Origin of the sequence: Pacificoceanicola onchidii, assembly GCF_004804335.1 — a bacterium.
GTDB lineage: Bacteria > Pseudomonadota > Alphaproteobacteria > Rhodobacterales > Rhodobacteraceae > Pacificoceanicola > Pacificoceanicola onchidii.
On sequence record NZ_SRXY01000006.1, the window covers coordinates 282,270 to 329,433 of the forward strand.

Sequence of the window (47,164 nt, forward strand, 5' to 3'; positions counted from 1 at the left end):
GCCCCTGCGCCCCTCTTTCCTCACATTTTCTGAAGACATGAAAGGCGGCTCCCATGGAGGCTTTCGCCACAGCTCTTCCTGCGCTTGGCGAAGCGTGGGCCCTTATCCTGCAACCTATCGTTCTGGGCTACCTTGTCCTTGGCGTCGTGATGGGCCTGGCCGTTGGGGTCTTCCCCGGCCTGGGCGGCATCGCGGGGCTTTCCCTGCTTCTGCCCTTCATGTTCGGCATGGACCCGATCCTCGGCCTTGCCCTGATGATCGGCATGGTGGCCGTGGTTCCCACATCGGACACCTTTGCCAGTGTGCTCATGGGGATACCCGGATCATCCGCGTCACAGGCCACGGTGCTTGACGGCTTTCCCATGGCCAAGAAAGGCGAGGCGGCGCGCGCGCTGTCCGCAGCCTTTTCCAGCTCGCTCTTCGGCGGGCTTGTGGGCGCGACTTTCCTGACCCTGTTCATCCTGGTGGCGCGGCCCATCGTGCTGGCCTTTGGCCTGCCGGAAATGCTGATGATCACGGTTCTGGGCCTGTCCATGGTCGCCGTGCTGGCCGGGCGCTTTGCGCTCAAGGGGCTGGCTGCGGCGGGCCTTGGCATCATGATCGGCACCATCGGCGAGGCGGACGCGGGCGGCAGCCTGCGCATGGCCTCTTATGACATCCCCTACCTGACGGACGGGCTGAAGCTGGTGATCGTTGGTCTTGGCATCTTTGCCGTGCCCGAGATCGTCTCGCTGCTGCGACAGGACCGCTCCATCGCCAAAGGTGCCAGCCTCGGCGCAGGCTGGCTTGACGGGGTGCGCGACTGGTTCGCCAACATCTGGCTTTCGGTGCGCTGCTCCATCATCGGGGTGGTTGTGGGCGTCATCCCCGGCCTTGGCGGCTCGGTTGTCGACTGGATCGCCTACGGCCACAGCGTACAGACCACCAAAGACAAGTCGAACTTCGGCAAAGGCGAAGTGCGCGGCGTGATCGGGCCGGAAAGCTCGAACAACGCCAAGGAAGGCGGCGGGCTTGTCCCCACCCTGCTCTTCGGCATTCCCGGCTCCGGTTCCATGGCGATCTTCATCGGTGCGGTGGCCCTTCTCGGCTCCGGCAACATCGAAGTTGGCCCGGGCATGCTCAAGAACAACCTCGACATCACCTATTCCATCGTCTGGCTTCTGGCGCTGGCGAATGTCGTGGGCACCGTCCTGTGCATCGCGGCCTCTGGCGGCATTGCCAAGCTGACCACCATCCGCTTCACCTACCTCGCGCCGTTCCTGTTCATGCTGATCAGCTTTGCGGCTTTCCAGTCCGGTCAGAACTTCGAAGACCTGCTGGCGCTGTTTGCGATTGGCCTGATCGGCATCTTCCTGCGCCGGTTCGACTGGTCACGACCGGCCTTCCTGATCGGCTTCGTGTTGTCCAACCCGGTCGAGAAGTTCACCAACCAGGCGTTCCAGATCGCGTCCTTCCGCTTCCGCAAGAGCTTTGAGGAAGGCATGGACTACATCTTCAGCCCGATTGTCATCGTGCTGATCCTGATCACGATCGTTTCGGTGGTGCTTGGCATCCGTCAGGCCAAGTCGATCATGGCCGAAGGTGAGGTCAACTCCGGAGCCAAGCGCGCGCCGCTGGTCTTCCTGCTGGTCATCGCGGGTTACTTTGTCATCGCGCTGACCAACGCGGCGCTGATCCCGAACTACAACATGACCGACAAGATCATCCCGCTGGTCATCGGTGGCTTTGCCCTGACATGCTGTCTCATCCTGCTTGTGCAGATGATCCGCCGCCCCGAGGGTGACGCCATCTTCGCCGACAAGGAAGTGGCCGGTGATGACGCCGACGCGCCTTACGGGCTGTGGAGCACGCTGGCGTGGTTCGCAGGGCTGATCGCGGCCACCTGGGTGGTGGGCTTCATCCTCGCGTTGGTGGGCTTCCTGGTCTCCTTCCTGCGGGTGCGGGCCGGGGCAAGCTGGGGTCTGACCCTGCTGCTCACAGCCTGCGGCATCGGCTTCATGTGCCTGATGGCGGGTGTGCTGAACCGCGACTTCCCGCCGGGTCTGCTGCAGGGTGCTGTTGATCTGCCCTGGCCGCTGAAATGAGCCCCTTGCGCGTCCTCTGCCTGCCCGGTGATGGCATCGGGCCGGAGATCAGCGGAGCGACACTGACCGTCTTGCGGCAGGTCGCCCCGCTGATGACCCGGCCTCTGGCGCTCGACACCCAGGAGATCGGCTTTGCCGCTCTGGACGCGCAGGGCACCACAATCCCCGAGGCCGTCGTCACGGCGGCCAAGGCGGCGGATGGGGTCATCCTTGGCCCTGTTTCGCACAATGCCTATCCGCCTGCCTCCGAAGGCGGGCGGAACCCCTCCGGCGTGCTGCGTGTTGCGCTGGACCTTTATGCCAATATCCGGCCCGCGCGCTGTTACGACGGGCTGGAGGCACCAACCCGCAGGCCCTTTGACCTCGTGGTCGCCCGCGAGAACCTCGAAGGGTTCTACGCCGACCGCAACATGCATGAAGGCGGCGGCGAGTTCGCCCCCGTGCCCGGCGTCGCTCTGGCCATGCGCAAGATCACCGAAGCCGGATCACGCCGCATCGCCGAGGCCGCCTTTGCACTGGCCGCCCAGCGCCGAGGCCGGGTCACCGCCATTCACAAGGCAAACGTGATGCGCCTGACCGATGGGCTGTTCCTCCAGGTCTGCCGCGAGATCGCCAGCGCGCATCCCGATATCGTCTATGACGAACTGCTGGTCGATGCCGCCGCGGCGCATCTCGTGCGCCACCCTGACCAATTCGACGTGCTGCTCTGCACCAACATGTTCGGCGATATCCTTTCTGACCTTGCCTCGGAGCTGTCCGGCGGGCTGGGGCTGGCCGGATCGCTGAACCTTGGCGAGACCCATGCGCTTGCCCAGGCCCAACATGGCTCTGCCCCGAGCATCGCCGGGCAGGACCGCGCCAATCCGACCTCGCTGATCCTCTCTGCGGCCATGCTGCTGCGTCACCGCGGAGAGCCTCGCGCCGCAGAGGCCATCGAGACCGCCATCACCCGCGCGCTGGCCAGCCCGGAGAGCCGCACCGCCGATCTTGGCGGCCCGCTTGGAGCCGCCGCCTTCACTGACCTTCTTTGCACCTTCATCGACGAGGCCCACTCATGAGCCAATCCGCTATTCCCTTTGTCTTCATGCGCGGTGGCACCTCGCGCGGCCCGTACTTCCAGCGCGCTGATCTGCCCGAGGATCTTGATACGCTGGCCGAAGTGCTGATCGCAGCGGTGGGCTCCGGCCACGCGCTGAACATCGACGGCATCGGCGGCGGCGCGGCGGTGACCACCAAGGTTGCCATGCTGTCCCGCTCCGACGATGACTGGGCCGATATCGACTATTTCTTTGCACAGGTTTCGGTCGAGGACAGGCTGGTCGATTTCAAGCCGACCTGCGGCAATATCCTCTCCGGGGTCGGCCCTGCCGCCATCGAGATGGGCCTGATCGAGCCGAAGGGCGACGAGACCGAAATCCGCATCCACGCGGTCAACACCGGCGCACGGGTCATTGCGCGGCTTCAGACGCCGGGCGGCCAGCTGACCTATGACGGCGACACAGAAATCGCCGGTGTTCCCGGCAACTCTGCCGCGATCCAGCTGACCTTTATGGGGGTTGTCGGCTCGTCCACGGGGGCGTTCCTGCCGACGGACAACCTGCGGGACGAGATCGACGGCATCGAAGTCACGTGCATGGACGTCGCCATGCCTGTGGTCATCGCCCGCGCCTCGGATTTTGGCCTGACCGGGTACGAAAGCGCCGCTGAACTGGACGACAACAGCGCCTTTTTTGATCGGATGGAAGCGATCCGCATCGAGGCAGGCAAGCGCATGGGCATGGGCGACGTAAGCAAGTCCGTCACTCCGAAGTTTGGCCTTCTGGCCCCGGCAAATGCCGGCGGCACCATCGCCGCGCGTTACTTCATGCCCTGGAAGACCCATCCGACCATGGCCGTGACCGGTGCGCAGTGCCTTGCATCCTGCGCCCTGACACCCGGCTCTGTGGCCGATGGCTTGCTGGAGCGTCCTGACGCCTCCCCGGCCAATGTCGTTCTGGAACACGCCTCCGGCACAATCGACGTGCTGGTGGATTTCACCGCCAACAACAATTTCGCCCTGAATGCCGCCGGTCTCGTGCGCACCGCGCGCAAGCTGGCTGACGGCAACGTCTATGTCCCCGCCCGGATCTGGGCCGGAAAGGAGATCGCATGAGCGTTCACAACATACTCGTCGCTTTCAACGGCGCGGACAGCGCGGTGGACGCGTTGAAATACGCCGCCTCCATGGCCGGAGACCAAGCCCACGTCACGGCACTTCTGGCCCATTCCACGCATGAGGTTGTCAACAGCCGCGCCGCCTGGGTTCCGGCCAAGGCGCGCGAGATCATTGCGCAGGCCAATGAAGACATCCTTGGCGAGGTCGAAACCCGGTTCGAGGCGCTGCGCGGCACGCTTGGTCTTGGCGAGCGGTTGCATTTCCGGCGCGTGGCTGGCCGGGTGGACACCGTCCTTGCCGAAGCCGCCCGCAGCTATGACATGCTGATCATCGGTCAGGACACGTCCGAGGCGGTGGATGATCACGTCAGCCTGCATCCCGACAGGATCTCCCTGCTCAGCGGCCGCCCGATCCTCGTGGTTCCGCACGGCTATGATACCGAGGCGCGCCATACCCATGCCGCTTTGGTCTGGGACGGCAGCCGGGCTGCGGCGCGCGCGCTGTCCGACAGTCTCGGCCTCCTAGAAGAGCAAGGGCGCGTCACCGTGCTGACCCTGACCGAGGACACCTCATCGGATCAGATTGCCCCGGTGATGGAACACCTGCAACGCCATGATGTCAAAGCGGAACACCGCGCGCTCGATCCCACCCCCGGCCCCGCGCGGGCGCTCTTGAGCTGGTGCAAGGACACAGACCCCTGCATGCTGCTGATGGGCGCTCATGAGCATTCCAAATTCCGCGAGGATTTCCTTGGCGGCATCACAACCCGCGTCCTGCGCGACGCGCCCACCCCCGTCCTTCTCTCTCACTAACGCTCAAACGGACCACCTGACATGACCTCCTACGAAGCCCACGAACAGCTCAACGCTGCCATTGCAACCCTGCGACAGGTTCGCGACACTCTGGGCAAAGAGCTTTGCCCGACCAAAGGCCAACTGGACATGAAGAACCCGGAAATTCAACGCCTGTCCAACCTGCACGACCGCGCCGCCATGGCGATTTCCGCCTGGCACAAGGGGGTTTGAATGCGCGTCCACATCCTTGACGATTGGTTCGACACGCTGCGCGGCCTGCCCTGTTTTTCCAAGCTGGATGGGCACGACGTCACCGTCTGGACCGATCACACCGAGGATGTGGATCAACTGGCACACCGTCTGAAAGACGCCGACGCGCTGATCCTGTTTCGCGAGCGCACGGCGGTGACCCGCGCCTTGCTGGAACGCTTGCCCAATCTGCGGCTGATCTCGCAGCGCGGCGTCTATCCGCATGTGGACGTGCCCGCCTGCACCGATCATGGCGTGCTCTTCAGCTCCAAAGTCCCACAAGGGACGGCCCCGAATTATGCGGCGGCAGAGCTGACTTGGGCGCTGATCATGGCGGCGATGCGCGATCTGCCGGGTCAGATGGCCGCCGCGAAAGCGGGGCTTTGGCAAACCGGCGTCGGGCGCTCCCTGCGCGGCAAATGCATCGGGCTTTATGGCTATGGCCGGATTGCCAGCGCCGTGGCCGGGTATGCCCGCGCCTTTGGCATGGAGGTGCAATGGTGGGCGTCCGAAGAGGGCCGCGCGCGCGCCCTTGCGGACGGCGAAACGGTTGCGACCTCCCGTGAGGCCTTCTTTGCCAGCTCCGACATCGTTTCGCTGCACCTGCGTCTGAAACCTGAAACGCGCGGGATCATCACGGCTGAGGACCTCGGTCACATGAAAACGGACGCTGTACTGGTCAACACCGCGCGCGCCGGGTTGATTGCGCCGGGGGTTCTGCTTGAGGCCTTGAACGCAGGAAGGCCGGGACAAGCGGCGCTGGATGTCTTTGACAGCGAGCCGCTGACCGATCCGGCGGACCCGTTGCTCGCCCACCCGAACGTGATCGCAACACCCCATATCGGGTTTGTCACCACCGACGAATTCGACAAACAATTCGGAGACATCTTTGATCAGATCGCCGCCTTTGCAGCCGGTGCGCCGATCCACATGATCAACCCCGAAGTCTGGGACGGCTGATCGCCTCTTTCCAAAGCACCTGTGCGGCCCTACTGCTTGGGACAAGACACCTCTTGTCGTCCCTCAGCGAGCCGCCCCATGACACCCACGCACAACCAGACCACGCTTGGCATCCTGTTCATGCTGGGCTTTTGCATCTTCGCCCCAATGATGGATGCGCTGGCCAAGGCGACACCGCATGAGGTGCCGATCCCGCAGGTGCTTGCCGCGCGCTTCTCCATCCAAGTTGTCCTGCTCTACCCCGTCGCCCTCTTTCTGGGTCGGGCGCTGTCCCTGTCGCTGCGGGATATGGGCCTGCACCTCGCCCGCGCTGCCGCGCTTCTGGCCGCGACCGGCTGCTTTTTCACCGCGCTGCGCTTCATGCCCATCGCCGATGCCATCTCCATCTTCTTTGTCGAGCCTTTCATCCTGACGCTGCTCGGCGCGCTGTTCCTGGGCGAGCCCATTGGCTGGCGCCGGGTGGCCGCCGCCGCCGTGGGCTTTTGCGGGGCGCTTCTGGTGATCCGGCCGAGCTTTTCAGACCTTGGCCCCGTGGCGCTCCTGCCGCTTGGCACGGCTTTCCTGTTTGCGATCTACATGCTGATGACCCGAAGCATGAGCCAGCGCGTCGATCCTATCGTATTGCAAGCCCACACGGCGCTTGCCGCCACGACGATGATCCTGCCGCCGCTGCTGATCCTTGACGGTTCGGGATCCGCTTACTTCGACCCGGTCTGGCCCGAAGGACGCGCGGTCTGGACGTTGCTGGGGCTCGGGTTCATCGCGACAATCTCGCACCTGATGCTGACCAAGGCGCTCCGGCTCGCGCCCGCCGGGGTGATTGCGCCATTGCAATATCTGGAAATCGTCGGGGCTACGGTGATCGGCTTTCTCGCCTTTGGCGACTTTCCCACACCGCTCACATGGGTCGGCATCGCCATCATCGTCGCATCGGGCCTCTACATCATTCACCGCGAGCGCCAGTTGGAACGGGAGGTCAACGACCCGCCACCCCCGGTTTGACAAGGCGTGGCGGGGCACAGCCCCGCCCTACGGACCGCGTCCGCAGACCCGACCCTCCCAAACAGTGCCACCGCCGGTAGGGCGGGGTTTTACCCCGCCTCCGGCTGAACTAGGCTCGCACCATGCAACCGGATCGCCCCCTCCTCGGCATCGCCCTCATGCTGGGCTTCTGCGCCCTTGCCCCTCTGGCGGACGCACTGGCCAAGATGCTTGGCCCGTTGATTGCCGTTGGCCAGCTGGTTTTTCTGCGGTTCATTCTGCAAGCCCTGATCCTCCTGCCCATCACCCTGGCCACGCGCCGCCCCATGCGCACGGACCGGCGCAGCTTCTTTCTGATCGCCCTGCGCACGCTATTGCACATCGCGGGGATTGCCACCGTCTTCACCGCGCTCCTCTACCTGCCGCTCGCGGACGCCATCGCCATCGCCTATGTCATGCCCTTCATCATGCTGCTGCTCGGGCATTACGTCCTTGGCGAAGAAGTCGGCTGGCACCGGCTCTCCGCCTGCGCCGTCGGTTTCATCGGCACGCTTTTGGTGATTCAGCCTGCCTTTGATGATGTGGGCTGGCCGGCGCTGCTGCCGCTTGCCGTGGCCTTCATCTTTGCCGCTTTCATGCTGGTCACCCGCCAGATCGCGCAGCACACTGATCCCATCGGAATGCAGGCGCTCTCGGCGCTCCTTGCCGTGGCGCTTCTTGGCCCGCTCATGCTGGCCTTTCCGGGCGTCGCGGCCCTCGCCTGGACGCCGCCCACGCAGGAAGGTTGGGGGTTGATCCTCGCCATGGGCTTTGCTGGCACCTTTGCGCATCTGCTTATGACATGGTCCCTGCGCTACGCACCTGCCGCCACGCTGGCCCCAATGCAATATCTCGAAATCCCCATTGCAACGCTGTTCGGCTGGATCCTGTTCAAGGATCTGCCCGGGCCGCTGGCCGCGCTCGGCATCGCCGTTACCATGGCTGCGGGACTTTACGTGATCCTCAGGGAGCGGGCCAGCCTTTCGGGGCAGCGCGCAGGCCGTCCAGAAGCGCATCAAGGCACGCCACCGGCAGGATAAGCAACATCTTCGGCGCATCGACTGTCACGCGCACCGCGCTTTCCGACGCCTCGTTGGACGTGCCAACACGCCCGTCCGGGGTCATCTTCAGCCCGTCTATCGGCCAACGCAGCCCTTCGGAGCGGCCCTGCACGGCGCCCATCGGAAACAGCGACACCCGGCACCCCGGCGCCAGCATCAGAGGCAGGTCCGGCGGCACCAGCACAGCGACATCCTCCTGCCCGACCAGCACACACCGCCGGTCCGCATGGCGGCACAGAACGGTCAGTGCGGCCAGCTGGTGATCCAGCCTCGCGCCCAAAAATCCATGCGCCAGAACAAGCGGGGCCGAGATATTGCGTAGACATTTATCGAAATCGGTGCTGTCCTGCTCCGATATCCGGTGCAAAACACCGGGTGCCAGCCGCCTCTGATCGGCCTCCGGAAGGGAGTCCATATCCCCGATCACCGCGTCGGGCATAACGCCCAAGTCCAACAAAACAGAGGCTCCGCCGTCAGCGGCGACAATGGCGGAGGCGTCGGGCAAGGACGCGGAAAGCAACTCAGGATTGCATTCCCCGCCGCCAACCAGCAAAACCACCCCGGATGTCCGTACAATTTCAGATTTCATGTCAAATTAATGGCAATTTAGGAAACTGACCACAATCAAGTCATGAAATGATACCCTGCAGGGCACAGATTCGATCAGCTTTCGTCCACTACAGCGTGGTAAACACTCTGTTGCAGAACGAATGAAAGTGAGCAGAGCAATGGTGAGTTCGAGCAAGATTCTGACGGTCTCATACGGCACCTTCTCCTGTACGGCAGAAGGTTTTGACGATCCGCTGGCCGTGGTCAAGGAAACAACCCATTTCTTCCGGGGGGTGGTTGGCGAAGACCGATTCTTCGGGGCAGAGCCCCCGCAATTCGACCCCGAAATCGCCAGTGAACTGATGCGGGCGCAGATTTCTGCGGAAGAGCAGGACGGCAAGCTGACCTTGCGTCCGGCCCTAGCCGCAGGGGCCACGTCGTCCGGAGCTCTGGCTGCCGCGCTCAGCGCAGGGGCCGCGCGGGCCGAACCCGCCGCTCCGGCGCTGCCCGACGACGACACGATTGAGGCCGTCGCCGCAGAGGCGGAGGCTGAAGCCGCAGCTGCCGAAGCGGAGGCCGAGGCTGAGGCACATGTTGAAGAAGCCGTCGCAACCATGGCGGACGATCTCGCCGAACCGGATGAGATGCTCGTCGAGGCCGAGGAAGAAAGCGCGGTCGATGCCGTCGCCAGCGAATCCGTCGACACTGACGACGACGTGGCGCTCGATTTTGACCCTTCCGTAATCGCAGGCTTGGCAGCGGACAGCGTCGCGGCTCTCGCCGATGATACGGCACAGACACAACCGGCGCCGGACATGGACGCCGCCTTCGATGGCCTCGTTGAGGACGAAGCCCCCGCGGCCCCGGCCCGCCGTTTCTCCGATCCCGGCTCCATTGCCGACAAGCTGGACCGTATTCGAGCCGTTGTTGCGGAAGCGCCGCAGGACGATCTGGAGGACGAGGACTCCTTCGACGACGAAGCAGAAGAAGACGGTTTCCTCTCCGCTCAGGAGACGGACAAACCTGTTGCTCACAAGGACGCAGACGACGCCGTTGACCTTGCTGCGATCTCTGAGGCTGCAACAGACGACGCGGAAGACGCCTTTGATCTCGCTGCTCTGGACGCGGATGAGGACGAAGCGGACGATGCCTTCGATCTGAGCGCCCTGATCGGTGAGGACGATTCCGAAGAAGAAGTCGATCCGCTCGCCGCACTGGTCGAAACGGTTGGTGGCCCAGAAGCCGCCGATGCCGCCTTTGACGCCTGGGACGAAGACGCGGGCGAAGACAACGCCGAGGCCGATGACTGGGATTGGGACGAGGATGAAGAGGAGGCCCTGGCTCAGGACACGCCTCCGCCGCCGCCCGCCCCTGAGCCTGAGGTGGAGGCGGAAGCCGAGCCCGAAGCCGAGGACCTTCAGACCCGCCCCGCGCCGCTCCGCGCCCGCGTGGTCAAGGTCAAGCGCGCCGAGTTCGACAAGGCCGTTGCAACCGGCCGTCTCGAAGAGATCGAAGACAGCGCCGAAGACACCCCCCCGCCTGCGCCGCTTGGCGATTACAGCACGCTGAGCGCCGAGGAAGAGGACGAACTCGCTCGCGAACTCGCCGCGGTCAAGGCAGAGCTTGCCGGAGACTTCGACGAAGACGATTGGGATGACGTCGACGAAGACAACGCCTATGCCACGGAAGCGTCGGAAACCGCGGAAGAGGATTGGGACTTCGAGGAAGACGCCGCCGAAGAGCAGCAGCCCGCCGTCGCGCACGCCGCCCAAACGCCGCCGCCGCCGAGCGCCGATGGCTGGGATGACGAGGACGATTGGGACGACGAAGACGAGGATGACTGGGATGCACACCCGGCCGCCGCGAGCGCCGCGCCGCTGCGCCTGGACAATCCCGTCACCCCGGCCCCAATGTCTGAAGATGACGACCAGATCGACACCAACATCCGCTCCGCCGTCGAAGACGTGCGCAAGGCGGTGAAGATGTCGAGCCCGGGCCGCGCCATGCTGACGGAACGCTCTGTCGAAGACAACGACACGTCGCGCATCCTCGACCAGACCAACGAAGAGCTGGAAGAGCCGGAAGGCAACCGCCGCCGCAGCGCCATTGCACATCTGCGTGCCGCTGTCGCAGCGACCCGCGCCGACAAACTGCTGAGCCGCAAGAGCCCGGAAGCCGAGGCCGACGAGGCCGAAGCCTACCGCGAAGACCTCGCAAACGCTGTGCGCCCGCGCCGTCCGCAAACGTCGCAGGCCCCGCAAACCCGCAGCGAGCGCCCAAGGACCGAGGCCGCACAGGAAGCCGAGCGCCCTGCCCCGCTGAAACTGGTGGCGGAGCAGCGAATCGAAGAGGTGGCCTCTGAGCCGGTTCGTCCGCGTCGCATAGGCCGTGACCGTCCGATGACGACAACACCGCGCGCACCGGCAGCCGCCACGCCCGAAGCACCGGTGAACGAAAGCGACTTTGCCGCTTATGCCGAAGAGATGGGGGCCACGGAGCTCTCGGATCTTCTGGAAGCGGCGGCAGCCTACATGTCCTTCGTCGAAGGCCGCGAACAGTTCTCGCGCCCGCAGCTTATGTCTACTGTCCGGCAGGCCGAAGACCGGGAGAGCAGCCGCGAAGACCGTTTGCGCAGCTTTGGCCAACTCCTGCGGGAGGGTAAAATCGAAAAAACCTCCGGTGGACGCTTCACCGCGTCCGAACGCATCAGCTTCAAGCCGGAGCGGGCCGCAGGGTAAACCTGCGCCAACACAGACGCTAGAAAACAAGAAAGGGCGGCTTTTCAAAGCCGCCCTTTCGTTTTGCTGCACCACAAGCAATCGCTCGCCTGCTACACGGCGGCAGACACCACCCTACGCTGATCTCTTGCTCTGAATTGAACAACCTGTAATGGTGTACCTGTTCGATTTGAGGGATTCAGACCATGCGCTTTGCTTTGCTCACAGCCTCCGCCCTTTGCCTCGCCGCGGGCACCGCGCAAGCCGCCACCACGCTGTTCACCGATCGCGCTGCGTTCGAGGCGGCTTTGTCCGAGGTTTTCATCGACACGCTTGATGACCTCACGGTTGGCTCGGTCTCGACCCTTGTGCGCGATGACTTTACGCTCACCGGGGACGTGTTCAAATGCGTCGAGCTCAGCAGTTGTGGCAACAACGGCGGGATCGGGTTCAATCACCCGGCCTATTTGTGGAATTACGCGCCGCAGACGCTTACCTTCAACACCGCAATCAACGGGTTTGGCCTCGACTTCGGCAACAACGCGCCCGGCTCTCTGACGCTAACACTTGATGGAAACCAGAGCGCGGCCTTGTCTTCCGGGTCTTCGGCTTTCTTTGGCCTGATCTCCGACACAACTTTCACGGAAATCGCCTACAGCATGTCCCAGACGGAGTTCGCCCTGACGGACAACTTCACCTATGGCACACTGGCGACCTCGGCCGAGGTCCCGCTGCCCGCCTCGCTCTGGTCGATGCTGGCCGCACTGGCGTTCGGATTTGGCTTGCGGCGCAGGGTGCGCTGACGCCCGGGATCAGGCGTCTTCGTCCTCGTTCGGATCCGGCTGGCCGACCCCGAGGAACACCGAGCGAAACGGCAGCATCCACAAGAAGCCCAACACGATAAAGACCACCAGTTCGAGCAGCATCGGCGGCCCGTCCATGACACCGCGCAGCCAGTCTGCGAGGGTCACGGCCAGAACGATATAGACCGGCAGGCCGATGAGCAGGATCACCAGCGACCAGCGCTTGCGGGCTTTGTAACTCAGGGCCATGGGGCCTCCTTGGCGCAGCCGGGGCAGAGCCCCGGCCTACGGGCTGTCAGTCTTCGAACGGATCGGTCACGAGAATTGTATCGTCCCGCTCCGGCGAGGTGGAAAGTAGCGCAACCGGGCAGCCGATCAACTCTTCGACGCGGCGCACGTATTTGATCGCCGCTGCCGGCAGTTCTGCCCAAGAGCGCGCGCCTTCGGTCGACTCGCTCCAGCCGTCCATTTCCTCGTAGATCGGAACGCAACGCGCCTGCTGCTCGGAAGCAAATGGCAGATAGTCGAGCCGTTCGCCGTCAAGCTCGTATCCAACGCAGATCTTCAGCGTCTCGAAGCCGTCGAGCACGTCGAGTTTGGTGAGCGAGATGCCATTGACGCCGGAGGTCGCGCATGTCTGGCGCACCAGCACGGCGTCGAACCAGCCGCAGCGGCGCTTGCGCCCGGTGGTTGTACCGAACTCATGGCCGCGCTCGCCGAGTCGCTGTCCGTCCGCGTCTTCCAGTTCTGTCGGGAACGGCCCTTCGCCAACGCGTGTGGTGTAGGCCTTCACGATGCCCAACACGAAATCAATCGCGCCCGGCCCGATGCCCGTCCCCGTCGCAGCCTGTCCCGCGATCACGTTGGACGAGGTGACAAAAGGATAGGTGCCGAAGTCGATGTCCAGCAATGCGCCCTGCGCGCCTTCGAACAGAATACGATCACCCGCGCGGCGCTTTTCGTTGAGAATCTTCCAGACCGGACCGGAATATTCGAGGATTTTAGGTGCGATTTCCTTGAGTTGCGCCATCAGAGCATCGCGGTCGACCGGCTCGATCCCAAGGCCCTTGCGGAGCGGATCGTGGTGCTGCAACGCTCGGTCCACCCGCGCTTCCAACGTGGCCATATCAGCCAGATCCGCGACCCTTACCGAGCGGCGACCAACCTTGTCCTCATAGGCCGGGCCGATGCCGCGACCGGTGGTGCCAATCTTGGTGCCCTTGGAGGCCGCCTCTTCCCGCGCCCGGTCCAGCTCGCCGTGAATCGGCAAAATGAGCGGCGTGTTTTCGGCAATCATCAGCGTCTCGGGGCTGATGTCGACGCCTTGTGCACGCACTGTTTCAATCTCATTCACGAGGTGCCAGGGGTCCAGAACAACGCCGTTGCCGATCACCGAAAGCTTGCCCTTGCGCACCACGCCGGACGGCAAAGCGTGCAATTTGTAGACCTTGCCATCCACAACCAGCGTATGGCCTGCGTTGTGGCCTCCCTGAAACCGGCAGATCACATCGGCCCGGCTCGACAGCCAGTCTACGATCTTGCCTTTGCCCTCGTCGCCCCACTGGGCGCCCACGACAACCACATTTGCCATTTTTCAAGCCTTTCAGGTGATGACCTCAAACCCGGCTCCCTATATAGCTGGTACGAACGGGGCGAAACCGAAAAAATGTCACGGCAGAGAGGCAGCGCAGGTCGGCATGTTGAGATGGGCCACATCGGCGGATTTTGACGACCTGGGTCAACTGATGTTTGACGCCATTCACGCGTCGCCCAGCCCGTATTCCCCCGCGCAGCGCCAGGCCTGGCTGTCCGAACCGCGCTCCGGGGCGGACTGGGCCGCGCGACTCGCGGCGCAGCGGGTGGCGCTTTTGGATCTGGACGGGCCGCGCGGCTTTGCCACACTTCGGGCGGACGGTTACGTGGACATGGTCTTTCTTGCGGCACAGGCCCGTGGCCGGGGGTATTTTCGCGCCCTGATCGACAAGATCGTTACGGATGCAATCGCTCAAAGAATCCCGGAACTCACGACTCACGCCAGCCTTGCGGCGCAGGGGCCGTTTGCAGCATTGGGGTTCGAGCACGTCCGTGACGAAACCGTCTCCCGCGACGGTCAAACGCTGGCGCGCGCCTTCATGCGGCGCGCCCTGCCCCCCGTTATCGCGCCCCTCAGCGCGGATCTTGTATCTACTCCGGAGACCCTATGAGTTTTCTTTTTCGTTGGCTTTTTGCGCTGATCCTTCTGGCCGCCACCTATAACCCGACCCCGTATAACTTCGCCCGCTGGGCTTTGGAGAACTGGCAGGAGCAACTGCCTCTGACCGTGCTGTTGGGGCTGGTTCTGCTTGTCGGCTATATCATCTACCTGCGCGCCACCCTGCGCTCGATTGGTACGTTTGGCATGGCGCTTGTCCTGGCGCTGGTCGGGGCGCTCTTGTGGGTGCTTTGGGATTTTGGCCTGTTTGACCTGTCCAACCCCAAACTGACCACATGGGTTGGCATACTCGCCCTGTCCCTTGTGTTGGGAATCGGTCTGTCCTGGTCGATCATCCGCCGCAAGCTTTCCGGCCAGGTTGACATGGACGACGTCGAAGAGTGACCTGCAGCGGAGAAAAATTTTGCCGGAACAAAATTTTGCCGGGGCCAGCCCCGTCGCCTTTGGCGACTCCCCGGGATACTTGAAGCACAAAGAAACGGCCTGACAGGTTTTGGGACGGCTGATTGGCGGGTTGCGCCGCCGCGCAGCTTACCCTACATACCCGCCATCATCGAACAAAGGCGCCCGCCCCTATGGAAAACGTCATTCTGATCGTCCATCTGCTTCTCGCACTCGGCCTTATTGGCGTGGTGCTGCTTCAGCGCTCCGAAGGCGGTGGCCTTGGCATGGGTGGCGGCGGTGGCGGGGCCATGAGCCAGCGCTCGGCCGCAACGGCGATGGGCAAGGTGACCTGGATCCTTGCGATTGCCTTTATCATCACGTCCCTGACGCTGACGATTTTCTCTGCGCAGAATGCTGCGGGCACCTCGATCCTCGACCGGATCGGCAACGCGCCTGCTGCCGAGGAAGGCAGCGACGCGCCAGCTCCGCTGGAGACCGATGGCCTGTTGCCGCCGCCTTCTGCGGATGGCAGCGCTGACACGGATGCGCCGCTGGTGCCGCGCGCCGACTGATCGCGACTGGTCCAAATCCGGGCCTTTACTAAACCTTGAAGACTTAACCCGGACCGCAACAGCATCTTGCGGTCCGCTGGACAAATCCGTCCGAATCCTGTAACAGTCAAATCCCGTGATACTGCGTGCCAACAGGCCAGCAGTCGATCAGAATTTGGCGTTTTCGGACGCAGACAGACGACTTACTCACGGGGCTCCGAGCATGGCACGTTTCATCTTTATCACCGGCGGTGTGGTTTCTTCGCTTGGCAAGGGTCTGGCCTCCGCCGCCCTTGGCGCGCTGTTGCAGGCACGTGGGTTTTCAGTTCGTCTGCGCAAGCTCGATCCGTACCTGAACGTCGATCCCGGCACCATGTCGCCGTTTGAACATGGTGAGGTGTTTGTCACCGATGATGGCGCTGAAACGGACCTCGACCTTGGCCACTACGAACGGTTCACCGGGGTCCCCGCCCGTCAGACCGATTCCATCTCTTCGGGCCGCATCTATACCAACGTTCTGGAAAAGGAGCGCCGCGGCGACTACCTCGGCAAGACCATTCAGGTCATTCCGCACGTTACCAACGAAATCAAAGACTTCATCAAGATCGGCGAAGATGAGGTGGATTTCATGCTCTGCGAGATTGGCGGCACCGTGGGCGATATCGAAGGCCTGCCGTTCTTTGAAGCCATCCGCCAGTTCAGCCAGGACAAGCCGCGCGGCCAGTGCATCTTCATGCACCTGACGCTGCTGCCCTACATCAAGGCCTCTGGCGAGTTGAAGACCAAGCCGACACAGCACTCCGTCAAGGAGCTCCGCTCGATCGGCCTCGCCCCCGATATCCTCGTTTGCCGCTCCGAAGGTCCGATCCCCGCGAAAGAACGCGAGAAGCTCGCCCTCTTCTGCAACGTCCGCCCCGACAGCGTGATCGCTGCGCAGGACCTGCCGTCCATTTATGACGCGCCGCTGGCCTATCACCGCGAGGGGCTCGATCAGGCGGTGCTCGACGCCTTTGGCATCACCCCGGCGCCCAAGCCGAACCTGACCAAATGGGAAGACGTGAGCGACCGCGTGCACAATGCCGAAGGCGCGGTCACCGTGGCCATTGTCGGCAAATACGTGCAGCTTGAGGACGCGTATAAATCCATCGCGGAGGCGCTCACCCACGGCGGCATGGCCAACCGCGTGAAGGTCAACGTGGAATGGGTGGACGCGGAGATTTTCGATCGCGAAGACCCGGCGCCGTTGCTGGAAAAATTCGACGCGATCCTCGTTCCCGGCGGATTTGGAGAGCGCGGGACCGAAGGCAAGATCAAGGCCGCGCAGTTCGCCCGTGAGCACAAAATCCCTTACCTCGGGATCTGCCTTGGTATGCAGATGGCGGTGATCGAAGCTGCGCGGAACGTGGCCGGTGTCGCCCGCGCAGGTTCGGAAGAGTTTGACCATGAAGCCGGGGAAAAGCGTTTTGAGCCAGTGGTTTACCACCTGAAGGAATGGGTGCAGGGCAACGAGAAAGTCTCGCGCAAGGTGACGGACGCCAAAGGCGGCACCATGCGCCTCGGGGCCTATGACGCGGTTCTGAAAGAAGGCTCCAAGGTCGCCGAAGTCTACGGCACCTGCGCGATTGATGAGCGCCACCGCCACCGCTACGAGGTGGACGTGACCTATAAAGAAAAGCTCGAAGAGGCCGGCCTGCGTTTTTCGGGCATGTCCCCGGACGGCAAATTGCCGGAAATCGTCGAATGGCCGGATCACCCGTGGTTTATTGGCGTGCAATTCCATCCGGAATTGAAATCAAAACCCTTTGACCCGCACCCGCTTTTCAGGGATTTTGTTCGGGCGGCGAAAGAGGTTAGTCGGCTGGTGTAAAAACGGAGTTGCATCGACACAACGATCAATGCCACTATGATAAAGTCGATTTCTGCTCGGATTTTCAGCTGTGGCATCTTTTTATTTTAGACTCGCTTTTATCCTGTGTGCGTTTGGGATTTTCTCAGCATGTTTGCCGGTGAAAACTCACGTCGACGCTTATTCTTCAATTCCGAAAGATCTGGATTCTCGGACGATTTATTTGACACCATATTCAGAGTCACAGGTTGGCCCTCAATGGCGAACTAATGCTGGAATACTAGCTACAGTTCTTGCAGAAAAAGGATTTGAAGTCGTCCAAGACAGGTCCAAAGCTAGATTGATTGCCTTTTTCGGATTTGCCGTGGACAAAGGTGAGCAGGTTCAAAGTACGTATTCCATCCCGCAATGGGGAGTCACTGGATACAGCGGAGCCACTACCACTGGCACAATTTATGGAAACTCATATAACGCAACGACAACTTTGACGCCCACATACGGGGTGACTGGTTATTCCACTGGCACTGTGACAAGTACGGTTTACACGAGATCAGTTGCGATTGATATGTTTGACACAGTTAATAAAGAACTTGTTTTTGAAGCAACTGCCGTAAGTAGAGGGTCTTGCAACTCTTTTACCCCTGTCGCAGGAGCTATTATTCGCGCTGTACTAACGAATTTCCCTAACGGGAAAACTGGGACAGTGACTCTACCTATGGACAACGAATGCTAGGATTTCCAGCGGTTTAGCTTCCGCAATCATCGACTTCCCGGACACACTCTGGCCCAACTCGCACGCCATGGACAGCCACAGCCAGCCCGATCAGGTGCTCTTGGAAGAGTCCTTAGCTCATCAAGCAAACCGCAAGAGCATCGCGTCCCGGGCTTGACCCGGGACCTCTCCCTTGCGCCAACCGCGCCGCCCCCGTAAGCACCCCCTTATGCTGTCCTATCAACACGCCTATCACGCCGGGAATCTGGCCGATGTTCACAAGCACGCCCTGCTCGCGCGGGCGCTGTCTTATCTGACGAAAAAGGACAAGCCGCTCTCTTACATAGAGACGCATTCCGGGCGCGGGCTTTATGATTTATCGGGCGCGGAGGCGCAGAAAACCGGGGAGGCGGCGCAGGGGATTTCACTGGCAGAGCAATGGTTTGACCAAGACCATCCGTACCGCCAAGCCCTGCAAACCATCCGGGACAAACACGGCCCCGATGCCTATCCCGGCTCGCCGGTGATTGCCCAGACGCTGCTGCGCCAAACCGACCAGATTCACCTTGCCGAGCTGCACCCGCAGGAACACGCCGCGCTGTCCTACGCCATGAGTGCAAGCCACGCCAAGGTCTACAGCCAAGACGGCTTCGCGCTCGCGCAAAGCCTCTGCCCACCAACCCCACGCCGGGGGCTGATCCTGATTGATCCCAGTTGGGAGATCAAAGACGATTACGCCCGAATGCCAAAATTCGTGGCGAGCCTGACGAAGAAATGGAACGTGGGGATTGTCATGATCTGGTATCCGATCTTGACCGACCCGCAGCATATGCCCATGATCCGGGCCATAAAGCAGGGTCATCCCGAGGCGCTGATCCATGAGGTGCCTTTCCCTCCGGCGCGGAAAGGCCATCGCATGATCGGCTCCGGCATGGCGATCCTGAACACGCCCTGGGGTCTTGCGGATGAGGCAAAGGCCCTGACCAAACGTTTCAAGTCCCTGTAAGGACAGATCATGCTCGAACGTCTCAAGGCCTTCTTCACCTCCCCCACCCCGGAAAAACAACCGCTGCCCGAGCCCGATGCGCGATTGGCGCTTGGCACGCTTCTGGTGCGGGTGGCCATGGCGGATGGGGCTTATCTGTTTGAAGAGGTGGAAGAAATTGATCAGATCCTCGCCAAGGCCTACGATCTCAAACCGCTCGAAGCGGCGCGGATGCGGGCCGATTGCGAAAAGCTGGCCTTCCACATCGAAGACGACCGCGACATGGCGATCCGCATTCGCGATGCGGTGGATTACGATCACCGGCTGAGCAAGGTGGCGGCATTGTGGTCCGTGGTCATGGCCGACGGCGTGAACGATTCCCGCGAACAGGCTCTTGTTGAGTTGATCGAAGAGACGCTGGGCATTGATCGCGGCGACAGCATGGCCGCGCGCGCCGAGGCCAGCATTCCCTGATTTCCGCCGACGCCGAAAAACACTCTTGGTCTGAGCGGCAACCCCGCTTATCTAACCGATATGTTTGGAGACTTTCTTCGTCGGCTCACCGCCCCGGAACCCGCCCCGCTGGATGACGGCGACGCCCGTCTTGCCCTGACCGCCCTGCTTGTGCGCGTGGCGCGTTCGGACGGGGTGTTTGATGACAGCGAAAAAGACCGGATCGACCGCATCGTCTGCGCCCGATACGGGTTGTCGCCGTTCGAGGCCACGGCCCTGCGCAAAGAGGCCGAGGTGCTGGAGGCCGAGGCCCCGGACACCGTCCGCTTTACCCGCGCCATCAAGGATGCGGTTGCCTACGAGGACCGCATCGGCGTGATCGAGGCGCTTTGGGACGTTGTGCTTGCCGATGGTCAGCGTGAGGCGGAAGAGGACGCGCTCTTGCGGCTGGCTGCAAACCTGCTTGGCGTAAATGACCGCGACAGTGCGCTGGCCCGGCAAAGGGTCGAAAAGCGATGATCGCTGCCCTGCCGATGTACGACCGCGCGGAGGTGCAGGCCGCCAATGATGCGCTTTGGGCGTCGGTGCGGGCGCGGCTTGGGTTCGGGCCGGAGCGACTGGATCGCGACAAGGGGCTTTGGGAGATCTGGACCGATCCCGATCTGGTTCTGGCGCAGACCTGCAACCTGCCCTATCGCATGCGCCTGCATGGCACGGTTCAGATCGTCGGCCATCCGGACTACGATCTGCCCTATTGCCAACGCGGCTATTACAACTCTGTTTTTGTCACACCCCACGCCCTGCCGCACGATCTGTCGGCGCTGCTGCGCAAACGTGTGGTGATCAACCAGACCCACAGCCAATCCGGCAACGTTGCCTTGTTGGAGCATGCCCAGACGCTTGGTGTGGAGCCCAATATCGTGGCCGAAAGCGGCGGGCATATGCAGTCGGCCCGCATGCTGTGGGACGGTGAGGCAGATCTGGCGCTCATTGATGCGCAAAGCTGGCGCATGATCCGGCGTTACGATCCGGACAGCGCGGCCCTGCGGGAAGTAACCCGCACCCGCCAAACTCCGGCGACACCGTTTATCTGCGGCCCGTCCCAGGACGTGTCGGTGATCCGGCAGGCGCTGACAGGTGCCATTGCAGACCTGTCCGAAGCGCACCGCATGATGCTCAATCTCAAAGGTCTTGTGAGTTTGCCGGTCGAGAGCAGCCTGTCGCTGCCGATCCCGCCGCAATTGATGGCACAGGCCTGAGGCCGCGGCAGCGGACCGGCATTTGCGGATTGCAAACCCGCGTCTCTTTGCGCCATCCTGCGTCGATCAAGAATCCGCGAAAGGCCGCCCCGTGACCGACACCCCCGTCATCGAGATCAACAACCTGCACAAAGCCTATGGCAGCCTCGAAGTTCTCAAAGGCGTGAGTGTCTCGGCCAAGAAAGGCGATGTGGTCTCACTGATCGGCTCTTCGGGGTCCGGCAAATCGACGCTGCTGCGCTGCTGCAACCTGCTCGAAGACAGCCAGCAGGGCGAAATCCTGTTCAAGGGCGAGCCGGTGAAATGGGCGGGCAGCGGCCATGCGCGCCGCCCGGCCGACGCCAAGCAGGTGCTGCGCATCCGCACGAATCTATCCATGGTCTTTCAGCAGTTCAATCTGTGGGCGCATATGACGATCCTGCAAAATGTCATGGAAGCGCCGGTGACCGTATTGGGGCGGGACCGCGACGAGGTTGAAGCCGCCGCGCGCAGGTATCTCGACAAGGTTGGCATTGGCGACAAATGCGACGTCTACCCCGCGCAGCTGTCCGGCGGCCAGCAACAGCGGGCCGCCATCGCGCGCGGGCTGTGCATGGAGCCCGAGGCGCTGCTCTTTGACGAGCCGACCAGCGCGCTTGACCCGGAACTTGAACAGGAAGTGGTCAAGGTTATCCAGTCCCTCGCCGAAGAGGGCCGCACCATGTTGATCGTGACCCATGACATGAAGCTGGCCGCCGATGTCAGCGATCACGTGATCTTCCTGCATCAGGGTCTTATCGAAGAGGAAGGCGCGCCGGATCAGCTCTTTGGCAATCCGCAATCGGAGCGGCTCAAAGGCTTCCTCTCGGTCACCTCCCATATTTGATCATATTTGGTCATTTCGCCCTTTGTGACCCAACGCCCCTCTTGTAATCCGCAAGGTTTCGCATAACGGTTGGCCATCAAGTCCGCCAGGAAACGCGCGGATCCGTCCAACAGGGAGACATAAATCCATGAAATCCATCCTTCTGAGCACCGCTCTTGTGGCCTTTGGCGCGGGCGCCGCGCTGGCCGATGGCCATTCCGTTGTCCGCATGGGCACCGAGGGCGCCTATCCTCCGTACAACTTCATCAACGACAACGGCGAAGTAGACGGCTTTGAGCGCGAACTGGGCGATGAGCTTTGCGCGCGCGCCGAGCTGACCTGCGAGTGGGTTACCAACGAGTGGGATTCGATCATCCCGAACCTCGTATCCGGCAACTACGACACCATCATCGCGGGCATGTCGATCACCGACGAACGCAAAGAGCAGATCGACTTCACCCAGAACTACACCCAGCCTGATCCGTCGGCCTTCCTCGCCATGGACGGCACCATGATCGACATGGGCTCTGCGGTGATCGCGGCGCAGACCGGCACCATTCAGGCGTCTTATGTGGCCGAAAACGGCGCAACCCTGCTTGAGTTCGCCACACCGGACGAGACCATCGCCGCCGTGCGCAACGGGGAAGCGGATGCGGTTCTGGCCGACAGCGCCTTCCTCGCGCCCTTCGCAGAAGAGAGCGCCGAGCTTGCCATCGTGGGCGAAAGCGTCCTGATCGGCGGCGGCGTCGGCATGGGCATCCGCAAATCCGACGGCGAACTGCGCGACAAGTTCGACGCGGCCATCCAGTCCATGAAAGACGATGGCTCTCTCAACGAGATGATCACCAAGTGGGAAGTTGGCGAGCTGTTTTGATCGCTGATCCCTTTGGGAAACACCAAAGAGCGCCTTTCGGGGCGCTCTTTTTTGTGACGCGGCAACGCTGGCGCGCCGCCGTCCCGGACTTGATCCGGGACCTCATGCCCCATTGGCCCAAAACCGCTCCGGCCTGTAAGGCGCAAGCCATCCGGCACTCACGTCACTCTCTCCGGCCAGCATCTCCTGAGGCACCAGCTCTCCCATCAAGGCCGCCAGCGTCATGCCCGAGTGCATGACTGCCAGATACAAACCTGCCATCACCGGCCCCACGGCTGGAAATTCATCGCCGGGCAATGGCCGATAAGCCAGCGACACCTCGCCCAGCGCCAGCCCTGCCTCCGGGAACAAACCCTTCAACCCTTCCATCGCCCGCGCGCCCGCTTCTTCGGGCGTTTGCGGGACGCGGTCCGATTTGTCTCCCTGATGACCCGGAGTGGTTGGCATCAACAGCCGCCCGTCCGGCAACTGCCGGATCTCGCCAATCGGCGCAGCCAGAATGTGCCGGGTCAGCGGCGGCACAGGCCGGGTACGCAGGATATAGGCCGGGCGCGAGAGCATCGGCAGGTCAAACCCGACATCCGCCAGAATCCGCGCCGATCCCGTGCCTGCCGCGATCAGAACCTGATCCGCTTCGATCTCTCCAACGGCTGTCCGAACACCAGAAACGACGTCGCCGCGCCGGGATAGCCCCTCAACCGTAACGCCGCCGATCCAGCGCGCGCCAAGCGCCACGGCCTGTGCCAAAAGCCGATCCGCCAAAGAGCCGCTCTCCGCCGCAGCCTCGCTCGGGAACATCAACGCAAGCTCCGGCGCAGCCATGACGTTCGGCTCCATCGCGGCAAACCCTTGCGGACCGATCTCTTCAACCGGATAGCCGGTGGCCCGCATGGCCTCCGCCATGGCTCGCAGCGCCTCCGGCTCCTGATCCCAGACCAACGCGCCCACCTGTGCCACAGGCACATCCAGCGCTTGCGCTAGACGGGTATAGGCGGCCATGCTTTCGGTGCGGGCTTTCATGTGATGAGAATCGAGATAATACGAGCCGTTGATCCAGCCAAAGGAGGCATCCGTCGCCCGCCCGGCGCCGCCGCCGACAATCACAACATCCGCCCCTGAGCGCTGTAACTGCCAGGCGCAAACGGCCCCGATGATGCCCGCACCCACAACAATGATCTTCTGTCTGGCCTCGCCCACGCGCGCCTCCACTCGTTTTTTTTGACACCCTGACAAGCATCACGCCGCCCGGCAAGCGGGATAAACCCGCTCAACCTTGACGTAGAGGCATCCGCTTTGGCATCATGCCATGCATATATTCAAACACACCAGAGTTCAGGACCATGCCGCGTATTCTTCCGGCGCTTGCCGCCATCCTCACCTTTCCAGTCGCCACTGAGGCCGCTATTTTCTCGCCAGATGGCGCGACCGCAAGCTCTGCGTTCAACGCCAGTTATGATGCCGGCAACACGATTGACGGCAGCGGACTGCCCATCGGATTTGGTCCGGGCGACATCCACGCCACCTATGCCGCCAACAACCACTGGACCACTGCTGCAAGCACCAACCCTCTGGACCAATGGATCGAGTGGAGCTTTTCCGGTGGGGCCAGCATTGGCGGGCTCTATATCTGGAATCACCTGTCCAACGACATCGCCTCCAATCCGGACTATGAACCCACGCTGTTCTCACTGACCTTCCTCGATGGCGTGGGCGGCACGCTTGCCAGCTTCTCGGGCGTCAACCTGCTGCCGCAGCCGTCATCCGGCCCGGTAGGTCTCAGCCAGGCTTTCAGCCTCGATGCTGTGCTCACCGGTGTTTTTGCCGTGCGGTTCGACGTGGATGGTAAGGAAGGCGCGCTGACGGGCTCACAGGCCTACACTGGCCTCGCGGAAGTGCTGTTCACCGATGGCACGCTTTCGGGGGCTACGCAGCTTGCCCCGGTTCCCCTCCCTGCCTCTGGCCTGCTCCTTCTGGCGGCACTGGGTGGCGCTCGGCTGGCCCGGCGCAGAAAGAGCTGAGGAAATCGCGGCAAGGCCCTTGCGCCCCTGTCGGGTTATCGCGCACAGTCGCGTGATCACTGAAACCAAGAGCCAAGCCGCGCCCCCGTGTTTTCCTACTGCACCGATCCTGCCAGTCTTGAAGGTCTGACATGGCTGTCGTGTTACCTCACGACCGGCAAACACATGTCGATCTATTGGTCCGTGGGCACCGTGCTGCTGCTTCTGGCCATCACCGCACCCACCGCGCTGCTCTTCGGATTTGGCGGCGCCACGGCGGCGCGTGCACCGTTTGCGCCGCTGCGCTGGCTCGGCAAGGGCTATATCGCCATCGTGCGCGGCGTGCCGGATATCGCGTTTTTCCTGTTCTTCGTGATCGCGCTCGACCAGTTCTTTGAATGGATCCGCCATTCGGTGAAATGCCCGGACTGGGACGAACCGATCCGGCAGGGCAACGACTTTGTGGTCTGCGCCGAGGCCAAACTGCCGCTCGGAAACGCCGCGCAATGGGTGCATGAAACCTATGGGTTTTTCCTCGCGGTACTGACCTTTGCCATCGTCTTCGGGGCCTTCGCCGCCAACGTGCTCTTCGGCGCAATGAAAGCCGTGCCGCGCGCGCAGATGGAGACCGCTGAGGCCTATGGCATGACGCCGCGCCAATCCTTTTGGCGCATCATGGTGCCGCAGATGTGGGTCTATGCGCTGCCTGGCCTTTCGAACCTCTGGATGGTGCTGATCAAGGCAACACCGCTTCTGTTCCTGCTCGGGGTCGAGGACATCGTCTACTGGGCGCGGGAGCTTGGCGGTTCCAAAACTGCCCGTTTCACCGACTACCCACACGGGGACTGGCGCATGTGGTACTTCTTTGCGCTGCTGGTGTTTTACCTTTTGTTCACCAAGGTCTCCGAAGTGGTGCTCGACCGGATCATGAAACGCCTGACCCATGGGCAGGCCACGGCAGGCGGTGAAGCGCAAAGGAAGGCGGCATGACGAACCTCTTGCGCAAGGAAAATTTTGCCGGGACAAAATTTTGTCCGGGGCCAGCCCCGTCGCCTTTGGCGACTCCCCGCGGTATTTTTGGCCCAAAGAAGACCGGGGGCATGTCGTGAGCTGTTGGGAGACAATTGCGGATTACGGTCTGCGGTCCATCGGGATTGGTGAGCGGCTGTTGCCGCGCGCGGATTATACGCTGTGCCAGCAGGTGACGCTGATCGGCTCGGGCATGATCTGGAACGTGTATTTCGGGGTTCTGGCGCTGATGTCGGGGTTTTTCCTGGCAACGAGCGCGGCACTGGGCAAAGCCTCTGGCAACCCGTTCCTGCGCAAGCCCGCAGAGTGGTTCATCTTCCTGTTTCGGGGCAGCCCGCTGTTTATCCAGTTTTTCTTTGCCTATTTCCTCTTTCTCAGCCTCAAGAGCGTCTCGCCATTCTTTGATGTGTTTACCTCGGCCTGGCTCGGGGCGCTGATCGTTCTGTTCCTGAACACCGCCGCCTATTCGGCAGAGATTTTCCATGGTGCACTTCTGTCGATCCCGCGCGGGGATCTGGAGGCTGCGGATGCCTATGGGTTTTCCGGCTGGAAGAAGTTCCGGCGGATCACATGGCCGACCATGCTGCGCCTCGCCTGGCCTGCCTATACCAATGAGGCGATCTTTCTGTTTCACGCCACCACGCTTGTTTATTTCTCCGGGTTTCCGGCGTTCCAGCAGCGGGGGGACGCACTGTATTACGCGAATTATTTCGCGGACAAGACGTTTAATCCCTTTGTGCCTTACCCGATCCTCGCCGGATTTTTCATCCTGCTGACCCTGATCCTGATCGGCGGCTTTGGCTGGGTAAACAAACGGCTGAACCGGCATCTGCCGCAGGACGCGCGGCAGAAGGTGAAGCTGAAGCCAAATCTGATGCGGTAGGCATTGAGTTTTGCCTACGCAAAACTCTGTTCGGGGCCAGCCCCGGACCCCGGGATATTTTGAGCACAAAGAAGGCAGGCGCATTCATTGCAAGGCGCCTGCGCAACGCTCTGCTTGCCAGATGCAAATCCGCTCGCTACAAATTTGATCAAATTATCACGTTAACCCCGAAAGAAGGCCCCCATGACCCGCCCTTCCGACTGGCTGCGCAAGAACCCTGCGGTGCGCACCATCCGTGTTGCCGCCTGTGATCTCAACGGTGTGCCTCGCGGCAAGCGCATTCCGGCGCGCTTTGCTGATAAGGCGGTGGAGGGCGGTACGCGCTTTCCCATGTCCGCGCTGAACCTGGACATCTGGGGCGAGGACATCGACGACAGCCCGCTGGTGTTCGAGACCGGCGACCGCGATGGGGTGCTCTGGCCAACGGAGCGGGGGTTTGTTCCGATGCCCTGGCTCGATTCGCCTTCTGCGCTTTTGCCGATCTGGATGTTCCATGAGGATGGCCGCCCGTTCGATGGCGATCCGCGCCATGCGCTCGCCCGCGTGGTGGAGCGGTACAAGGACAAAGGGCTGACGCCGGTTGTGGCCGTCGAGCTGGAGTTTTTCCTGATCGACGACAGCACACGCAAGCTGCAGGTCCCGCCCTCCCCGCGCACTGGCAAGCGGCGCAAGGCGGCGGAGATCCTGTCGATCCGGGCTTTGGACGCATTCGACAACTTCTTCACCGATCTCTACGAGGCCTGCGAGGCCATGGACATCCCGGCCGATACCGCCATTTCCGAGGCGGGGCTGGGACAGTTCGAGATCAACCTCATGCACCAATCGGATGCGCTTGCCGCGGCCGATGATGCCTGGCTGTTCAAGATGCTTGTCAAGGGGCTGGCCCGGCGCCACGGGTTTGCCGCGTCCTTCATGGCCAAACCCTATGATGATTACGCGGGCTCCGGCATGCATGCGCATTTCTCGGTGCTGGATGCCAAGGGCAAGAACATCTTTGATGATGGCGGCGAGAAAGGCACCGATGCGCTGCGCCATGCGGTGGCGGGCTGCGTGAATGCGCTTTACGACAGCGCGCTGATCTTTGCGCCGCATCAGAACAGCTATGATCGCATGGTGCCCGACAGCCACGCGCCCACGGGCATTTGCTGGGCTTATGAGAACCGAACTGCAGCAATCCGCATTCCATCCGGTGCACCGGCGGCACGCCGGATCGAGCATCGCGTGGCCGGAGGTGACGTGAACCCCTACCTCGCCCTTGCGGCCATCCTTGGCGCGGCGATGAACGGGATGGAGGATCAGGCAGAGCCGCCTCAGCCGATCACCGGCAACTCCTATGCGCAGGACCTGCCGCAAATCCCGACCGATTGGGACACGGCGATCAAAGCCTTTGAAGCAAGCGAGATCATCCCGCGCATCTTCCCCGCCAGCCTCATCCGCAACCTGCTTTTGACGAAGAAGCAGGAACTCCACTATATGTCGGAACTGACCACGCCGGAGCAGGTTGAAATCTACCTCGACACGGTATGACCTGCGCGGCCCAACCCCAAACACGTCGGTGATTCATGAAAATCGGCATCTTGCAGACCGGACTGCCCCCCGAAGACCTTGAAGCAGAATTCGGCAGCTATCCGGGTATGTTCGAAACCCTTCTGGCCGGGCACGGCTTTACCTTTGAAAGCTGGTCCGTGGTGGAAGGCGTCTTCCCAGGCAGCGCCGAGGCGGCGGATGGCTGGCTGATCACCGGCTCCAAACATGGTGCCTACGAGGTTCATGACTGGATCCCGCCGCTGGAGGATTTGATCCGCGACATCTATCTCGCGGACATCCCGCTGATCGGCGTCTGTTTCGGCCATCAGATCATCGCGCAGGCGCTTGGTGGCAAGGTGGAAAAGTTCAAAGGCGGATGGTCCGTCGGGCCGACCACCTATAACTTTCCCGAAGGGCCGAAGACCGTGCAGGCCTGGCATCAGGATCAGGTAGTCCAGGTGCCCGAAGGGGCGCAGACCGTGGCCTCTTCGGACTTCTGCGAACACGCCGCCCTGCTCTATCCGGGCAAGGCCTATTCCGTGCAGCCCCACCCGGAATTCGGTGACGGCTTTGTCGGAAAACTCATTGAAACGCGCGGAAAAGGCGTGGTGCCGGACGAGATCCTCGAAGGCGCCGCATCACGGCTGGGCGGCCCGCTGGATCGCGGCGACATCGGCCAGCAGTTTGCGCGGTTCTTCAAGACACGGGGGCTCTCATGAGCAACGCACGCCTCGACACGCTGCCTGAAGCGGCGCAGGCTTATCTCGATGGGCGCAGGCTCGACGAGGTGGAATGTGTCATTTCCGACTTTCCCGGCATTGCCCGTGGCAAGGCGGTGCCAGCGTCTAAATTTGCGCGGCAAGACCACTTCTACCTGCCTGATTCCATTTACTTTCAGACCATCACCGGCGATTGGTCTGACGAGGCGGCGGAGGACATCGGGTTTCTTGAACGGGACATGATCCTGCGGCCCGACATGGAGACGGCCACAGCCGCGCCTTGGACCGGTGACTGGACACTTCAGGTGATCCACGACGCCTATGACCGCAACGACAACCCGATCCCTTTCAGCCCGCGCAATGTGCTGAAACGGGTGGTCTCGCTCTATGAAAAGCAGGGCTGGACGCCGGTTGTTGCGCCGGAAATGGAATTTTTCCTTGTCGCGCGCAACCTCGATCCGGCCCGCTCCATCGAGCCGATGATGGGCCGCTCGGGCCGCCCCGCCGCCGCGCGGCAGGCCTATTCCATGACGGCCGTCGACGAGTTTGGCCCGGTGATCGATGACATCTATGATTTTGCCGAGGCGCAGGGGTTCGAGATCGACGGCATCACACAGGAAGGCGGCGCGGGGCAGCTTGAGATCAACCTGCGGCACGGTGATCCGGTGAAGCTGGCCGATGAGGTATTCTACTTCAAACGGCTGATCCGCGAGGCAGCGCTGCGTCACGATTGCTTTGCCACCTTCATGGCCAAACCGATTGCAGATGAGCCCGGCAGCGCCATGCATATACACCACTCGATCCTCGACACGGAAACCGGGCAGAACCTGTTTTCCGGCCCGCAGGGGGGCGAGACGGATGCGTTTTATCACTTTATCGGCGGGCTCCAGACGCATCTGCCGTCGGCCATCGCGGTGATGGCCCCTTACGTGAATTCCTATCGGCGCTATGTGAAAGACCATGCGGCGCCGATCAATCTCGAATGGGCGCGCGACAACCGCACAACCGGCATTCGCATCCCGATCTCGGACGCAAATGCGCGCCGGGTCGAGAACCGGATCGCCGGGATGGATTGCAACCCGTACCTCGGCATCGCAGCCTCGCTGGCCTGTGGGTATCTGGGTCTGATGGAAGAGCGGCGTCCGTCGAAACAGCTGCGCGGCGATGCTTACGAAGGCGAAGGCGATATTCCCCGCGTTCTGGGGCAGGCGCTGGAGCTGTTTGCCGGGGCGGAAGCCCTGCACGCGGTGCTGGGGCCGGAGTTCGTGAAAGTCTACACCGGGGTGAAACGCTCGGAATATGAAGAGTTCCTGCAGGTCATCAGCCCTTGGGAACGGGAACATCTTTTGCTCAACGTCTGATCCGGGAGGGGCAAAATTTTTCGGGGAAAATTTTGGTTGGGGGCCAGCCCCCGCGCCAAAGGCGCTCCCCCGGGATATTTTTCGGCACAAAGAAACGGGAAGGCCCGAGATGAACCTGCTCTATGCCAATGATGTGAAAGGGGAATACCCCGACAGCTGGTATGCGCAGACGGCCCCCGCGCTGGCGCGATTTGCGCCGCTCAAAGGACAGACGCGGGCTGATGTGTGCGTTGTGGGGGGCGGGTATACGGGCCTGTCCGCGGCGCTGCATCTGGCTGAAGCGGGACTTGATGTGGTGCTGCTTGAAGCCCAAAGGGTTGGGTTTGGCGCATCGGGGCGCAATGGCGGGCAACTTGGATCCGGTCAGCGGCTGGATCAGGAAAGTCTTGAGGGGCTCATCGGCAAGGAGCGCGCGCGTCAGTTCTGGGATCTCGGACAGGACGCCAAGGCGCTTGTGCGCGATCTTGTGACGCGGCACGGGATTGACTGTCATTTGAAGGATGGCGTTGCCTGGTCCGGGACGTCGGAAGGGTCCGTGCGCGAGATGCATGGCTATGCCGAACACATGGCCCGCCACTATGGCTATGACATGGAGGTTCTGGATGCCGCCGGGTTTGAGGCGCTTTGCCCCTCACCCACCTATCAGGGCGGCATTCTGGATATGGGGGCGGCGCATCTGCATCCGCTAGCACTGGCGCTGGGTCTGGCCCGCGCGGCGGATGTCGCCGGGGCGCGGATTCATGAGCGCTCCGAGGTGCACGACATCCGGCACGGCAAGACCATTCGCATTGCGACAAACGGCGGTTTCGTCGAAGCCGATCACCTGATTCTCGCCTGCAACGGCTATCTGGGCGGTCTTGAGGGGCGCGTGGCGAACCGGGTCATGCCAATCAACAACTTTGTTGTGGCAACGGAGCCTTTGGGGGCGCGCACGGCGGAGGTGCTGACACGGGACGTGGCGGTGGCGGATGATCTGTTTGTTGTGAACTATTTCCGGCTCAGCCATGACGGGCGGCTGCTGTTTGGCGGCGGCGAGAGCTATGGCTACCGCTTCCCGCGTGACATTCGCGCGGTTGTGCGCAAGCCGCTGGCCCGGATTTTCCCGCAATTGCGCGACGTCAAACTCGATTATGCTTGGGGTGGTACGCTTGCCATCACCATGAAACGATTGCCGTATCTGGCGCGGCTTGCTCCGAATGTGCTGAGCGCATCGGGCTATTCCGGCCATGGTGTCGGCAACGCGGTTCAGGCCGGTCGTTTGATGGCCGAAGCAGTGAAAGGACAAAGCGCGGGTTTCGATGCGTTTGCCGCCCTGCCCTGTCCGCGCTTTCCCGGCGGCCCTGGCCTGCGCAGCCCGCTTCTGGCGCTGGCCATGAGTTGGTTTGCCCTGCGCGACCGGCTTGGGCTGTAACACTTCCGTAAAACCGTTTCCCGGATGCCACGCGGCGCGTTGACGTGACGACGTGGCTCAAAAGGGCTTTGCCTGCCGCCGCTCTTGTTTTACATTTCTGAAAACATCAATTCGGGAAATTGAAAACCATGACGCCGAACATGCATGACGCCGAAGCCATCCCCGAAGGCGCCCGCGCCGAGATCGACCGCCTTTTGGCCTCTGGCGACCTGTTTCGTTACACCGCGCCGCAGGACGCGCCGGTGACCCTGTTGGAACGGGAGTTTGCGGCGGAGATGGGCGTGAAATACGCGCTGGCCGTGAGCAGCTGTTCGGCGGCGCTGTTCTTGTCGCTCAAGGCGCTGGACCTTCCCCGCGATGCGCGGGTCCTGATCCCCGGCTTCACCTTTGCGGCTGTGCCTTCGGCTGTGGTGCACGCGGACTGCGTGCCGGTTCTGTGCGAAGTGGGCGAGAACTACCGCATTGATCTCAATGATTTCGAAGCCAAACTGGATAAAGCGCAGGCGGTAATCGTCAGCCATATGCGCGGTCATACCTCCGATATGGATGCCATCATGACGCTCTGCGATGCGCGTGACATCCCGGTTATCGAAGATGCCGCCCATTCGCTTGGCACGCTTTGGGGCGGGCGCAAGATCGGCACCATCGGGCGCATTGGCTGTTTCAGCTTCCAGAGTTACAAGCTCCTGAACGCAGGCGAAGGCGGCATTCTGATCACCGATGATCCCGAACTGGTGGCCCGCGCGGTGATCATGTCGGGCGCCTACGAGCACATGTGGCAAAAGCACCTCTCGCCCGGCGACAACTCCGCGGCCTTGGAAGAGGCGTTGCAGCGCTGGCAGAACAAGCTGCCGCTCTACAATCTGCGCCTTGGTAACCTGTCTGCGGCGGTGATCCGGCCGCAGATTGCCGAGATCCCGCGCCGGGTGCGCGACGGGCGGCGCAACCATGATCGCGTGGCAGAGGCGCTCGACCGCAGCCCCTGGATTTGTGTGCCGCCAAAGCTCGACCAAGAGGACCGCGCGCCGGATTCGCTGCAGTTCAACCTGAGCGGCATGAGCGACGACGAAACCCGCACATTTGCCCGCATCGCCGGGGAAAACGGCGTGAAAGTGCAGGTGTTCGGGATGAACACGGACAACGCGCGGGCGTTCTGGAACTGGCAGTTCATGCCGGAGGTGCCGGAGCTGCCGCGCACGCGGGCCATGCTCATGCGCGCTTGCGACACGCGCCTTCCGGCGCGGCTGACCGAAGAGGAATGCGACTGGGTTGCGGGTGTGCTTCTGGATGCGGCCGAGGCGGTCATGGGACCGTTGCGCGCCTTCGGGACCTGAAGGGGCAGCGTGGCGGGGCCAAGCCCCGCCCTACCGGCCGCCATTGCGTGACGTCTGCCTTCTGGTCAGGGATGCAACGAGCATCCTGCGCGTCGGAACCACCCGTTCGGACGGGCGCTCAGCCTCCCCGGGGTTCACTCCAAAGCTGAAATCAGAAGCTCCGCCAGTGCCGCTTCAAGCGCAGGCACAAGATCGCTGCTCTCATCCGGGATCCCGACATCGCTGTTGATCTGGAAAGCGATGGTCAGGCCGTGATCCGCGTAGTGTCTCAGACTGGAGACATAGCCCGGGATCCACCCGCCATGCCCGTAGACCTGCCCGAAAGGCGTGTCCAAATAGCGTGCAACACCGCCGCCGTAGAAGACGCCCGGCGCGTCCGGGTGCACGGGCACGCCCTCCACGAGATCCTCAAGATAGGCGGCCTCAATGGCCTGCCCGGTGAACAGGGCATGCCCCCAGAGCGCAAGATCGCGAGAGGTTGTGGCAAAGCCGCCCCCCGTCCATTCGATGGCCGGGTTCCAGATCAACCGCCCCGCATGATCCATGGTGCGCGGCGCGAGGCCAAAGGCGTTGTCTTCGGCGGTGTACCCAACGGCGAGCATTTTGATCGTGGGTGTATCGGAGGGAACAAAAGTGTTCAGCCCAAGCGGATCCAGAAACCGTTCCTGCGCAAGGGTATAGGCCGCACGCCCGGTTGCTGCCTCCAGAACCATCCCAAGAAGAATGTAGCCGGTGTCCGAATAGGACCAGGCCGTCCCCGGCGCGAACAGCGGCGGCTCATCAAGGACGAAGGCAACGAGGTCCGCCGGATCGACGGGAGTCTCCTCACCAAGAGCAATAAGCGCCGTCGCACTCTTCGCCATATGCACATGATCCGGCAGGCCCGCGGTGTGCGTCAGCAACTGTCCAACGGTCATGGGCTTGGCGTTTGGCACCCGCGCGAACCATGGATACGGCTCAAGATGCGCTGAGACGCGATCTGACCGTGCCAGCACTCCTTCCGCCTCCAAAGCGAGCACAAGTGCACCCCAGACAGTTTTTCCTATGCTCGCGGCCAGCATCCTGTGGTCTTCCGTCATCGCGATGCCGGCCTCCACATCGGCGAACCCTGTAGCATGGGTTTCTACCCGGCCATCAACGCTGACATAGGCCACCGTCACGCCCGGAAACCCGTATTGCGCGCGGAAGGTTTCGAGCAGGGCTTGAACCCTGTCGCCCTCAGTCTGCCTGTCCGCAAAACCAGGGCCGGGAAGCAGCACACAGCAAATCGACAAAAGGGCAACACCGCGCAAGAGCCACGTCATTTGCTCTCCTCCCCAGCGCGCGGCACAACCACGGTGATTGCCCCGTCCCGGGACAACATCGTCTCCCGGTTCACCCAGACCACCACACAAGCCACCGCAAGAAACAGCCACGTGTCATAGGGCTGCGCATCCGGCCAGATCGGCAGGATCAGCTGCCAGTGAAACAGCATCGGCCAGAGCAGGCTGCCGCGCCCGGCGTTGAAAATTGGCGTGACAAGCACAGCCAACGTGATGTTGCCCACGAGAAACGGAAAGAAGTTCCAGCCCGCAAACACCGTGCCCGACAGAAAAAACGCGGGCAGATGCCAAAGCCCCCAAATCGCGCCGATGATCATCCCCGCCCAGAGCGGCGCGACATGACGTTGCAGGATCGGCTGCGCGACGCCGCGCCAGCCGAACTCTTCAATCGGGCCGAGAAACAGCATCATCCCGGTGATCGCAATCAGCGTGCCCAGCCCTTCTGGCGGAATTGGCGCAAGGAGCGGGCCGGACTTCAGGACGGAGCCGATCATGAAAACCACCGGGATGCCGATCGCGATGAACCAGACCCAGACAGACGGCAGGCGCCACTCTGTCAAACGGCCAAGAAACGCCTTCAGCCCGGATGCGCCGCCGTAAACCGCCACCAGCAGGAACGCGGAAATCGCCGGGGCCCAGGTGGCAAGGAAGAAGAACGGATGCGCCCCGCTGATCGCGCCAAAGCGGGACGACGCCCAGTCCGGCGCGACGATATACAGGCCCACCACGCCCCAGGTGATGGCGAATGTCAGAATGAAAAAGCCAGCGAGGGCACGCGACGGGACTTGGAAGGACTGCGGGGGAGTGGCGATATCTGCCATGGGAGGACCCTTCGGGTAAAGCGTTGAAACAGGGCAAACCGCGGACCAATCGGCCCCCGATCCGCATGAAAGCGCCGCCAGTCACGCCGCTCGCAAGCGCGCTGCCGATCCTTGTGCATGTCCCTGCTCATGCCTCTACTCCACGGCCCGGACCGGGTTCATGAAGTCAAAGCTTCCCGGCGCTGCGCCGAGTGCTTTTTCTATGATTGTCTGCGTCACCAACCGCCGCGCGCGCAGTTCTGTTTCCGAAAACCCGAACATGTCGCCATCCGTGAGAAACTGCGCCCCTGTGAACAGGAACTGTATCGTTTCCAGCGGCTTATCCACATCGAACACGCGCTCCTTGTTGCCCTGTTCGACAATCCGGGACAGGATCGGCGACAGCCGGAGCACCGTCTGGACGTTGGTCAGTTCATGCAGTTCGCGGTTCTCGGGGAGGTGCAGCATCTGTGCCACCTCAAGGCTGTCATCATCGCCGATGTGACTGTTTCCAAGAAGCGCCTGCATCTTCTGCATGGCGCTCTGCGACGGGTCATCCGCCACTGCGTTTGCCATATCGACGATCTTGCCCAGAGTCCGGTCAACGATGGCTTCGAGAATGTCGGGCTTGGACTTGAAGTAGTAATAGAATGTGCCCTTCGCGATGCCGATCTCCCGGATGATCATCTCGACAGAACACTTCGCGTAACCGCGTTCCCGAAACAGCCGATCCGCCGTCTCTACGATCTCCGCGCGCCGCTCTTCTGGGGCTTTGACGATCCGTGCCAAGATGATTCTCCGTTGCGCACCCTGATTACTGACCGACGGTCGGTCAGTCAAGCGTGACGAAAATTATCCGGCAGCAAAACCGCCGGGTTTGACCGAAAAAAAACCGGGCGCGTTCCATAGGCGGAACACGCCGGTTTCATGCTCCATTCGCTTTGAAATCACACGGGCGGTCAGCGCCCTTGCCGGGGCCGGTCAATAAGCCATCCTGCGCTTCACAAAAGCTCTGCCTGCCACTCCCCTCGCCTGACCACAGAGGTCACAACAGAATGGAAAAGCTTTTGAATTTCTTCCCTCGCCGGATTGGGCGGAAGCCTTTTGGACGTGCACAGACAGGCCTTGCGCTCAATCGGTGGCGAGACGATCTCGGCGCTGGACAGAACGCCGGACCGCGCTTTTTCCTGAATCGCCGCGTGGGACAGGATCGAATAGCACATGCCCTGCGCGGCCATGTCCACCAGAACCGTCGGAGCATCCGCCTCCACCGCAAATGTCAAAGGCATGTCATGCGCATTGATCCAGCGCTCGATCAGCAAACGCAGCCCATGCGGCGGCCGTGTTCCAACAAGCGGCAAGCCCAGCAACGCCGAGGCCGCGATTGTCTCGCCCGCAAGCCGGGGATCGTCCGGAGGGCCGACAAGATGCAAGGCCTCTCGCGCAACGGGCTCTGAGGTAAAGTCGTCCGATTCTGTCACGTTGAACAAAATGGCCATGTCCATCCGACCATCGCGCAGTTGATCCGCGAGATTTCCGCTCATCAGTTCGGACACGACCAGCTTGATATTCGGGAACCGCTGCCGGGTCTCGACGATCAGACGCGTGGCCAGAACAGGACAGACCGAGCCGGGCAGACCAACCGTCACCTCGCCGAACAAAGCCTCGGGGCCGGACTTGAACTCGCGTTCGGCGACATCGACCAACTCCAGGATCTGGCGCGCGCGGATCGCAAACTGCCGCCCCGCCGGCGTTGCGGTCACGCCATGGGCACTGCGATCCAGAAGTGTAACCGAAAGCTGCTCTTCGAGTTTGCGCACATGTTGGCTCAGCGCCGGTTGCGCGATGTTCAGGGACCGCGCCGCGCGCGAAAACCCGCCAAGATCGAGCACGCGCAGAAAGCTGCGGAGGTGTTTGTTGTCCAGCATCTTTCTATAATGAAATGCAATAATAAGTATTGCAATATAGTATTACTCTATCGCACGTCCTGCTCTTACCCTGTCACCATCCATGACCGTGCCACACGGTCTGCTGATGTTGGGAGGACAACAATGCACTTCATGAAACACCTGATCGCAGGCGCTGCGGCACTGGTTATGGCCACGCCCGCCTTCGCCGAATTCCCCGATAAATCCGTGACCCTGGTCGTCGGTTTCCGCGCGGGCGGGGGCAGTGACGCCGCCGCACGCATTCTGGCCGCCGAGATGGAGACTCAGCTGGGTCAGAAGATCATCGTCGAAAACAAGGGCGGCGGCGGCGGGGCCGTGGCGACGCAATATATCCGCTCGCAGCCTGCCGATGGCTATACCATCGGTTTCGCCGTGGCGACGACCTTCGCCTTTACGCCCTTGACCGGGCGGGTGGATTTCACGGCAGACGATGTCGATTTCATCGCCACCACGCATGGTTACCGCACCGTCTATGCTGCGCCCAAGGAGGCCCCTTTTGACGATTGGGCAGGCATGATCGCCACCGCCAAGGATCGCGGGTGGATCAACTACGCTTCGATCATCCCGCTTGACCGCGCAATCATGCAATACATTGGCAAGAAAGAAGACATCGCCGTTAATATCGTGCCCACCCGAGGCGGCGCAGGCGCACGGCAGGCGGTGCTGGGCGGGCATGTCGATCTGGGTTTCTCGGGCTCAAACGCCTTGCCGATGATGGAAGACGGGGCGCTTAAGGTCATCGCCGCGCTGAACCCCGAAGGCATAGCCGAACATGCGCAGATCCCCACGCTGGGCGGGCTCGGCTATGACGTGGCCGCCAGCGAAGCGGCGGTGTTCTTTGGACCCAAAGGCATGGACCCGGCGGCGCGTGACCGGCTCGAAGCCGCTCTTGCCGAGGCGGTCAAATCCGAGACCTTCCGTGATTTCGTCAACAACAAGTTCCGCGGCTTTGAAACCTTCCGCAGCGGGGCCGACACCGCCGCCTCCATCGCGGCGGACACGCAGGCCTACGAAGGCCTGATGGCCGTGATCGCGGAGTAAGAGCGATCCCGTCCTCCCGCCATCCCGCATCTCCCGGTGCTTCGGCACCGGGGGGGCTTTCGCAGGATTTGATCCTTGGCCTTGTCATCGCAGGTTTCGGCATGGCGCTGCTTTGGTGGATCATCCCGGCGCAGGTCAACGACCGGGGCAGCTTTGGCCTGCCGCCCAGCCTCGCCCCACGGGCGCTGGCTTGGGTCATGGTGCTCTGCGGCACGGTTCTGGCGCTGCAGAACACCCGGACACCGGCGCAGCCGGGCACCGGGCTGAACCTGAAAGACATCGTCTTCCTCGCCGCCTGCGTCACCGCCGTTGGGGTGATGCTCATGGCGATGCAAGCGGTGAGCGGATGGATCGGACGCCCCTATGCAGGTTTCTTGTGCGTTGCCCCGCTGGCGCTGATCGCCTTCACCGCCCTGCACGGCCGCGCCCCGATCTGGGTCTATGCCTTCAACGCAGTTGCCGTCCCCGCGCTGGTCTACGTGACCTTCTGGTGGGGCCTGCGCCTGCCTTTGCCCTAGGACACAGCCGATGGATCTCATTCTGACCGCCATATGGAATGCGCTGTCCTTGTGGACGCTGCTGTCCGTGGCCGGGGGTGTGCTGATCGGCATCGTGATCGGCGCAATTCCGGGCCTGAACGCGCCAATGGCCATCGCCGTGGCCATTCCGCTGACCTTTGCCATGTCCCCGCTTTCAGCGATCGGCATGCTGGTGGGCGTCATGAAAGGCGGCGGGTTCGGCGGTGCCGTGGGCGCAATCCTTCTGAACACGCCCGGCGAGCCGCATTCCGCCGCGACCACGCTTGACGGTCACCCGCTCGCCAAGTCCGGCAAACCGCGCAAAGCCCTGCAAACCGCACTGTATTCCTCGGTTGTGGGCGACAGCTGCTCCGATCTGGTACTGATCCTGCTCGCTCCGGTTCTGGCGATCTATGCCCTCAAAGCCGGGCCGGTCGAACTTGCGGCCATCCTGATCCTGTCGCTGACCCTGGTCGCCTCGCTCTCCGGTCGGTCGCTGGCCAAGGGGATCTTTGCCGCCGCCCTCGGAGCGCTTCTGGCCACGGTGGGGCTGGATCTTGAGACCGGAAACCCGCGTTTTGCCTTTGGTTACATAGAGCTCTACGACGGGCTGCCCCTCGCCGCCGTCGCCATTGGGGTTCTGGCCGTGCCGGAAATCATCCTGCGGCTACAGGACGGACGGCAGGCGAAAACGGCCCGCCCCGATGCCACCTCCGACGGCGAAGACCGCCTCGCCCTCAGCGAGTTCAAACGCCTTGGAAAGCCGATCTTTCGCGGCGCGGGCATCGGCACCGCCATTGGCGCCTTGCCGGGCCTCGGCACCACCCTCGCCGCCTTCCTGAGCTATGCCGCAACCCAGCGATTTTCCAAACAGCCGGAAAAACTCGGCACCGGCGCGCTGGAAGGCATCGCCGCCACCGAAAGCGCCAATTCCGCCGTGTCAGGTGCAAACCTGATCCCGCTCCTGACGCTGGGCATCCCCGGCAACCTGACCGCCGCCCTGCTGGTCGGCGCTTTCCTGATCCACGGGGTCACGCCGGGGCCGATGATTTTCGAACGCAACGCCGAGCTGGTCTATGGCCTGTTCGCCGCGATGATCATGGCCAATGTCATGGTGCTCCTGATCGGCAGCCTCGGGCTGCGGGTCTTTGCCCTGATCGTCAAAGTCCCGCCCCATGTGGTCTACCCGTCGGTTCTGCTGCTCTGCGTGGTCGGGATCTATGTCAGCCAGGGCGGGTTCTTTGCGGTCTGGCTGATGCTGATCTTTGCCGTGCTCGGCTTTGTCATGATCAAGATGGAAATCTCGGTGGTCTGTTTCATCATCGGCCTCGTTCTTGGCCCGATGATCGAACTGTCGATCCGCCAATCCGTGATCCTGCTTGGCCGCAACCCCGTTGCGATTTTTGATCACGTCTTTGCTCTTTGCCTTGTCGTTGCCACGCCGATCGTCGCCTGGATCCTGATCCGCGACCGCGCGCGTTTGTCTGATGGATAGGACCAGCCCGATGAAAACACCCTACACCCCGGATGCCAAAGGCCCGCTCAGCGGCCTGCGCGTGATCGACATGACCCGCCTCGCCGCCGGCAACACGATGACCCATATGCTGGCCGATTTCGGGGCCGAAGTGATCAAGATCGAACGCCCCGGAAAGGGCGACGATCTGCGCCGCTTTGGCGAGGCAGAAGTCTGGTGGAAGGTCTATGCCCGCTCCAAGAAAAGCCTGTCGCTGAATTTTCAAACGCCCGAGGGGCGCGAAATCCTGCTCAAGCTGATCGATAGCGCCGATATTCTGTGCGAAAACTTCGTGCCCGGCACGCTGGAGAAATGGGGGCTGGGGCCGGACGATCTGTGGCAGCGCAATGAAAACCTGATCATCGCGCGGGTGTCCGGCTGGGGACAGGACGGCCCCTACGCGCACAAACCCGGCTTTGGCAGCCTGATCGAGGCCATGTCCGGCTTTGCCGCCATGACCGGCTGGGAGGACAAACCGCCTCTGCTGCCCCCGCTTGCTCTCGCGGATATGGTCGCCGGGGTGACAGGCTTTGGCGGCGTTCTGGCCGCCGTGGTCGCCCGCCAGAACGGCCATGCCAAAGGACAGGTTGTGGACCTGTCCCTGTTCGAACCCCTGTTCAGCCTGCTTGGCCCTTGGGCCGCATCTTATGAGGCCACCGGTCAGGTGCCAAAGCGCATGGGCAACAGCAGCGACGTCGCCGCACCGCGCAACATCTACCCCACCAAAGACGGCAAATACCTCGCCATGTCGGCCTCCATGCAGTCCATGTGGGAAAAGCTGGCGCAGGCCATTGGCCGGCCCGACCTGATCGAGCACCCGCATTACAAGACCTCACAATCGCGGATCGAACACGCCGAAGCGCTGGACCAAATCATCGCGGAGGCGATGAAAACCCGGACCCTGGAGGAAAACCTCGCATATTTTGACAGTCAGGGCGTCACCGTCGGGCCGATCTGCGACATCGCCGACCTGATCGACCACCCCTACATTCGTGGCCGCGGGGTCTTGCAGGACTTCGAAGACCCGGACATGCCGCGTCTGCCCATGCATCAAGTCTTCCCCCGGCTCAGCGACACCCCCGGCAGCATCCGGTCTGCCGCCCCTGCCCTCGGGCAGGACAACGCGGCATTGCTCGCTGACCTTGGCTACGACGAGGCGCAGCAACAGGACCTCTCCGAAAAAGGTGTGTTCTGATGTGGCGCTCCTTGTTGTTCATTCCGGTTCTTGAAGAGCGGTTCGTCGCCAAAGCCGCCAAGCGCGGGGCCGACGCGGTCATTCTCGATCTCGAAGCCAGCATTGCGGAGGCCGACAAACCAAACGCCCGCGCGGCTCTGCCCGATGCGGTGGCCCGGCTGGCCCCGCATGTGGATGTGACCGTGCGGATCAACCCCACCTGGCTGCCCGCGATCCGCGATCTCGAAGCCTGCGTTTTGCCCCGCGTCTCGGCCCTGCACATGGCGCTGTGTGAAAGCGCCGAACAGGTCCGCGCCGTCGACGGGATCGTGACCGAACTGGAACGGGAGCGGGGCCTGCCCGAAGGCGGCATCGCGCTCATCGCCATGCTGGAAAGCCCAGCGGCTGTGCTGAATGCGCCGGACATCGCACGGTCGTCGCCCCGCATGGCCGCGCTCACCCTCGGCGTCGAAGACTACGCCACCGCGATGGGCACAGAGCCAAGCGACGCCCTGCTGCAACCCGCCGGGTATCAGGTCATTCAGGCCGCCCGCAGTGCCGGGCTGGACGCTCTGGTTGTGCCCGCCTCCATCGCCGATTTCCGCGATCTGGACAGCATGGCAAGCGCCGCACAGGCCGCGCGCGCGCTCGGCTCAACCGGCGGCTACGCGGTGCACCCCGGACAGGTCGCCGTGCTCAATCGCTGCTTTGCCCCAACGCCCGAAGAACTGCACTGGGCTGAACGCGTTGTCGCCGCCTCCGCCAGCGGCGACGCGGTTTTCAAACTGGACGGCAAGATGATCGACAAACCGCTTATCGAACGCGCAAAGCGGCAGCTGCAGGCTTCGCGTTAAGGCCAGATCTAAAACGGCACGTCATCCGCCGCGCAGACATAGCGGGACACCACCTTCTTCGTGCCCGCCTTGTCAAAACCGATCTCCAGCTTGTCGCCTTCGATGCCAACAATCGAGCCATAGCCGAACTTCTGGTGAAACACCCGCTCGCCCACGGTGTAGGCGCTGACCGCCGCCAGATCGATCACCGTATTGCGGCTTTCCTTCGGCTGGCTGACCGGACGCTCGCCCTGACGGGCTTGCAGGCGCTTCCAGCCGGGTGAGTTATAGACATCCGCCGTGGCCACCCGGCTCTCCATGCCCCCGGACATGCCGCCCGACATGCCACTGCCTGCCGCCGCGCCATAGCCGCCGCCGTACAATCCGGGCGGTGTCAGCACGTCCACATGCTCTTCGGGCAACTCGTCCACGAACCGCGACGGCATCTGCGATTGCCATTGGCCAAACACCCGTCGATTGCCCGCGAAAGAGATCGTGCAGACCTCTTCGGCCCGCGTGATCCCCACATAGGCCAGCCGCCGCTCCTCTTCGAGCCCCTTGAGACCACTTTCGTCCATCGACCTTTGCGACGGAAACAGCCCGTCTTCCCAGCCCGGCAGAAACACCACCGGGAACTCCAGCCCCTTGGCCGCATGCAGCGTCATGATCGAAACCTTCGCCCCGCCTTCGTCACTGTCATTGTCCATCACAAGGCTGACGTGTTCGAGGAAACCCTGAATGTTCTCAAAGGATTCCAGCGCCTTGACCAATTCCTTGAGGTTTTCAAGCCGCCCCGGCGCTTCCGGCGTCTTGTCGTTCTGCCACATCTCCGTATAGCCGCTTTCATCGAGGATGATCTGCGCCAGCTCAACATGGCTAACCTCCGCCTCGCGCCGCTCCGGGCTTGCCAGATCTTCGATCACATCGTCTTCGGATCCGCTCGCCACCGTCGACCGCATCATCCGGCCCCAGCGCGCAATGCCAACGACAAATTCCTGCAAGGTCTTCGCGCCCTTGCCCTTGATTGCCCCTTGCTCCACCGCCATCGCGGCCCCGTCGAGCAAAGACACGCCATTGGCTCGTGCAATCTGCTGAATGGTCTGCTGCGCCTTGTCACCAAGGCCCCGTTTCGGTGTATTCACAACCCGCTCAAACGCCAGATCATCCGTCGGCGAGACCACCAGCCGGAAATAGGCCATCGCATCGCGGATCTCCATCCGCTCATAAAACCGCGGCCCGCCGATCACGCGATAGGGCAAGCCGATGGTCAGAAACCGATCCTCGAAGGCCCGCATTTGATGGGAGGCGCGCACCAGAATGGCCATCTTGTCCAGATCATAGGGCGCCATGCCGCGTGTACCGCCCTGCATCGCCTCGATTTCTTCACCAACCCAGCGCGCTTCCTCGTCGCCATCCCAATGACCGATCAGCCGCACCTTTTCACCGTCCTGCGCCTCTGTCCAAAGCTCCTTGCCCAAACGGTTCGCATTGCCCCGGATCACCGAAGAGGCCGCCGCCAGAATATGCGGGGTCGAGCGGTAATTCTGTTCCAGCCGCACCACATGCGCGCCCGGAAAATCCTTTTCAAACCGCAGGATATTGCCCACCTCGGCCCCGCGCCAGCCATAGATTGACTGGTCATCATCGCCCACGCAACAGATGTTCTTGTGCCTCTGCGCGAGCAGCCGCAGCCACAGGTATTGCGCGACGTTGGTATCCTGATACTCGTCCACGAGAATGTAGCGGAACCAGCGTTGGTATTGCTCCAGAACGTCTTCGTGTTCCTGGAAAATCGTGACCATGTGCAGCAGAAGATCGCCAAAATCCACCGCGTTCAGCTCGCGCAGACGCTCCTGGTACTGCGCATAGAGAGACGGCCCCTTGTCATTGTAAGCCCCGGAATCCGCAGCCGGAATCCGGTCCGGCGTCAGCGCGCGGTTCTTCCAGTCGTCAATCACCCCGGCCAGTTGCCGCGCGGGCCAGCGTTTGTCGTCGATCCCCGCCGCCTGCACCAATTGCTTGAGCAGGCGCAGCTGATCGTCCGTATCCAGAATGGTGAAATTCGATTTGAGACCAACCAGTTCCGCGTGCCGCCTCAGCAGCTTCACACAGATCGAGTGAAACGTGCCGAGCCACGGCATCCCCTCAACCACCTGCCCCAGCATCCCCGAAACACGGTTCTTCATCTCCCGCGCGGCCTTGTTTGTGAAGGTCACGGACAGGATCTCATTCGGGCGCGCCCGTCCTGTACTCAAAAGATGCACGATCCGCGCCGTCAGCGCCTTGGTCTTGCCGGTTCCGGCCCCCGCCAGCATCAGCACCGGCCCGTCGAGCCGCTCCACCGCCTCGCGCTGCGCCGGGTTCAGCCCGTCAAGGTACGGCTCAGACCGCGCGGCCATGGCGCGGGCGGACAGGGATGCGCCCTCAAAGGCGTCGAAGTCGTCAAAATCGCTCATGGGCGAACCATAGCGCGGCCCGCGGCGAAGCGAAAGAGACGTTCACACAATGTTCCACAGCCAAAAACAAAACCGCCCGGCGGGATACCGAGCGGTTCAAAGCGATGAAATCCGGGTCAGCCCTTGCGTTTGCGCCCCGCAAGCCGCAGCGCGCCGAGCCCCAGCAGGCTGAGCAAACCGGCAGCGGGCAGCGGCACCGGCGACGGATCGACGGGTGCCGCACCGATTTCGACCGTGATCATGTCAGACGGGAAGTTGAACACATAGGTACCGACGTTCAGGTTCATACCGCTCAGCGTCCGGTTCTCAAAGAACGCGTTGCTGCTGAAGACCGTCCCGAAGGTGTAGCCGCTTTCGATGTAGACGATCGTGTTGCCGCCTGCGGCCGCGCCAAAAGTCATCCCGAATTCGGTCACGGTCCCGCTTGTCGCGGACGTCAGATTGTACCCGGGGCCGAACGAAGCTGGCCCCGCCGCGAAATCAAACTGATAGGCGTCCAAAGAGGCACCGACGCCGTCCTCGCCAAGCTGAAAGTTCTGCTGGGTAAACAGAGGCGCGCCGCCCGCGCCATAGGTGGCGTCTGCCCCGCTCAGGTCCAGAGATCCGACTGCGAAGGCGTAAACGTCGTCGCCGTCTTCCCAAACGTTGACCATCACGGATGCACTTGAGGTTGTGGCCAGGGATGCAAAAAGCGCAGCTGCGCCGAGAAGTGTCTTGAATGTCATGTTCCGCTCGTCTGCTTTTGTTTTATGCTCCTATCTTAACGGAAAGCCCGCGTTTCTCCAAACCCGTGTTCCAGTGCGCGACACTCTGGACAAAACCGTGGCATCAAAGCCAAATGCCGTCATGGATCTCGATCTCTCCTACCCCGCCGTCTCCGACCTGCGCCGCAAGGCCCGCAGGCGCATTCCGCATTTTGCCTTCGAGTATCTCGACAGCTCCACCGGCGCGGAGTTGCAATTCGCCCGCAACCGCGATGCACTCGACGCGGTGCACTTCATGCCTGATATTCTGCGCGGTACGATTGATCCGGACTTCACCACCACATTTATGGGTCAGGACTTCAGCCGCCCCTTCGGCATTGCCCCCGTGGGCATGTCCGGTCTCATGTGGCCGGGGGCCGAACGGATGCTGGCCAGCCACGCCTTCGAGCAGCGCATCCCCTATTCCATTTCCACCGTCGCCACCCGTCTGCCGGAGGAGATCGGGCCAGTCGCGGGGGACATGGGTTGGTTCCAGCTCTATTGCCCTGCCGATCCGGAGATCCGCCGCGACATGCTCAAACGGGCGAAGACGAGCGGATTCACCAAGCTGATCCTGACCGTCGATGTGCCTGACGATTCCCGCCGCGAGCGGCAACGCCGCGCCAAGCTGACCTTGCCGCCGAAAATCACCCCGCGCGTGGTCTGGGAAGTGCTGACCCATCCCGAATGGTCCTTGCGCACGCTGGCTTTGGGCGCGCCGCGCATCGTCCTGCCCGAAAGCTACGTGGACAACACCGATCCGCGCTCGTCGCTTGCCCACGCCGGGCATATCATCCGCGGCGAGCCGGATTGGGACACGCTCAAAACCCTGCGCGAGGAATGGCAGGGCGATCTGATTGTCAAAGGCGTCATGTGTCCGGACGCGGCAAAACGGCTTGTGTCAGAAGGGGTTGATTGCATCTGGGTCTCCAACCACTCCGCCCGCCAGTTCGAACCCGGCCCCGCCTGCATCACCCAGTTGCCCAAGGTGCGCGCCGCCGTCGGCCCGGACTATCCCCTGATCTTCGACAGTGGCGTGGCCTCCGGCATGGATATCCTGCGCGCCCTCGCGCTTGGTGCGGATTTTGTCATGCTGGGCCGCGCCTGGCATTACGCGGTGGCCGCGCTTGGCGAAAAAGGCCCGGCGCATCTCACCCACATCCTGACCGATGACATGCGGCTCAACATGGCGCAGATGGGCACACACACGTTAGCCGACCTGCCGGGCCGGCTCCTCGAAGGCGTCTGACTTCCGCCACGGTGAATGCGCCAGATCGCGGAAACTGCCAAGAAAGCTGGCCAGCAGGACCGACACCCGCCGGTCCTTCACCCCCGCCGCGCGCCCCTCGTCGACCACGGCGCACAGATCGGTGAAGGCGGCCATGTTCTCCGAGCCCAGCTGCACCGGGTCCGCATAGCCCATCGACCATTCCGCAAAGGAACGGGCCTCAACTGCCTCATGTTTCAGGACAATCACCGCCCGGTGGCGCGCATCCTGCGCAATGGTGGCAAACAAGATCTCGACCGAAGCACGCGGTCCTTCGAGCACCTGCAGGAACCGCCCTTCATGCAGCGCGAGGAACCCGGTGACCGACCGCGCCGCATTGCGCGCCCGCGCCCCCGCAAGCAACACATCAAGCGCAGGCACCGACATCGGCCCCGCCGCTTCGCTCAGGTAAATGATCCGGTGCAGTGACGTCTCGGGCATGGGCCTCTCCAAAGGTGACGTGCCCACTTCTAACGGCAATTTGTTACAACAAGACTAAGTCGAATCCCGTCAGGATATCTGCTTGCAAGTCCGTTTGTTATCGCTAACGTGCCGCTTCGCCGCGTAGACTACCCAATATCCCGAACTTACGCTGCCTAAAAAAAACGCATATGCGACACTGAAACGGCCAGAACAAGGGACCACCTGTATGACCAGCTTCAACAAGATTCTCATAGCCAACCGAGGAGAGATTGCGATCCGTATTATGCGGGCGGCGAATGAGATGGGGAAGAAGACCGTCGCTGTCTTCGCGGAGGAAGACAAGCTCGGGTTG

47 protein-coding genes are annotated in these 47,164 nt (G+C 62.3%); 36 read left to right on the plus strand and 11 right to left on the minus strand.

Annotated features, from left to right (window positions below; translation table 11 throughout):
• The first annotated feature begins 53 nt into the window (after positions 1 to 53).
• The 8 genes from E4662_RS16950 (at position 54) to E4662_RS16985 (ending at position 8,302) form a co-directional block, all read left to right on the plus strand.
• Entirely contained in the window at positions 54 to 2,084 is a 2,031-nt protein-coding gene (locus E4662_RS16950; RefSeq protein WP_136442789.1) for a tripartite tricarboxylate transporter permease, read from the plus strand.
• The gene (locus E4662_RS16955; protein ID WP_206080305.1) at positions 2,081 to 3,142 is read left to right on the plus strand and encodes an isocitrate/isopropylmalate dehydrogenase family protein; all 1,062 of its coding nucleotides are present in this window, start codon (positions 2,081 to 2,083) and stop codon (positions 3,140 to 3,142) included. The genes E4662_RS16950 and E4662_RS16955 overlap by 4 nt, the downstream gene beginning before the upstream one ends.
• On the plus strand, positions 3,139 to 4,236 hold the full coding sequence (locus E4662_RS16960; RefSeq protein WP_136442790.1) for a 4-oxalomesaconate tautomerase: 1,098 nt from the start codon (positions 3,139 to 3,141) through the stop codon (positions 4,234 to 4,236). Before E4662_RS16955 ends, E4662_RS16960 begins: the two co-directional genes overlap by 4 nt.
• Entirely contained in the window at positions 4,233 to 5,051 is an 819-nt protein-coding gene (locus tag E4662_RS16965) for a universal stress protein (protein ID WP_136442791.1), read from the plus strand. Before E4662_RS16960 ends, E4662_RS16965 begins: the two co-directional genes overlap by 4 nt.
• Positions 5,052 to 5,072: 21 nt before the next feature.
• A complete protein-coding gene (locus E4662_RS16970; RefSeq protein WP_136442792.1) occupies positions 5,073 to 5,264 on the plus strand; it encodes a hypothetical protein in 192 nt (63 codons plus the stop codon).
• Entirely contained in the window at positions 5,265 to 6,242 is a 978-nt protein-coding gene (locus E4662_RS16975; RefSeq protein ID WP_136442793.1) for a D-2-hydroxyacid dehydrogenase family protein, read from the plus strand.
• 78 nt (positions 6,243 to 6,320) lie between these two features.
• Positions 6,321 to 7,244 (plus strand): DMT family transporter, encoded by a 924-nt coding sequence (locus E4662_RS16980; RefSeq protein ID WP_240705228.1) that lies wholly within the window; start codon positions 6,321 to 6,323, stop codon positions 7,242 to 7,244.
• Between the two features lie 122 nt (positions 7,245 to 7,366).
• Entirely contained in the window at positions 7,367 to 8,302 is a 936-nt protein-coding gene (locus tag E4662_RS16985; protein ID WP_136442794.1) for a DMT family transporter, read from the plus strand.
• Here E4662_RS16985 and E4662_RS16990 read toward each other — a convergent pair.
• Entirely contained in the window at positions 8,226 to 8,912 is a 687-nt protein-coding gene (locus tag E4662_RS16990) for a thiamine diphosphokinase (protein ID WP_136442795.1), read from the minus strand. The two genes, E4662_RS16985 and E4662_RS16990, sit on opposite strands and share 77 nt — an antisense overlap.
• A gap of 139 nt (positions 8,913 to 9,051) precedes the next feature.
• Here E4662_RS16990 and E4662_RS16995 point away from each other — a divergent pair, with 139 nt between their 5' ends.
• Both E4662_RS16995 and E4662_RS17000 read left to right on the plus strand, forming a co-directional pair.
• The gene (locus E4662_RS16995; RefSeq protein WP_136442849.1) at positions 9,052 to 11,610 is read left to right on the plus strand and encodes a hypothetical protein; all 2,559 of its coding nucleotides are present in this window, start codon (positions 9,052 to 9,054) and stop codon (positions 11,608 to 11,610) included.
• 185 nt (positions 11,611 to 11,795) lie between these two features.
• Positions 11,796 to 12,392 carry a VPLPA-CTERM sorting domain-containing protein gene (locus E4662_RS17000; RefSeq protein ID WP_136442796.1) on the plus strand — a complete coding sequence of 199 codons (597 nt, stop codon included), beginning with the start codon at positions 11,796 to 11,798 and terminating at the stop codon, positions 12,390 to 12,392.
• A gap of 9 nt (positions 12,393 to 12,401) precedes the next feature.
• Here the strand turns inward: E4662_RS17000 and E4662_RS17005 are convergent, their stop codons facing one another.
• Together E4662_RS17005 and E4662_RS17010 are read right to left on the minus strand one after the other, a co-directional pair.
• Positions 12,402 to 12,641 (minus strand): DUF2842 domain-containing protein, encoded by a 240-nt coding sequence (locus E4662_RS17005; RefSeq protein WP_136442797.1) that lies wholly within the window; start codon positions 12,639 to 12,641, stop codon positions 12,402 to 12,404.
• Positions 12,642 to 12,687: 46 nt separating this feature from the next.
• Positions 12,688 to 13,983, minus strand: coding sequence for an adenylosuccinate synthase (locus tag E4662_RS17010; protein ID WP_136442798.1), 1,296 nt, complete (start codon positions 13,981 to 13,983; stop codon positions 12,688 to 12,690).
• A 106-nt stretch (positions 13,984 to 14,089) separates the two neighbouring features.
• Here E4662_RS17010 and E4662_RS17015 point away from each other — a divergent pair, with 106 nt between their 5' ends.
• The 11 genes from E4662_RS17015 to E4662_RS17065 all read left to right on the plus strand — a co-directional run bounded on the left by E4662_RS17015 (position 14,090) and on the right by E4662_RS17065 (position 22,512).
• Positions 14,090 to 14,596 carry a GNAT family N-acetyltransferase gene (locus tag E4662_RS17015; RefSeq protein ID WP_168798009.1) on the plus strand — a complete coding sequence of 169 codons (507 nt, stop codon included), beginning with the start codon at positions 14,090 to 14,092 and terminating at the stop codon, positions 14,594 to 14,596.
• Positions 14,593 to 14,988: a DUF6524 family protein gene (locus tag E4662_RS17020; protein WP_136442800.1), complete on the plus strand. Its 396-nt coding sequence runs from the start codon at positions 14,593 to 14,595 to the stop codon at positions 14,986 to 14,988. The genes E4662_RS17015 and E4662_RS17020 overlap by 4 nt, the downstream gene beginning before the upstream one ends.
• Positions 14,989 to 15,179: 191 nt before the next feature.
• On the plus strand, positions 15,180 to 15,560 hold the full coding sequence (gene secG, locus E4662_RS17025) for a preprotein translocase subunit SecG (protein ID WP_136442801.1): 381 nt from the start codon (positions 15,180 to 15,182) through the stop codon (positions 15,558 to 15,560).
• A 202-nt stretch (positions 15,561 to 15,762) separates the two neighbouring features.
• Entirely contained in the window at positions 15,763 to 17,406 is a 1,644-nt protein-coding gene (locus E4662_RS17030; protein WP_136442802.1) for a CTP synthase, read from the plus strand.
• A gap of 139 nt (positions 17,407 to 17,545) precedes the next feature.
• Complete coding sequence (locus tag E4662_RS24535; protein WP_420819272.1) at positions 17,546 to 18,118, plus strand: DUF4136 domain-containing protein; 573 nt, start codon at positions 17,546 to 17,548, stop codon at positions 18,116 to 18,118.
• A gap of 208 nt (positions 18,119 to 18,326) precedes the next feature.
• Positions 18,327 to 19,103, plus strand: coding sequence for a 23S rRNA (adenine(2030)-N(6))-methyltransferase RlmJ (locus tag E4662_RS17040; RefSeq protein WP_136442803.1), 777 nt, complete (start codon positions 18,327 to 18,329; stop codon positions 19,101 to 19,103).
• 9 nt (positions 19,104 to 19,112) lie between these two features.
• Positions 19,113 to 19,556, plus strand: coding sequence for a tellurite resistance TerB family protein (locus E4662_RS17045; protein WP_136442804.1), 444 nt, complete (start codon positions 19,113 to 19,115; stop codon positions 19,554 to 19,556).
• 60 nt (positions 19,557 to 19,616) lie between these two features.
• Positions 19,617 to 20,054 (plus strand): tellurite resistance TerB family protein, encoded by a 438-nt coding sequence (locus E4662_RS17050; RefSeq protein ID WP_136442805.1) that lies wholly within the window; start codon positions 19,617 to 19,619, stop codon positions 20,052 to 20,054.
• The gene (locus E4662_RS17055) at positions 20,051 to 20,794 is read left to right on the plus strand and encodes a phosphate/phosphite/phosphonate ABC transporter substrate-binding protein (protein ID WP_136442806.1); all 744 of its coding nucleotides are present in this window, start codon (positions 20,051 to 20,053) and stop codon (positions 20,792 to 20,794) included. Before E4662_RS17050 ends, E4662_RS17055 begins: the two co-directional genes overlap by 4 nt.
• Positions 20,795 to 20,885: 91 nt before the next feature.
• Complete coding sequence (locus E4662_RS17060; protein ID WP_136442807.1) at positions 20,886 to 21,659, plus strand: ABC transporter ATP-binding protein; 774 nt, start codon at positions 20,886 to 20,888, stop codon at positions 21,657 to 21,659.
• Positions 21,660 to 21,786: 127 nt separating this feature from the next.
• Positions 21,787 to 22,512 (plus strand): transporter substrate-binding domain-containing protein, encoded by a 726-nt coding sequence (locus E4662_RS17065; RefSeq protein ID WP_136442808.1) that lies wholly within the window; start codon positions 21,787 to 21,789, stop codon positions 22,510 to 22,512.
• A 102-nt stretch (positions 22,513 to 22,614) separates the two neighbouring features.
• Here E4662_RS17065 and E4662_RS17070 read toward each other — a convergent pair whose 3' ends face one another.
• On the minus strand, positions 22,615 to 23,709 hold the full coding sequence (locus tag E4662_RS17070) for an NAD(P)/FAD-dependent oxidoreductase (protein ID WP_168798011.1): 1,095 nt from the start codon (positions 23,707 to 23,709) through the stop codon (positions 22,615 to 22,617).
• A gap of 143 nt (positions 23,710 to 23,852) precedes the next feature.
• On the opposite strand from E4662_RS17070, the gene E4662_RS17075 reads away from it, so the two are divergent.
• From E4662_RS17075 to E4662_RS17110, 8 genes are all read left to right on the plus strand, one after another.
• A complete protein-coding gene (locus tag E4662_RS17075) occupies positions 23,853 to 24,530 on the plus strand; it encodes a VPLPA-CTERM sorting domain-containing protein (protein WP_240705229.1) in 678 nt (225 codons plus the stop codon).
• An 87-nt stretch (positions 24,531 to 24,617) separates the two neighbouring features.
• Positions 24,618 to 25,499, plus strand: a complete 882-nt coding sequence (locus tag E4662_RS17080) for an ABC transporter permease (protein ID WP_136442810.1) — start codon at positions 24,618 to 24,620, stop codon at positions 25,497 to 25,499.
• A 115-nt stretch (positions 25,500 to 25,614) separates the two neighbouring features.
• Entirely contained in the window at positions 25,615 to 26,421 is an 807-nt protein-coding gene (locus E4662_RS17085; protein WP_136442811.1) for an ABC transporter permease, read from the plus strand.
• Between the two features lie 183 nt (positions 26,422 to 26,604).
• A complete protein-coding gene (locus tag E4662_RS17090) occupies positions 26,605 to 27,948 on the plus strand; it encodes a glutamine synthetase family protein (RefSeq protein ID WP_136442812.1) in 1,344 nt (447 codons plus the stop codon).
• A 35-nt stretch (positions 27,949 to 27,983) separates the two neighbouring features.
• A complete protein-coding gene (locus E4662_RS17095; protein ID WP_136442813.1) occupies positions 27,984 to 28,667 on the plus strand; it encodes a type 1 glutamine amidotransferase in 684 nt (227 codons plus the stop codon).
• The gene (locus E4662_RS17100) at positions 28,664 to 30,028 is read left to right on the plus strand and encodes a glutamine synthetase family protein (RefSeq protein ID WP_136442814.1); all 1,365 of its coding nucleotides are present in this window, start codon (positions 28,664 to 28,666) and stop codon (positions 30,026 to 30,028) included. The genes E4662_RS17095 and E4662_RS17100 overlap by 4 nt, the downstream gene beginning before the upstream one ends.
• A gap of 109 nt (positions 30,029 to 30,137) precedes the next feature.
• Complete coding sequence (locus E4662_RS17105) at positions 30,138 to 31,439, plus strand: NAD(P)/FAD-dependent oxidoreductase (protein WP_136442815.1); 1,302 nt, start codon at positions 30,138 to 30,140, stop codon at positions 31,437 to 31,439.
• Positions 31,440 to 31,567: 128 nt separating this feature from the next.
• On the plus strand, positions 31,568 to 32,773 hold the full coding sequence (locus tag E4662_RS17110; protein ID WP_240705230.1) for a DegT/DnrJ/EryC1/StrS family aminotransferase: 1,206 nt from the start codon (positions 31,568 to 31,570) through the stop codon (positions 32,771 to 32,773).
• Positions 32,774 to 32,907: 134 nt separating this feature from the next.
• Here the strand turns inward: E4662_RS17110 and E4662_RS17115 are convergent, their stop codons facing one another.
• From E4662_RS17115 to E4662_RS17130, 4 genes are all read right to left on the minus strand, one after another.
• Positions 32,908 to 34,077 (minus strand): serine hydrolase domain-containing protein, encoded by a 1,170-nt coding sequence (locus E4662_RS17115; protein WP_136442816.1) that lies wholly within the window; start codon positions 34,075 to 34,077, stop codon positions 32,908 to 32,910.
• Entirely contained in the window at positions 34,074 to 34,916 is an 843-nt protein-coding gene (locus E4662_RS17120; protein ID WP_136442817.1) for a CPBP family intramembrane glutamic endopeptidase, read from the minus strand. Before E4662_RS17120 ends, E4662_RS17115 begins: the two co-directional genes overlap by 4 nt.
• Before the next feature lie 135 nt (positions 34,917 to 35,051).
• Positions 35,052 to 35,684 carry a TetR/AcrR family transcriptional regulator gene (locus tag E4662_RS17125; protein WP_168798012.1) on the minus strand — a complete coding sequence of 211 codons (633 nt, stop codon included), beginning with the start codon at positions 35,682 to 35,684 and terminating at the stop codon, positions 35,052 to 35,054.
• Between the two features lie 212 nt (positions 35,685 to 35,896).
• Positions 35,897 to 36,823 (minus strand): LysR family transcriptional regulator, encoded by a 927-nt coding sequence (locus E4662_RS17130; RefSeq protein ID WP_136442819.1) that lies wholly within the window; start codon positions 36,821 to 36,823, stop codon positions 35,897 to 35,899.
• A 123-nt stretch (positions 36,824 to 36,946) separates the two neighbouring features.
• Here E4662_RS17130 and E4662_RS17135 point away from each other — a divergent pair, with 123 nt between their 5' ends.
• From E4662_RS17135 to E4662_RS17155, 5 genes are all read left to right on the plus strand, one after another.
• On the plus strand, positions 36,947 to 37,885 hold the full coding sequence (locus tag E4662_RS17135; RefSeq protein ID WP_168798013.1) for a tripartite tricarboxylate transporter substrate binding protein: 939 nt from the start codon (positions 36,947 to 36,949) through the stop codon (positions 37,883 to 37,885).
• Between the two features lie 68 nt (positions 37,886 to 37,953).
• Positions 37,954 to 38,403, plus strand: coding sequence for a tripartite tricarboxylate transporter TctB family protein (locus tag E4662_RS17140; protein WP_136442821.1), 450 nt, complete (start codon positions 37,954 to 37,956; stop codon positions 38,401 to 38,403).
• Positions 38,404 to 38,413: 10 nt separating this feature from the next.
• The gene (locus E4662_RS17145; protein ID WP_136442822.1) at positions 38,414 to 39,898 is read left to right on the plus strand and encodes a tripartite tricarboxylate transporter permease; all 1,485 of its coding nucleotides are present in this window, start codon (positions 38,414 to 38,416) and stop codon (positions 39,896 to 39,898) included.
• 10 nt (positions 39,899 to 39,908) lie between these two features.
• Positions 39,909 to 41,111: a CaiB/BaiF CoA transferase family protein gene (locus E4662_RS17150; RefSeq protein ID WP_136442823.1), complete on the plus strand. Its 1,203-nt coding sequence runs from the start codon at positions 39,909 to 39,911 to the stop codon at positions 41,109 to 41,111.
• Positions 41,111 to 41,944 (plus strand): HpcH/HpaI aldolase/citrate lyase family protein, encoded by an 834-nt coding sequence (locus E4662_RS17155; protein ID WP_136442824.1) that lies wholly within the window; start codon positions 41,111 to 41,113, stop codon positions 41,942 to 41,944. Before E4662_RS17150 ends, E4662_RS17155 begins: the two co-directional genes overlap by 1 nt.
• 8 nt (positions 41,945 to 41,952) lie before the next feature.
• Here E4662_RS17155 and E4662_RS17160 read toward each other — a convergent pair whose 3' ends face one another.
• A complete protein-coding gene (locus tag E4662_RS17160; RefSeq protein ID WP_136442825.1) occupies positions 41,953 to 44,379 on the minus strand; it encodes an ATP-dependent helicase in 2,427 nt (808 codons plus the stop codon).
• Between the two features lie 116 nt (positions 44,380 to 44,495).
• Positions 44,496 to 45,104 (minus strand): hypothetical protein, encoded by a 609-nt coding sequence (locus E4662_RS17165; protein ID WP_136442826.1) that lies wholly within the window; start codon positions 45,102 to 45,104, stop codon positions 44,496 to 44,498.
• A gap of 121 nt (positions 45,105 to 45,225) precedes the next feature.
• Between E4662_RS17165 and E4662_RS17170 the strand changes: the two genes are divergently transcribed.
• Entirely contained in the window at positions 45,226 to 46,371 is a 1,146-nt protein-coding gene (locus E4662_RS17170) for an alpha-hydroxy acid oxidase (protein ID WP_136442827.1), read from the plus strand.
• Here E4662_RS17170 and E4662_RS17175 read toward each other — a convergent pair.
• Positions 46,333 to 46,830, minus strand: a complete 498-nt coding sequence (locus tag E4662_RS17175; RefSeq protein ID WP_136442828.1) for a BLUF domain-containing protein — start codon at positions 46,828 to 46,830, stop codon at positions 46,333 to 46,335. The genes E4662_RS17170 and E4662_RS17175 overlap by 39 nt on opposite strands.
• Positions 46,831 to 47,008: 178 nt before the next feature.
• Here E4662_RS17175 and E4662_RS17180 point away from each other — a divergent pair.
• A partial coding sequence (locus E4662_RS17180; protein ID WP_420819273.1) for a biotin carboxylase N-terminal domain-containing protein occupies positions 47,009 to 47,164 on the plus strand: 156 nt, incomplete at its 3' end.

Excerpts from the sequence above, each read along its gene's own strand:
- E4662_RS17155 (WP_136442824.1), top strand. The coding sequence starts at position 41,111 with ATGTGGCGCTCCTTGTTGTTCATTCCGGTTCTTGAAGAGCGGTTCGTC.
- E4662_RS16960 (WP_136442790.1), top strand. The coding sequence starts at position 3,139 with ATGAGCCAATCCGCTATTCCCTTTGTCTTCATGCGCGGTGGCACCTCG.
- E4662_RS16950 (WP_136442789.1), top strand. The coding sequence starts at position 54 with ATGGAGGCTTTCGCCACAGCTCTTCCTGCGCTTGGCGAAGCGTGGGCC.
- E4662_RS17160 (WP_136442825.1), bottom strand. The coding sequence starts at position 44,379 with ATGAGCGATTTTGACGACTTCGACGCCTTTGAGGGCGCATCCCTGTCC.
- E4662_RS17135 (WP_168798013.1), top strand. The coding sequence starts at position 36,947 with ATGCACTTCATGAAACACCTGATCGCAGGCGCTGCGGCACTGGTTATG.
- E4662_RS17095 (WP_136442813.1), top strand. The coding sequence starts at position 27,984 with ATGAAAATCGGCATCTTGCAGACCGGACTGCCCCCCGAAGACCTTGAA.
- E4662_RS17005 (WP_136442797.1), bottom strand. The coding sequence starts at position 12,641 with ATGGCCCTGAGTTACAAAGCCCGCAAGCGCTGGTCGCTGGTGATCCTG.
- E4662_RS17090 (WP_136442812.1), top strand. The coding sequence starts at position 26,605 with ATGACCCGCCCTTCCGACTGGCTGCGCAAGAACCCTGCGGTGCGCACC.
- E4662_RS16955 (WP_206080305.1), top strand. The coding sequence starts at position 2,081 with ATGAGCCCCTTGCGCGTCCTCTGCCTGCCCGGTGATGGCATCGGGCCG.
- secG (WP_136442801.1), top strand. The coding sequence starts at position 15,180 with ATGGAAAACGTCATTCTGATCGTCCATCTGCTTCTCGCACTCGGCCTT.
- E4662_RS17040 (WP_136442803.1), top strand. The coding sequence starts at position 18,327 with ATGCTGTCCTATCAACACGCCTATCACGCCGGGAATCTGGCCGATGTT.
- E4662_RS17130 (WP_136442819.1), bottom strand. The coding sequence starts at position 36,823 with ATGCTGGACAACAAACACCTCCGCAGCTTTCTGCGCGTGCTCGATCTT.
- E4662_RS16975 (WP_136442793.1), top strand. The coding sequence starts at position 5,265 with ATGCGCGTCCACATCCTTGACGATTGGTTCGACACGCTGCGCGGCCTG.
- E4662_RS17030 (WP_136442802.1), top strand. The coding sequence starts at position 15,763 with ATGGCACGTTTCATCTTTATCACCGGCGGTGTGGTTTCTTCGCTTGGC.
- E4662_RS17100 (WP_136442814.1), top strand. The coding sequence starts at position 28,664 with ATGAGCAACGCACGCCTCGACACGCTGCCTGAAGCGGCGCAGGCTTAT.
- E4662_RS16995 (WP_136442849.1), top strand. The coding sequence starts at position 9,052 with ATGGTGAGTTCGAGCAAGATTCTGACGGTCTCATACGGCACCTTCTCC.
- E4662_RS17175 (WP_136442828.1), bottom strand. The coding sequence starts at position 46,830 with ATGCCCGAGACGTCACTGCACCGGATCATTTACCTGAGCGAAGCGGCG.
- E4662_RS17105 (WP_136442815.1), top strand. The coding sequence starts at position 30,138 with ATGAACCTGCTCTATGCCAATGATGTGAAAGGGGAATACCCCGACAGC.
- E4662_RS16985 (WP_136442794.1), top strand. The coding sequence starts at position 7,367 with ATGCAACCGGATCGCCCCCTCCTCGGCATCGCCCTCATGCTGGGCTTC.
- E4662_RS17170 (WP_136442827.1), top strand. The coding sequence starts at position 45,226 with ATGGATCTCGATCTCTCCTACCCCGCCGTCTCCGACCTGCGCCGCAAG.
- E4662_RS17150 (WP_136442823.1), top strand. The coding sequence starts at position 39,909 with ATGAAAACACCCTACACCCCGGATGCCAAAGGCCCGCTCAGCGGCCTG.
- E4662_RS16965 (WP_136442791.1), top strand. The coding sequence starts at position 4,233 with ATGAGCGTTCACAACATACTCGTCGCTTTCAACGGCGCGGACAGCGCG.
- E4662_RS17050 (WP_136442805.1), top strand. The coding sequence starts at position 19,617 with ATGTTTGGAGACTTTCTTCGTCGGCTCACCGCCCCGGAACCCGCCCCG.
- E4662_RS17115 (WP_136442816.1), bottom strand. The coding sequence starts at position 34,077 with ATGACGTGGCTCTTGCGCGGTGTTGCCCTTTTGTCGATTTGCTGTGTG.
- E4662_RS17075 (WP_240705229.1), top strand. The coding sequence starts at position 23,853 with ATGCCGCGTATTCTTCCGGCGCTTGCCGCCATCCTCACCTTTCCAGTC.
- E4662_RS16980 (WP_240705228.1), top strand. The coding sequence starts at position 6,321 with ATGACACCCACGCACAACCAGACCACGCTTGGCATCCTGTTCATGCTG.
- E4662_RS17120 (WP_136442817.1), bottom strand. The coding sequence starts at position 34,916 with ATGGCAGATATCGCCACTCCCCCGCAGTCCTTCCAAGTCCCGTCGCGT.
- E4662_RS17065 (WP_136442808.1), top strand. The coding sequence starts at position 21,787 with ATGAAATCCATCCTTCTGAGCACCGCTCTTGTGGCCTTTGGCGCGGGC.
- E4662_RS17010 (WP_136442798.1), bottom strand. The coding sequence starts at position 13,983 with ATGGCAAATGTGGTTGTCGTGGGCGCCCAGTGGGGCGACGAGGGCAAA.
- E4662_RS17165 (WP_136442826.1), bottom strand. The coding sequence starts at position 45,104 with ATGACATTCAAGACACTTCTCGGCGCAGCTGCGCTTTTTGCATCCCTG.
- E4662_RS17045 (WP_136442804.1), top strand. The coding sequence starts at position 19,113 with ATGCTCGAACGTCTCAAGGCCTTCTTCACCTCCCCCACCCCGGAAAAA.
- E4662_RS16990 (WP_136442795.1), bottom strand. The coding sequence starts at position 8,912 with ATGAAATCTGAAATTGTACGGACATCCGGGGTGGTTTTGCTGGTTGGC.
- E4662_RS17145 (WP_136442822.1), top strand. The coding sequence starts at position 38,414 with ATGGATCTCATTCTGACCGCCATATGGAATGCGCTGTCCTTGTGGACG.
- E4662_RS17110 (WP_240705230.1), top strand. The coding sequence starts at position 31,568 with ATGACGCCGAACATGCATGACGCCGAAGCCATCCCCGAAGGCGCCCGC.
- E4662_RS17055 (WP_136442806.1), top strand. The coding sequence starts at position 20,051 with ATGATCGCTGCCCTGCCGATGTACGACCGCGCGGAGGTGCAGGCCGCC.
- E4662_RS17015 (WP_168798009.1), top strand. The coding sequence starts at position 14,090 with ATGTTGAGATGGGCCACATCGGCGGATTTTGACGACCTGGGTCAACTG.
- E4662_RS16970 (WP_136442792.1), top strand. The coding sequence starts at position 5,073 with ATGACCTCCTACGAAGCCCACGAACAGCTCAACGCTGCCATTGCAACC.
- E4662_RS17000 (WP_136442796.1), top strand. The coding sequence starts at position 11,796 with ATGCGCTTTGCTTTGCTCACAGCCTCCGCCCTTTGCCTCGCCGCGGGC.
- E4662_RS17020 (WP_136442800.1), top strand. The coding sequence starts at position 14,593 with ATGAGTTTTCTTTTTCGTTGGCTTTTTGCGCTGATCCTTCTGGCCGCC.